The sequence below is a fragment of the Achromobacter sp. Root170 genome (assembly GCF_001428165.1).
Taxonomy (GTDB): domain Bacteria; phylum Pseudomonadota; class Gammaproteobacteria; order Burkholderiales; family Burkholderiaceae_B; genus Achromobacter; species Achromobacter mucicolens.
In genome coordinates this window covers 1-55477 of record NZ_LMHN01000003.1, presented here as the reverse complement: position 1 = coordinate 55477, position 55477 = coordinate 1, and the positions used below count along the sequence as shown (strand labels likewise).

Annotated in this window: 55 protein-coding genes, 1 tRNA gene and 1 pseudogene (1 of these 57 cut by a window edge); 36 read left to right on the top strand and 21 right to left on the bottom strand. The window is 67.1% G+C overall.

Annotation, left to right across the window (positions count from 1 at the left end; genetic code table 11):
- Positions 1–1531 carry the 5' portion of a site-specific recombinase gene (locus ASD87_RS07425; RefSeq protein ID WP_056319363.1) on the bottom strand. 548 nt of this gene lie to the left of the window's left edge, so 1531 of the gene's 2079 nt are visible here — the first part of the coding sequence; the start codon lies at positions 1529–1531; its stop codon lies off the left edge, out of view.
- A gap of 16 nt (positions 1532–1547) precedes the next feature.
- Complete coding sequence (locus ASD87_RS07420) at positions 1548–3239, bottom strand: MFS transporter (RefSeq protein WP_056319360.1); 1692 nt, start codon at positions 3237–3239, stop codon at positions 1548–1550.
- A gap of 152 nt (positions 3240–3391) precedes the next feature.
- On the opposite strand from ASD87_RS07420, the gene ASD87_RS07415 reads away from it, so the two are divergent.
- The gene (locus ASD87_RS07415; protein ID WP_056319358.1) at positions 3392–3823 is read left to right on the top strand and encodes a DUF2809 domain-containing protein; all 432 of its coding nucleotides are present in this window, start codon (positions 3392–3394) and stop codon (positions 3821–3823) included.
- A 48-nt stretch (positions 3824–3871) separates the two neighbouring features.
- Here ASD87_RS07415 and ASD87_RS07410 read toward each other — a convergent pair whose 3' ends face one another.
- On the bottom strand, positions 3872–4087 hold the full coding sequence (locus tag ASD87_RS07410) for a hypothetical protein (protein WP_056319356.1): 216 nt from the start codon (positions 4085–4087) through the stop codon (positions 3872–3874).
- A 226-nt stretch (positions 4088–4313) separates the two neighbouring features.
- Between ASD87_RS07410 and ASD87_RS07405 the strand changes: the two genes are divergently transcribed.
- The 4 genes from ASD87_RS07405 (at position 4314) to ASD87_RS07390 (ending at position 6091) form a co-directional block, all read left to right on the top strand.
- Positions 4314–5045: a TenA family transcriptional regulator gene (locus ASD87_RS07405; RefSeq protein ID WP_056319353.1), complete on the top strand. Its 732-nt coding sequence runs from the start codon at positions 4314–4316 to the stop codon at positions 5043–5045.
- A gap of 65 nt (positions 5046–5110) precedes the next feature.
- Complete coding sequence (locus tag ASD87_RS07400) at positions 5111–5410, top strand: 2Fe-2S iron-sulfur cluster-binding protein (protein WP_056319481.1); 300 nt, start codon at positions 5111–5113, stop codon at positions 5408–5410.
- Positions 5410–5742: a hypothetical protein gene (locus tag ASD87_RS07395; protein ID WP_056319351.1), complete on the top strand. Its 333-nt coding sequence runs from the start codon at positions 5410–5412 to the stop codon at positions 5740–5742. The genes ASD87_RS07400 and ASD87_RS07395 overlap by 1 nt, the downstream gene beginning before the upstream one ends.
- Positions 5743–5746: 4 nt before the next feature.
- Complete coding sequence (locus ASD87_RS07390; protein ID WP_056319348.1) at positions 5747–6091, top strand: 2Fe-2S iron-sulfur cluster-binding protein; 345 nt, start codon at positions 5747–5749, stop codon at positions 6089–6091.
- Between the two features lie 36 nt (positions 6092–6127).
- On the opposite strand, the gene ASD87_RS07385 is transcribed toward ASD87_RS07390, so the two are convergent.
- Complete coding sequence (locus ASD87_RS07385) at positions 6128–6850, bottom strand: GntR family transcriptional regulator (protein ID WP_056319346.1); 723 nt, start codon at positions 6848–6850, stop codon at positions 6128–6130.
- 79 nt (positions 6851–6929) lie between these two features.
- Complete coding sequence (locus ASD87_RS07380; protein ID WP_056319344.1) at positions 6930–7673, bottom strand: sulfite exporter TauE/SafE family protein; 744 nt, start codon at positions 7671–7673, stop codon at positions 6930–6932.
- 228 nt (positions 7674–7901) lie between these two features.
- Here ASD87_RS07380 and ASD87_RS07375 point away from each other — a divergent pair, with 228 nt between their 5' ends.
- From ASD87_RS07375 to ASD87_RS07360, 4 genes are all read left to right on the top strand, one after another.
- A complete protein-coding gene (locus ASD87_RS07375) occupies positions 7902–9434 on the top strand; it encodes a hypothetical protein (RefSeq protein WP_056319341.1) in 1533 nt (510 codons plus the stop codon).
- 168 nt (positions 9435–9602) lie between these two features.
- Positions 9603–11063, top strand: a complete 1461-nt coding sequence (locus tag ASD87_RS07370; protein ID WP_056319340.1) for an aldehyde dehydrogenase family protein — start codon at positions 9603–9605, stop codon at positions 11061–11063.
- A gap of 29 nt (positions 11064–11092) precedes the next feature.
- A complete protein-coding gene (locus ASD87_RS07365) occupies positions 11093–11572 on the top strand; it encodes a heme-binding protein (RefSeq protein ID WP_056319338.1) in 480 nt (159 codons plus the stop codon).
- Between the two features lie 11 nt (positions 11573–11583).
- Complete coding sequence (locus ASD87_RS07360; RefSeq protein WP_056319337.1) at positions 11584–12588, top strand: 2Fe-2S iron-sulfur cluster-binding protein; 1005 nt, start codon at positions 11584–11586, stop codon at positions 12586–12588.
- An 8-nt stretch (positions 12589–12596) separates the two neighbouring features.
- Here the strand turns inward: ASD87_RS07360 and ASD87_RS07355 are convergent, their stop codons facing one another.
- Positions 12597–13034: a universal stress protein gene (locus ASD87_RS07355; RefSeq protein ID WP_056319334.1), complete on the bottom strand. Its 438-nt coding sequence runs from the start codon at positions 13032–13034 to the stop codon at positions 12597–12599.
- A gap of 229 nt (positions 13035–13263) precedes the next feature.
- Here ASD87_RS07355 and ASD87_RS07350 point away from each other — a divergent pair, with 229 nt between their 5' ends.
- The 5 genes from ASD87_RS07350 (at position 13264) to ASD87_RS07330 (ending at position 18622) form a co-directional block, all read left to right on the top strand.
- Entirely contained in the window at positions 13264–14781 is a 1518-nt protein-coding gene (locus tag ASD87_RS07350) for a DUF3300 domain-containing protein (protein WP_056319332.1), read from the top strand.
- Between the two features lie 23 nt (positions 14782–14804).
- Positions 14805–15653, top strand: a complete 849-nt coding sequence (locus ASD87_RS07345) for a DUF2950 family protein (protein WP_082586224.1) — start codon at positions 14805–14807, stop codon at positions 15651–15653.
- A 197-nt stretch (positions 15654–15850) separates the two neighbouring features.
- On the top strand, positions 15851–16831 hold the full coding sequence (locus ASD87_RS07340) for a hypothetical protein (RefSeq protein ID WP_056319327.1): 981 nt from the start codon (positions 15851–15853) through the stop codon (positions 16829–16831).
- Positions 16815–17615, top strand: a complete 801-nt coding sequence (locus tag ASD87_RS07335; protein ID WP_056319325.1) for a polysaccharide deacetylase family protein — start codon at positions 16815–16817, stop codon at positions 17613–17615. The genes ASD87_RS07340 and ASD87_RS07335 overlap by 17 nt, the downstream gene beginning before the upstream one ends.
- Positions 17616–17617: 2 nt before the next feature.
- Positions 17618–18622 carry a sterol desaturase family protein gene (locus ASD87_RS07330; RefSeq protein WP_056319322.1) on the top strand — a complete coding sequence of 335 codons (1005 nt, stop codon included), beginning with the start codon at positions 17618–17620 and terminating at the stop codon, positions 18620–18622.
- A 79-nt stretch (positions 18623–18701) separates the two neighbouring features.
- Here the strand turns inward: ASD87_RS07330 and ASD87_RS07325 are convergent, their stop codons facing one another.
- The gene (locus ASD87_RS07325) at positions 18702–19208 is read right to left on the bottom strand and encodes an acyl-CoA thioesterase (protein WP_056319320.1); all 507 of its coding nucleotides are present in this window, start codon (positions 19206–19208) and stop codon (positions 18702–18704) included.
- A gap of 77 nt (positions 19209–19285) precedes the next feature.
- Entirely contained in the window at positions 19286–20872 is a 1587-nt protein-coding gene (locus tag ASD87_RS07320) for a DUF1254 domain-containing protein (RefSeq protein WP_082586223.1), read from the bottom strand.
- A gap of 233 nt (positions 20873–21105) precedes the next feature.
- On the opposite strand from ASD87_RS07320, the gene fdnG reads away from it, so the two are divergent.
- The 7 genes from fdnG to ASD87_RS07280 all read left to right on the top strand — a co-directional run bounded on the left by fdnG (position 21106) and on the right by ASD87_RS07280 (position 30304).
- Positions 21106–24174 (top strand): formate dehydrogenase-N subunit alpha, encoded by a 3069-nt coding sequence (gene fdnG / locus ASD87_RS07310; RefSeq protein ID WP_156403398.1) that lies wholly within the window; start codon positions 21106–21108, stop codon positions 24172–24174.
- A gap of 10 nt (positions 24175–24184) precedes the next feature.
- On the top strand, positions 24185–25084 hold the full coding sequence (gene fdxH / locus ASD87_RS07305) for a formate dehydrogenase subunit beta (RefSeq protein WP_056319313.1): 900 nt from the start codon (positions 24185–24187) through the stop codon (positions 25082–25084).
- A complete protein-coding gene (locus ASD87_RS07300; protein ID WP_056319311.1) occupies positions 25077–25709 on the top strand; it encodes a formate dehydrogenase subunit gamma in 633 nt (210 codons plus the stop codon). Before fdxH ends, ASD87_RS07300 begins: the two co-directional genes overlap by 8 nt.
- Before the next feature lie 84 nt (positions 25710–25793).
- Entirely contained in the window at positions 25794–26726 is a 933-nt protein-coding gene (gene fdhE / locus ASD87_RS07295; protein ID WP_056319308.1) for a formate dehydrogenase accessory protein FdhE, read from the top strand.
- A gap of 24 nt (positions 26727–26750) precedes the next feature.
- Positions 26751–28181 (top strand): L-seryl-tRNA(Sec) selenium transferase, encoded by a 1431-nt coding sequence (gene selA / locus ASD87_RS07290; RefSeq protein ID WP_056319306.1) that lies wholly within the window; start codon positions 26751–26753, stop codon positions 28179–28181.
- Positions 28178–30196 carry a SelB C-terminal domain-containing protein gene (locus ASD87_RS07285; protein WP_056319303.1) on the top strand — a complete coding sequence of 673 codons (2019 nt, stop codon included), beginning with the start codon at positions 28178–28180 and terminating at the stop codon, positions 30194–30196. Before selA ends, ASD87_RS07285 begins: the two co-directional genes overlap by 4 nt.
- A 12-nt stretch (positions 30197–30208) precedes the next feature.
- Positions 30209–30304 (top strand) — tRNA-Sec (locus tag ASD87_RS07280).
- 284 nt (positions 30305–30588) lie between these two features.
- On the opposite strand, the gene ASD87_RS07275 is transcribed toward ASD87_RS07280, so the two are convergent.
- Positions 30589–31131, bottom strand: coding sequence for a TlpA disulfide reductase family protein (locus ASD87_RS07275; protein ID WP_056319301.1), 543 nt, complete (start codon positions 31129–31131; stop codon positions 30589–30591).
- A gap of 26 nt (positions 31132–31157) precedes the next feature.
- Positions 31158–32267: a transglutaminase-like domain-containing protein gene (locus tag ASD87_RS07270; protein WP_056319298.1), complete on the bottom strand. Its 1110-nt coding sequence runs from the start codon at positions 32265–32267 to the stop codon at positions 31158–31160.
- Between the two features lie 137 nt (positions 32268–32404).
- On the opposite strand from ASD87_RS07270, the gene selD reads away from it, so the two are divergent.
- Positions 32405–33466: a selenide, water dikinase SelD gene (selD, locus tag ASD87_RS07265; protein ID WP_056319296.1), complete on the top strand. Its 1062-nt coding sequence runs from the start codon at positions 32405–32407 to the stop codon at positions 33464–33466.
- Positions 33467–33547: 81 nt separating this feature from the next.
- Here the strand turns inward: selD and ASD87_RS07260 are convergent, their stop codons facing one another.
- Positions 33548–34465 carry a LysR substrate-binding domain-containing protein gene (locus ASD87_RS07260; RefSeq protein WP_056319294.1) on the bottom strand — a complete coding sequence of 306 codons (918 nt, stop codon included), beginning with the start codon at positions 34463–34465 and terminating at the stop codon, positions 33548–33550.
- A 170-nt stretch (positions 34466–34635) separates the two neighbouring features.
- On the opposite strand from ASD87_RS07260, the gene ASD87_RS07255 reads away from it, so the two are divergent.
- The 3 genes from ASD87_RS07255 to ASD87_RS07245 all read left to right on the top strand — a co-directional run bounded on the left by ASD87_RS07255 (position 34636) and on the right by ASD87_RS07245 (position 35811).
- Complete coding sequence (locus ASD87_RS07255) at positions 34636–34911, top strand: DUF2917 domain-containing protein (RefSeq protein ID WP_056319478.1); 276 nt, start codon at positions 34636–34638, stop codon at positions 34909–34911.
- A complete protein-coding gene (locus ASD87_RS07250) occupies positions 34911–35561 on the top strand; it encodes a 2-hydroxychromene-2-carboxylate isomerase (protein ID WP_056319291.1) in 651 nt (216 codons plus the stop codon). Before ASD87_RS07255 ends, ASD87_RS07250 begins: the two co-directional genes overlap by 1 nt.
- 70 nt (positions 35562–35631) lie before the next feature.
- Positions 35632–35811 carry a hypothetical protein gene (locus tag ASD87_RS07245; protein ID WP_056319289.1) on the top strand — a complete coding sequence of 60 codons (180 nt, stop codon included), beginning with the start codon at positions 35632–35634 and terminating at the stop codon, positions 35809–35811.
- Here the strand turns inward: ASD87_RS07245 and ASD87_RS07240 are convergent.
- Together ASD87_RS07240 and adh are read right to left on the bottom strand one after the other, a co-directional pair.
- Complete coding sequence (locus ASD87_RS07240; RefSeq protein WP_056319287.1) at positions 35808–36185, bottom strand: DUF779 domain-containing protein; 378 nt, start codon at positions 36183–36185, stop codon at positions 35808–35810. The genes ASD87_RS07245 and ASD87_RS07240 overlap by 4 nt on opposite strands.
- A gap of 91 nt (positions 36186–36276) precedes the next feature.
- Positions 36277–37806 (bottom strand): aldehyde dehydrogenase, encoded by a 1530-nt coding sequence (gene adh / locus ASD87_RS07235; protein WP_056319284.1) that lies wholly within the window; start codon positions 37804–37806, stop codon positions 36277–36279.
- A gap of 207 nt (positions 37807–38013) precedes the next feature.
- On the opposite strand from adh, the gene ASD87_RS07230 reads away from it, so the two are divergent.
- The gene (locus tag ASD87_RS07230) at positions 38014–39930 is read left to right on the top strand and encodes a sigma-54-dependent Fis family transcriptional regulator (protein ID WP_056319282.1); all 1917 of its coding nucleotides are present in this window, start codon (positions 38014–38016) and stop codon (positions 39928–39930) included.
- A gap of 20 nt (positions 39931–39950) precedes the next feature.
- Here the strand turns inward: ASD87_RS07230 and trpC are convergent, their stop codons facing one another.
- The 6 genes from trpC to rpe all read right to left on the bottom strand — a co-directional run bounded on the left by trpC (position 39951) and on the right by rpe (position 45643).
- The gene (gene trpC / locus ASD87_RS07225) at positions 39951–40739 is read right to left on the bottom strand and encodes an indole-3-glycerol phosphate synthase TrpC (RefSeq protein WP_056319280.1); all 789 of its coding nucleotides are present in this window, start codon (positions 40737–40739) and stop codon (positions 39951–39953) included.
- The gene (gene trpD, locus ASD87_RS07220) at positions 40736–41767 is read right to left on the bottom strand and encodes an anthranilate phosphoribosyltransferase (RefSeq protein ID WP_056319277.1); all 1032 of its coding nucleotides are present in this window, start codon (positions 41765–41767) and stop codon (positions 40736–40738) included. The genes trpC and trpD overlap by 4 nt, the downstream gene beginning before the upstream one ends.
- A 12-nt stretch (positions 41768–41779) precedes the next feature.
- The gene (locus ASD87_RS07215; RefSeq protein WP_056319275.1) at positions 41780–42346 is read right to left on the bottom strand and encodes an aminodeoxychorismate/anthranilate synthase component II; all 567 of its coding nucleotides are present in this window, start codon (positions 42344–42346) and stop codon (positions 41780–41782) included.
- Positions 42347–42404: 58 nt separating this feature from the next.
- On the bottom strand, positions 42405–43925 hold the full coding sequence (trpE, locus tag ASD87_RS07210; protein ID WP_056319273.1) for an anthranilate synthase component I: 1521 nt from the start codon (positions 43923–43925) through the stop codon (positions 42405–42407).
- Positions 43926–44196: 271 nt separating this feature from the next.
- Complete coding sequence (locus tag ASD87_RS07205) at positions 44197–44904, bottom strand: phosphoglycolate phosphatase (RefSeq protein WP_056319270.1); 708 nt, start codon at positions 44902–44904, stop codon at positions 44197–44199.
- Between the two features lie 10 nt (positions 44905–44914).
- Complete coding sequence (rpe, locus tag ASD87_RS07200; protein WP_056319268.1) at positions 44915–45643, bottom strand: ribulose-phosphate 3-epimerase; 729 nt, start codon at positions 45641–45643, stop codon at positions 44915–44917.
- A 127-nt stretch (positions 45644–45770) separates the two neighbouring features.
- Between rpe and apaG the strand changes: the two genes are divergently transcribed.
- The 5 genes from apaG (at position 45771) to ASD87_RS07175 (ending at position 50625) form a co-directional block, all read left to right on the top strand.
- A complete protein-coding gene (apaG, locus tag ASD87_RS07195) occupies positions 45771–46145 on the top strand; it encodes a Co2+/Mg2+ efflux protein ApaG (RefSeq protein ID WP_056319266.1) in 375 nt (124 codons plus the stop codon).
- Positions 46146–46185: 40 nt separating this feature from the next.
- Positions 46186–47493 carry a murein transglycosylase A gene (locus tag ASD87_RS07190; RefSeq protein WP_056319263.1) on the top strand — a complete coding sequence of 436 codons (1308 nt, stop codon included), beginning with the start codon at positions 46186–46188 and terminating at the stop codon, positions 47491–47493.
- Positions 47490–48659, top strand: a complete 1170-nt coding sequence (locus ASD87_RS07185) for a UbiH/UbiF family hydroxylase (protein ID WP_056319262.1) — start codon at positions 47490–47492, stop codon at positions 48657–48659. The genes ASD87_RS07190 and ASD87_RS07185 overlap by 4 nt, the downstream gene beginning before the upstream one ends.
- Positions 48660–48812: 153 nt before the next feature.
- Positions 48813–49601, top strand: coding sequence for a DsbC family protein (locus ASD87_RS07180; protein WP_056319260.1), 789 nt, complete (start codon positions 48813–48815; stop codon positions 49599–49601).
- A gap of 67 nt (positions 49602–49668) precedes the next feature.
- A complete protein-coding gene (locus tag ASD87_RS07175; protein ID WP_056319258.1) occupies positions 49669–50625 on the top strand; it encodes a D-2-hydroxyacid dehydrogenase family protein in 957 nt (318 codons plus the stop codon).
- Positions 50626–50701: 76 nt separating this feature from the next.
- Here the strand turns inward: ASD87_RS07175 and ttcA are convergent, their stop codons facing one another.
- A complete protein-coding gene (gene ttcA, locus ASD87_RS07170; RefSeq protein ID WP_056319255.1) occupies positions 50702–51670 on the bottom strand; it encodes a tRNA 2-thiocytidine(32) synthetase TtcA in 969 nt (322 codons plus the stop codon).
- 1 nt (position 51671) lies between these two features.
- Positions 51672–52031, bottom strand: coding sequence for a dihydroneopterin aldolase (folB, locus tag ASD87_RS07165; RefSeq protein WP_013391106.1), 360 nt, complete (start codon positions 52029–52031; stop codon positions 51672–51674).
- A 121-nt stretch (positions 52032–52152) separates the two neighbouring features.
- Between folB and ASD87_RS07160 the strand changes: the two genes are divergently transcribed.
- The 5 genes and pseudogenes from ASD87_RS07160 to ASD87_RS26865 form a co-directional block, all read left to right on the top strand.
- Entirely contained in the window at positions 52153–53055 is a 903-nt protein-coding gene (locus ASD87_RS07160) for an NAD(P)/FAD-dependent oxidoreductase (RefSeq protein WP_056319252.1), read from the top strand.
- Between the two features lie 77 nt (positions 53056–53132).
- Positions 53133–53237: pseudogene (locus ASD87_RS27090) on the top strand (tripartite tricarboxylate transporter substrate binding protein); the annotation flags it as partial.
- Between the two features lie 65 nt (positions 53238–53302).
- Complete coding sequence (locus ASD87_RS07155) at positions 53303–53485, top strand: hypothetical protein (RefSeq protein WP_056319250.1); 183 nt, start codon at positions 53303–53305, stop codon at positions 53483–53485.
- Between the two features lie 434 nt (positions 53486–53919).
- Positions 53920–54777: a T6SS effector BTH_I2691 family protein gene (locus ASD87_RS27590; RefSeq protein WP_156403397.1), complete on the top strand. Its 858-nt coding sequence runs from the start codon at positions 53920–53922 to the stop codon at positions 54775–54777.
- 265 nt (positions 54778–55042) lie between these two features.
- The coding region (locus ASD87_RS26865; RefSeq protein ID WP_200952164.1) for a hypothetical protein at positions 55043–55477 on the top strand (435 nt) is incomplete at its 3' end.

The following is a 55477-nucleotide window of genomic DNA, read 5'->3' as shown; positions in this document are numbered from 1 at the left end:
AAAGCGGCGTCGGTCCCCAGAACGACAGTGACTGCAGCGTGGCTTGCGCCTTGTCGGCATCGATGAGCGGCTGTTCCAGCATCCGCATGGCCAGCCATTGGATTGCCCAGGCCAGCGGAAACACCACGGCCAGGTTGCCCGCAATCGCGGCCGCGTTCGAACGCAGCATCGCCAGCGTGTCGTCGACGAAGGCATCGCGGCCGTCGGGCGTGTAGGCCGCGTCCAGCCGGCGGGCCAGCGCCGGTCCCGTCATGGCAGGCTGTTTGGTGGCCAGCGTGAAATGCGCGAACTGGATCACCAGAAAGCTGCCCGCGTAGTTCAACGCGTTCAACAGGCCTTCCAGCCACTTCTCCAGATGCGCCGACGTGATGATGAACTTGACGTAGACCGTGAACGCGACGACAAAGCCGCCGCCCATGGAAGCCTTGAGCATATCCATGTATTCCAGCGTGTCGCGGGCGATGTAGTGTTCGCCGGTTTCCGCGCTGCGGTCCATCACGCGGCGCGCCAGCTGGGCGAGCGATGAGGCCGCCAGATGACGGATGCTGCTGCGCGCCAGCGTGCAACGGATCAGCTCGGCCATCAGGTGCACGTACCGATGGCGCTGCGTGGGGTCGATCCAGACGCTCAGCAGCAGCTCGATACGCGCCAGGCGCAGCTTCATGCACTCGATCTGGTAGACCACGTCCACCGCCACGCCATTGCGCTTGAGTTCTTCGTAAACCGCATCTCCGGCCGCGCGGCATTCATCCAGCAGCGCGCGCAGCACATTAAGGCGCTGGCCCACGGCCTCGGGCGGCGTGTCCGGCGTGCTGGCAAAGAGCTCGGCGGCCGCATCGGACAGCGCAAAGAACGGGGTGTCTTCCACGCGGCCCGGCAGGCGCGAGCGGATGTCCTGGCTGAGACCGGCCGCGCGCACCTGGCTGATGAGCACCTGCATGCTGCTGGTCAGTGCATGCGCCAAGCGCCGGGCAAGCGCGTCGGGCGTGGGGGCGGCGGACGCATCCGCTATGCGCGCCGGGGCGCCTTCGTCCCGGTGCATCAGCGCGCGCACGCGGGCCAGTGTCGCGTCGTCCAGCGACTCGATCCATTGCGCGTCGCCGGCGCGGCGAAACAGCAGGGTGAACAACCCGTCCATGTCGCCGCGGTTGGCGGGCGGGGGCAGCATCCAGTCCACGATGCGGCGCCACAATTCGCCCCAGAAGCCCGGCTGCGATGCGACGCCGGTGTCGCACAGCAGAGTGGTGGGATCGTTGTCCACCAGCACCGATCGCAACGTGGCTGCCGTGCGCGCGGCCACCGCGGGATTGTTTTCCAGCACCTGCAACAGGTAGCGCAGCCGCGCGTGGCGCGGATCCCCCCCATCCTGCCGCGACGGTGCGCCGCCCGGCCGGTTCAGCCAGCGGCCCAGGTCGATGAGCCACAGATTGCGTTCGGCCAGCGGCGACTGCGGATCGGCATTGGCCAGGATGACGTCGAGCTGCGCCCCGCCCCGGGAAGCCCGCCAATTGCGCCACAAAGAAGTCAGCATGATCGAGCCTCGCGCGTCATCGTGAATGGGGGGCGCGGCGCAACGAAAATCCTTGCGCCGCATTCATGGCCAGGTAGCTGACGTTGCGCGACACCGTCGGGGGCTTGTCGCCCGCGTGCAAGGCGCGTACCTCGTCCAGCACCATCTTGTCGGCCAGTGTCATGCGGTCGATCATCCGCAGGTACTGCATCCAGCTTTCCACCAGGAAGACCTCGCGCCAGACGCCCTCGCGCTCCAGGTCGCGAAACAGCTGCCATTGCTGCGCGCCATTGCGCAGCCGCAACAGGCGCAGCGGCTGGGCGGCATGCAGCAGCGGCGCCAGCTTGTCCGCGTTGATCAGGTATTCCACCGCGACGAGCACCGCGCCGCGCTGCGTGTTGAAGCCGGCGGCGGCCATGGCCGGTTCCGCGTCGTCGGCGCGGGTCAGCGACCGGGCATCCACCTGTTCGGGCAGGCGCGACCGGTACAGCAAGGCCACGGTGACGCCCAGCACGATGCCGGCGGTGGACAGCGCGCCCGACACGCCCATCGTGCCCGCGAAGTGGCCCCACATGAACGATCCCGCCGCCAGACCGCCAAATATCGCGGTCTGGTACAGCGCCAGCGCGCGGGCCTTGACCCAGTCGGGCACCAGGAGTTGCACGGTCGTGTTGTAGGTGGCCAGCACGCCGATCCAGCAGCCGCCCGACAGCAGCAGCGCGGGAAACGCGACCCACAAGGTGTCGGTCAGGCCCAGCGCCAGCAGGCAGGCGGCAAGCAGGGCCGCGGCCACGCTGATCAGGCCGCTGGATCCCCAGGCGGCGCGGGCCCGGCGCACCCCCACGCTGCCCAGGATGGCGCCCACGCCCAGCGCGCCGAGCATGTAGCCATACAGCAGCGCGCTGCCGCTTTCATGTTCGTGCGCCAAGAGGGGCAGCAGCGCCCAGAGCGCGCTGGCCGACAGGCCAAAGGCGAACGAGCGCAGCATCACCACGCGCGTCACCGTCGAATGCTGCGTGTAGCGCACCGCCGCCACCACGCCTTCGAACAGCCCCTCGGGCGGCAGGCGCCGCACGGGCAGGTCGCGCTTCCAGCGCCAGATCGCCCAGATCAGGCTGCCGTAGCAAAAGCAGTTCAAGAGAAAGACCCAGGATGCGCCCATTGCGCCCAACAGCAGGCCGCCGATGGCGGGGCCCACCGCCCGCGCCACGTTGAAGTTCACGCTGTTCAGCAGCACGGCGCTGCCGACGTGCTCGCGCGGCACCTGTTCGCCCACGGCCGCCTGCCAGGCCGGCGTGACGATGGCGCTGCCGATGGCAATGCAGAACACCGACGCGATCAGCGTGATCGGGTGCAGCAGCCCCGCAAAGGCCAGGATGGTGATGAAGACGCCGCCCGCCAGCTCCAGCAGCATGCCGGCAAGCATGACTTTTCGGCGGTCGTGGTTGTCGGCCAGCACCCCCGTCAGGATCGACAGCGCGACCAGCGGGAAGGCGGCCGCCACCTGGATCATGGCAACCATCAGCGGGCTGCTCTGCTCGGTCGTGATCACCCATGCGGCCGCGACGGATTGCGCCCAGGTGCCCAGGTTGGCAAACAGATTGGCGATCCAGATGACGCGAAAGGCGGGAAAGGCAAAAGGGGAAAGCGTGCTGACCTGCAGGACAGGCGCGGGCGCGGCCGGAGGGGCCGCTGGCAGGTCGGTCGACGCCGAAACGGGCTGCAGCATGGGAGCGTGGCCGGACGCGAGGATCGCGCCCGTTCTGGGCTGGGTCAGGGTCGCTCAATGGTACGCCCAAGCCATGCGTCGGGGGAGGCGGCAGGCCCGTTTCCGGTAACCTCCCGGCTGCCCCTGTTTCACTATTTACGTTTGCTGATTCAATGACCCTGACTTTCAACGGGCGCGCGTTCGCCGCCCTGCTTGCCGTGACCGCCGTGCTGGCGCTGATCGCCACCTTGGGCGCGCCTTATCCCTTCCTGCGGGGGTTCGTGGGCGACGTGGTGGCGGTGGGCTGGGCCTACCTGCTGTATCGCAGTTTTATCCGTGCGCGCGTGTTGCCGCTGGCCCTGGCGGCGCTGTTCACCGGGTATGCGGTGGAGTTCGCGCAATACCTGGGCCGCCAATTCGGATGGCGCATCGAGCAGCCGGTGCTGCGCGTCGTGTTCGGCAGTGTGCCGGACTGGTGGGACGTGCTGGCCTATACCGTGGGCTTCGTGGTGGTGCTGGCGCTTGCCGGCGGCCTTGCCCGACGGGGGCGGCGCGCCGCGCTGCAAAACGCCCGGATGCAGGCCAGCCTGCGCGCAAGACGCTGAACGGGGCGGGGCCGGCTGGACGCCGGCCCCATGGGCACGACCTGATTCTTAACCGGCTTGGCAGACCGTGTCGTCGCGTTGCGCGCGCACGGCGGGCGCGGCTGCGCGCAGCGGTTGCAGGCGGGCAGTGCGGAACGGCGCCAGCAACTCCGACCAGGAAGAAGGAAACAGCGGCGTCGCGTGGCGCACGGCATCGCGGCGGGCGTAATGGGTAAGCAGCTGCTGGCCGATCGGGGCGTCTCCCAGAGGGTGCGGGGTGTTCATGGTATTTCCGTATTGCGTTGAAATTGTATTCATTGTACGTCGTTCGTGCCTTGGGGTCCAGCCGGCCTGGGACGGCACAAGTGCTTGATATGTCTGAAACTGTCCCTGATTAACGGGTTGACTTCGGGATTGCCCTAGCAGCCCAAAAGAGTAGACGGTATACAATGTTCATCATGCCCGGGCTTCCACAGGCCTGGAATTTCTCCCACTGGACCTGGAGCGAGTCATGGCAGAACTGATGAACCGAGATGAATTCCGCACGGCGCTGGAAAACGCAATCAAGGGCAAGAGCGCAAACGCCTCGCCCTTTTCGATCGCCTGGGCCGAAGGCAAGCTGAGCCGCGAGCACCTTTCGCGCTGGGCCGAAAACCACTATCACTACGTCGGCCCGTTCGCCGATTACCTGGGCTACCTGTACGCCCGCACGCCGGACACGTACACCGAAGCCAAGGATTTCCTCCTGGCCAACATGTATGAAGAGGAAATCGGCGGCGACCGCCACACCGACCTGCTGATCCGCTTTGCCGAAGCCTGCGGCACCACGCGCGAACGGGTCACCAATCCGGACAACATGTCGCCCACGACCCGCGCGCTGCAGAGCTGGTGTTATGCCGTGGCCATGCGCGAGGATCCGATCGTGGCGGTGGCCGGCCTGGTGGTGGGACTGGAATCGCAGGTGCCGTCCATCTACCGCAAGCAGACGCCGACCCTGCGCGAGAAGTACGGCTTCACGGACGAGGAAGTCGAGTTCTTCGACCTGCACATCGTCTCCGACGAAATCCACGGCGAACGCGGCTACCAGATCGTGCTGGAGCACGCCAACACGGTGGACCTGCAACAGCGCTGCCTGAAGATCTGCGAGATCGGGGCGCAGATGCGGTTGCTCTACACGACGGCGCTCTATACCGACTACGTGCAGGACGAGATCAAGCTGCCCGAACTGGGCCTTGCCGCCTGATCGTGCTCTTGCCCGCCCGGCACGCCCGGGCGGGCGCCGCACCGCAGAACCTGGACGAAGACCTCATGCCTACCGTTGTGTTTCATAAAGGCGGCCAGACCTACACCGATGTGGTGAAGGACAACACCAACCTGGTGGTGCGGGCCGGCATCAAGCAGTTTCCGTTTCCGCATCTGCGCTACGAATGCGGCATGGGCAAGTGCGCCAAGTGCGCCTGCCGCATCATCGCCGGGGCCGAGCATCTGCCGCCGGTGAACTGGAAGGAAAAGAAGCAGCTGGGCGAACGCGTCGAGCAAGGCTACCGGTTGGCGTGCCAGCTGTGGCTGAACAGCGACATCGAGTTGACCCAGGACGTGGAGGCGTGATGGCGCAGGATTCGACCTATGTGATCCTGACCTCCAAGCCCGGCATCTTCCGCACCGAGGCGGGCGAGGGCGCGGACATCATCGAAACCTATGACTACGTGTTCTACGGACGCGCGCTGGCCGTGTTCAGCATCGCCCGCCTGGACCGCGAGATCAAGCTGGTCGTCACCGAGGAAACGCCGCCCTACGTGGTCAACCACGTGCCGTCCAAATTTCTGGAGAAGTTCTCGTCGGTGGACGCGGCCCGCAAGGAGCTCGCGCACCTGACGCGTTTTGGCAGCATGGCGTCGACGCTGACGCTGCGGTCCGGCGTGCGCGCCACGGAGCACTGACGACATGGTTCAGATCACGTTCATATCCAACGGCGGCAAGGTCGCCACCGCGCCGGAGAACAGCAACCTTCTGCGCGTGTCGCTCAAGGAAAAGGGCGGCATCCCGTTCAAGTGCGGGGGCGGCCTGTGCGGCACCTGCAAGTGCCGGATCGAGGAAGGGCTGGAAAACACCGACGCCATCAAGCCCAAGGAGCGCAAGCACCTGCGGCCCGAGGACTTCGAGGCCGGCTACCGCATGGCCTGCCAGACCTTCGTGAATGGCGACGTCAAGGTGTCGTGGGTGGTGCAGAACGGCAAGGGCATCGTGGTGGACGCGGCGTCCGGCCCGGTAGAAGCGTCTCCGGCATGAATGAGGCCGGCGCCTGAGTGCGCCGGCGCCCGGCAATCAGGCCACGGAGGCCTGCTGCGGCGGCTGCTGGGCCTCGGCGTAGGCCTTGGCGGCATTGTGCACATGCTGGCTGGCCAAGAGCGCTGCCAGATCGCCATTGCCGGCGATGACGGCGTTCAGGATCTGCGAATGGTCGTCCCAGTTCTGTTTTGCCCGGCGCATGTTGCTGGGCGCGAACAGCAGCGCGGTGCGGTCGCGCAGAGAACGCATCAGGTCGGTCAGCACCACGTTGCCGCCGATCGTGGCCAGCATTTCATGAAACTGCGAATTCAGCGCCAGGAACTTGTCCAGCTTCTCTTCGCGCGCGGCCTCGGTGCCCTCGCGCAGGAAGGCCTGCAGGCGCTCGACCGTTTTCTCGTCGCGGCGCTGCGCGGCCAGCTTGGCGTTCAAGCCTTCCAGTGTGGCGCGCACTTCCACCATGTCGTAGGCCACGGCGTCCGACAGCACCGACACGGACGCGCCGCGGCGCGGCTCGATCGTGACCAGGCCTTCGGCGGCGAGCGCGCGCAGCGCCTCGCGCACCGGGATGCGGGACACGCCCATTTCCTCGGACAGGCGGCCTTCGACCAGGCGGTCGCCGGGGGTGAATTCGCCGCTCAGGATGCGTTCGCGCAGCTTGTCGCGGATGACGGCAAACAACTGCGGATGCTGCTCGCCGATCTTCAGCGGGGAGGAGTGCTGCGTCTCTGCGGCTTGCGGACTGACGGGGGAGGTTGTCATGGCGAGCAGGTTTGGCGTAATGGATACAGTCTCCATTGTATTACCGGGTGTCGCCGGCCGTCGCCGGTGGCGTGCCGCATCAATGCACCCAGAATGTCTTGACCAGCACCCCCACCGCGCCCATGACGCAGGCCGCGAGCAGCACGCCACGGACGGCGCGCGGTGGCAGCAGGGTGCGCAGCCGGTTGGAGACCGCAAAACCGGCCAGCAGAAATGGCGCCAGGCTAAGGGCCAGGCCCGCGTGATAACCCGTGTAGCGCTTGGCCAGCGCCAGCATGGCCAGCGAAAAAATGGATCCCAGAAAAAGCACCATTCCCAGCGTGGCGCGCAGCCGCGGCGGGGCGGCATGCTGCAGCACGATGGCAATGGGCGGCGCGCCCACCGAAGTCATCGTGCCCATGATGCCGGAGGCGACGCCCGCGCCCGACACCCGTCCGGGCGTCGCGGAAAACCGCAAGCCCGCCACGCTCAGCCCCACGGCGGCGAGGATCATGCAGGCAAAGAGCACGCCCAGCGCCTGCGGGGCGAAGCGCGCCATGGCATAGATGGCGATCAGGGTGCCGACGGCCCGCCCCGCCAATGCATACGAGACGGCGGGCCAATCGATGGCGGCGCGCTCGCGCAGGGCGGTCAACAGCGAGATGAAGCCGCCCAGCGTCAGAAGCGGTCCGGGCGCGAGCTGCGGAAAGAACATCGCGGCAACGGGCGCGGCGAACATCGCAAATCCCACCCCGCCCACGCCCTGCGCCACGGCGGCGCCAAACACCACGGCAGCCATGGCGGCGTAATGCCACGCATCCGGGAACGACAGGGAAGACAGCATGCGTCGGACTTTGTAATTTATGTATACGATAGTCTATCTGGGAAATCGCGCGCCGACAGACAAATCCAGAAAATTAAGGGTAATCCCTTGATTTTTCGTCTAAAAGGTGTCCTAAAACGGCACTATCGATTTCCCTAGGCGGCGCATATTTCGATTGGTATGGTTCTCAACGAAATATAGTATACCGAGTGTGGCGACCCAACAGCCACGCATACAAGGGGAATACGCATGCAATCCGACGTCGTGCTCACTGCGGCTCATTGGATTTACCTGATCAGCGTGGCCGCCATCATCCTGACGATGATCCTGCGCGCCAATGTCGTGGTGCCATCGGTCATTGGCACATTTCTGGTGGTGCTGGCGATCACGGGCAATCCGATCAGCGCGCTGATCGGCATCTTTTCGGCCAGCTTTGTCGCCGCCAAAGAGCTCTTCAACATCTTTCTGGTCATCACATTCATGACGGCGCTGCTCAACGCGCTCAAGACGCTGCAGGCGGACGTGCGCATGGTGCAGCCGTTCCGGCGGGTCATGCGGGGCGGGCATTCGTCCTTCGTGATCATCGCCCTCTGTACCTACGTGATCTCGCTGTTCTTCTGGCCCACGCCCGCCGTGCCGCTGGTGTCCGCCATCCTGCTGCCCGCGGCCATCGCTGCCGGGTTGCCGCCGCTGGCCGGCGCCATGGCCATCGCCATCGCGGGCCAGGGCATGGCCCTGTCTTCCGACTACGTGATCGGCGTGGCGCCCAGCATCAGCGCCAAGGCGGCGGGGGCGGCCGTCAGCGCGGCGGTGGTGGCAGACCGTGCGCTCGTGCTGTCGCTGATCACCGGCGGGATCGCGCTGGTGGCGGCCTATCTGCTGGTGCGCCGCCAGATCGTGCCGGCCGATCCGGCCCTGTTGTCGGCCTGGCAGGCCCGCGCGCAGGACGGCAGCCTGGCGAAGATCGAACAGGCCGGCTCGTTCGACAAGGCGGAACTCGCGCGCGGCACGATGGGCGCCGATCCGGCCTTGCCCAGCGGCCCGGTGCTGAGCGAAGAAGAGCGCCGCCGCGTGCGCTGGTCCAAGGTGTTTGCCGTGGTGACGCCGCTGGCGTTCCTGGCCGTGATCGGGGTAATGGTGCTGCCCCGCCTCTTTCCGTCGCTGCCCGCGCTGCGCGGCGGCGATGCGGCGGCGCTGGTGGGCGGCGTGGCGTTCGTGGTCATGATGCTGGTGACCCTGGCGGCCGAGGGCCCGCGCAAGATGCTGGACGTCTGCCCCGAGCACGTGACCGACGGCTTCGTGTTCGCCTTCAAGGCAATGGGCTCGGTCCTGCCGATTGCCGGCTTCTTCTTCGTGGGCGCCCACGAGACGGCCGCCCAGATCCTGGGCGTGCCGCCGGCGCAGGCCCCCGGCCTGCTGTTCGAAGTCATTTCGGCGGCCCAGCACCTGATCCCCGAGAACCACTTCCTGGTCGCCTTCGGCGTGCTCCTGGTCGGCATGATCACCGGCATCGACGGCTCCGGCTTTGCCGGGCTGCCGCTCACCGGCACGCTGTCCGGCGCGCTGGGCCCGGTGGTGGGCGTGGACCCCGCCACGTTGGCGGCGGTGGGGCAGATGGGTGCGGTGTGGACGGGCGGGGGCACGCTGATTGCCTGGTCGTCGTTGATCGCCGTGGCGGGGTTTGCGCGGGTCAACGTGCTGTCGCTGGTTCGCGCGCTGTTGCTGCCGGTGCTGCTTGCGCTGTTCGTTTCGACCACCTGCGCGGTGCTGATCTGGCGTTGATGTTCAGCGCGCGTATGGGAAAAGGCTCCCGCGAGGGAGCCTTTTTGCTGCCGGATCGGGTGGGGTTTCCACTGATCGTCGCATAGTGATTAAAGTATACAATGTTCTGAGATTAGCCCGGCCGCCTCACGCCCGGCTACGCCGGACCCAACTCAAGGAAGCGCTCCCGTGGACGATCTCTCGCAGCAAGCCTTTTTGAACTACATCGGCGGCCAGTGGACGCCCAGCGTCACGGGCAAGACCGCGCCCAACGGCAATCCGGCCGACACCGACGACGTCGTGGGCCACTTTCAGGTGTCCGGCGCCGACGACGCCCGGCAGGCCGTGCAGGCCGCCGAGGCCGCCTTCGCCGCGTGGCGCGACACGCCGATCTCCAAGCGCGCGGCCATCCTGTTCCGGGCCGCGCAGCATCTGGAAGACAACGCCGATTCCATTGCGCGCGAACTGACCCGCGAAGAGGGCAAGGGCGTGAACCTGGCCAAGGACGAGGTGCTGCGCTCGGCGCAGACGATCCGCTTCTACGCCGTCGAGGGCCAGTCTTTCACGGGCGAGACCTTCGTCAACGACGACCCGGACATGATCGTCTACAGCCAGCGCGAGCCGCTGGGCGTGGTGACCGTGATCTCGCCGTGGAATTTCCCCATCTCGATCCCGGCGCGCAAGATTGCGCCCGCGCTCATCATGGGAAACACGGTGGTGTTCAAGCCGTCTTCCGACGCGCCGATGTCGGGCTACCGCCTGACCGAAGCATTCGTGCGCGCCGGGCTGCCCGCCGGGGTGCTGAACTTCCTGACCGGCCCGGCGGGCGCGGTGGGCGAAGCCATCACGGGGGCGCCCCAGGTGCGCGCCATTTCGTTCACCGGCTCGACAGCCGCCGGCGAGCAGATTCACCGGACCGCGGGGCTGACCACCCGCACGCAGATGGAACTGGGCGGCAAGAATCCGTTGATCGTGCTGGCCGATGCCGACCTGGACCGGGCGGTGGACCTGGCGGTCAAGGGCGGCTTCTCGCTGAGCGGCCAGGCCTGCACGGGCACCAGCCGCGTGCTGGTCGATCGCAAGGTCAGCCAGGCCTATACGGAAAAGCTGCTGGCCAAGATCCGCACGCTGACCATCGGCAACGGCCTGGAAGGCAACTTCGACCTGGGCCCGCTGGCCACCGCGCGGCAGCTGGACAACGTGCTGGGCTACATCGAATTGGGCAAGGAGGAAGCCACACACCTGCATGGCGGCGACCGCCTGACCGGTCCCGGCTTTGACCGCGGGTACTACGTGACGCCCGCGCTCTTTGCCGGCGTGACCCAGCAGATGCGCATCGCCCGCGAGGAAATCTTCGGGCCCGTGATCGCGCTGATCGAGGTCGACGGCTATGAAGACGCCATCGCCCAGGCCAACGACACGGAATATGGCCTGTCGGCCGCCATCGCCACCACCGACGCGCGCTACGCGCACCGCTTTGCGCGCGACATCCAGGCGGGCACCGTCAAGATCAACCGCACCACCACCGGCAACCTGATCAACGCGCCGTTTGGCGGCCTGAAGCATTCCAGCACGTCCACGTTCCGCGAGTCGGGCCGCGTGGGTCTGGAGTTCTACACCCAGATCAAGACCGTCTACCGCGCAGGCTGACGGCCCATCCCCCACTCGAGGTTTTGCACATGAAACAGATCTATCGCCTGGAACTCGAAGAAGCGCGCGTCATGGTGCGCGCCGCCATCGCCAAGTCGCAGGAGATCGGCGTCCTGGAATCGATCTGCATCGTGGACGATGGCGGCTATCCGATCGCGCTGGAGCGCATGGACGGCGCGCGCATCACCGGTCCGCAGATCGCCTGGAACAAGGCCTTCACCGCCGCCGGCCACAAGCGTTCGACCCACCTGTTCAACACCCCGCCGAACGGCCCGGCGCTGCCCGGCAACGAAGCCTTCGGCATCCAGTGGAGCTTTGACGGCAAGTTCGCGGTGTTCGTCGGCGGTTTTCCCATCGTCGTGAACGGCGAGGTGATCGGCGGCGTGGGCCTGAGCGGCGGCAACGGCGAGCAGGACACCAAAGCCGGCCTGGCGGCGCTGGCCGCGCTGGGCGAACTGCTGGAGCCGCGCGGCATGAAGGTGCTGGTCGAGGCGGACATCAAGAAATAGGCGAGGGCGCCATGGCATACCGCGTGCACATTCTGGAAACCGAGACCGCCTTCGAGGTCGAAGAAGGCGAAACCGTGCTGCAGGCCGCGGAGCGGTCATCGGTGAAACTGCCGCATGAATGCACGTTCGGCGGCTGCGGCACCTGCCGCATCAAGCTGGAATCGGGCGCGGTGCGCTACGACGAATTCCCCATGGCGCTGACCCCCGAGGAGGCCGAACAGGGTTTTGCCCTGGCGTGCCAGGCGCGTCCGGCCGGCGACCTGTGCATCAGCGTGGCCAGCAGCCGGCAGGTTTTTCCCGATCCCCGCCGCATCTGCGCCACGATCCACCGCATCCATCGCTTCTGCGACGATGTCGTCCACCTGACGCTGGCGCTCCCAGAGGCGCTGGACTACGTGCCCGGCCAGTACATGAACGTGGTGCTGCCCGACGGCGAGACGCGCAGTTTCTCCATGGCCTCGGCGCCCGCGGGCAACCTGGTCGACTTTCACGTGCGGCGCATTCCCGGCGGCCGCTACACGGACCAGTGGCTGGGGCAGGCAGCGGCGGGCGCGCCCGTGGAGATCGAGGCGCCGCTTGGCGTCTTCAGCTACCACGAGGAAGATTGGCGCCCGCTCATCATGATGGCCACGGGAACCGGCATTGCGCCGATCAAGGCGATCCTCGAATCGCTGCTGGACAACGAAGACTGCCCGCCCGTGACGCTGTATTGGGGCATGCGCACCGAAGCCGACCTGTACCTGCGCGACGAGATCGAAAGCTGGGCGTCTCGCCTGTACGAATTCAACTTCGTGCCCGTGCTGTCGCGCGCGGGGGCCGATTGGCAGGGGCGCCGCGGCTATGTGCAGGAGGCGGTCCTGGCCGACCACGCAGACCTGTCCGAGCATGCCTTCTACCTGTGCGGCGCGCCCGAAATGATCCGCCAGGCCAAAAGCCTGCTGGCCGAACGGGGCGCCAGCCTGGAACACCTGTACGCCGACAGCTTCACCTTCCAGCACGCGTTGGCCGCCGTCTGAGCGCCGGGCTAGCGATACACCAGCACCGGCAGCCGCGTGCGCGCCAGCACGCGCTGCGTCTCGCTGCCCAGCAGAAAACCCGTCATCCCGTGCCGCCCGTGCGAGCCCATCACGATCAGGTCGCACCCGGTCTTCTGCGCGGTCTCGACAATGGCCTCGTGCGGATGGTCGTTCACCATGACGATCGCTTCGCAAGGCACGAGCGCGTGCCGCGCCTCGGTCTCAAGTCCGTCCAGGTACGCTTGCGCATTCCGGCGCGCCTGGTCGGTGTGGTGCCCTTCGGTTGTGCCCAGCATCTCGGCCTGATAGACCAGCAGATGGTCTTCCGGAATGGCGCGCAGCAGGGTGATGGTGGCGCCCATTTCCTTGGCGAAAACGAGCGCGCGCTTGAATGCCGACTCGGACAGCAGCGAACCGTCCACGGCGATGAGCAAGTGCCTGTACATGTTGCCTCTCCTTTAGGAAAAGGAATGTCCAGCAACGGCGAATCCAGTATAGGCCCCTGGGCGAACGCAAACCAGCGTGCAAAAGGACGAGCCGCGTGCGCGCCGGTGTCTGACACCGTTCATCTTCCGGCAGCGCTTCCAAACCGTCGGCGTTAGGCATATATTGACCGGGCGATATCCGGCGGTTCCCTCCTGGCTTGTGGCGTCTTGCTGTGTGCGGAGAACGGAAATGCGGCGACTGCAAAAGTGGTTCATCGGCCTGATGTGCCTGGGGCTGTCCCTCTGTTTTCCCGCCTTGGCGCAGACCAAGCTCAGCAACGCGCAGCTCGATCAGCTCATGGCGCCCGTGGCGCTGTACCCGGACGCGCTGCTGTCGCAAATCCTAATGGGGTCCACGTACCCGGACGACATCGCGGCCGCCGCCAAATGGTCGGCCGCGCACACCGATCAGTCCGGCGATGACGCCGTGCGCGCCGTCGACGCCGAAACCTGGGATCCCAGCGTCAAGTCGCTGGTCGCCTTTCCCTCGGTCATGGACATGATGGGCCGCGAGCCTGGCTGGGTGAAGTCCGTGGGCGACGCTTTCCTGGCGCAACCCGAGGCCGTGATGGACGCCGTCCAGCGGTTGCGCACGCAGGCGCAAAAGGCAGGCAATCTGAAAAGCACGCCGCAGCAGACGGTCAAGACCACCACCGCCAACGAGAAGACCGTGGTGGTGATCGAACCGGCCGATCCGCAGGTGGTCTATGTGCCCAGTTACAACCCCACGGTGGTCTACGGCACGTGGGCTTATCCGTCATACCCCCCTTATTACTATCCGCCGCCGCCGGGCTCGGTGTTCGGGAGCGCGCTCGTGGCGGGCATTGGCTTCGGCGTGGGCGTGGCGGCGATCAATTCGTTGTGGGGCGACGCCAACTGGGGGCACGGCGACGTCGATATCGACGTGGACCGCTACAACAACATCAACGTCAACAATCGCATCGACCGCAACAACGTGAACAGCAACCGGGCCACCTGGCAGCACAACGCCGCCAACCGGGGCAACGCGCCGTATGCGGACCCGGCCAGCCGCCAGCGGTTTGACAGCCAGCGGCAGGCGGGGCTGCAGAGCCGGGCCCAGCCGGGCGGCGCAGGGGCCCGGACGACGGGCACGGCGCCCGCCGCGGGGTCTCGCGACGCCGCGCGGCAGCGGGCGGCGCAGTCCTTCGAAGGCCGCACCGGGCAGCCCATTGCGGGGCATGCCGGGGCCGACGGGGCGCGCGGCCAGGGCGCGGCGCGGGGCGATGGCGCGGCGGGCCGGGGGCAGGGGTCGCAAACGGGGCAGGGCGCGCGGGATCGCAGCTCCAGCGTCTCTACCCAGAACCGCCCGCAGGATCGCGGCGCCAGCGTGTCGACCCAGAACCGTCCGCAGGATCGCGGCGCCAGCGTGTCGACCCAGAACCGTCCGCAGGACCGAGGCGCCAGCGTATCGACCGGTGTCTCCACGCAGGACCGGCAGGCGGCGGCACAGCGCCAGCGCGCCGACGAAGCGGCCGCGCGCGACCGGGCGCGGGCATCGAACAGCCAGAACGCCCTCTCGGGGGCGGGCGACGGCGACCGCATGCGGCAGCAGAACCAGCGCGGCGAGATGAGCCGCGGCGGCGGCGGACAACGCAGCACCGGCGCCAGCGCGCCCAATCGCGGCGGCGGCGCAGGCGCCTCTCGTGGCGGCGGAGGCGGCCGTGGCGGTGGCGGCGGCCGGAGATAAGCATCATGGACAAGGGACTACCTATGACGATCTCCCGTTTGCGCGCGCTGTGTCTTGCCTTGGCCCTCGCGCTCGGCGCATCGGCGCCCGCCCTGTCGCAGGCCGTATATCCCAGCGCCCAGGCGGCCGCGCAGGCGTTCACCGATTCGCTGGCCCTGAACGACGTCGATGCCCTGAGAAAAGTGCTGGGCCCGAACCACCAGCAGCTCGTGCCGGGCGGCGTCGACCAGGAGAACATCTATCGCTACCTGGCGGCATGGGCGCGTAAGCACGACATCGTTGCCGACGGCGGCCGGGCGTGGGTGACGGTGGGCGAGTCGGGCTGGACGCTGCCGGTGCCGCTGGTGCGCGTCGGCCAGGGATGGCGCTTCGACCCGGTGGCGGGCAAGGCGGAGATCCAGCGCCGCGCCATCGACCGCAACGAGCTGACCGCCATCGAAACCCTGCAGGAATTGCAGGCCGCGCAGACGCGCTATGCGCAAGGAGTGGGTCAGGGCCGGTATGCGATGCGGCTGGTCAGCCGCGCCGGCGAGCGCGACGGTCTTTACTGGCCGGACGTGCCGGGCGCGCCCCAGCAGGCGTTCGGACCGGACGCGCTGGCGATGGGCCCCGACGTGCCCGTGGACGATGCCTATTTCGGCTATCGCTACAAGGTGCTGCCGGGCGGGGCGGACAATGCGTATCGCATCGTCGCGTGGCCCGCGCGGTACGGGCGGACGGGGATCGGCACGTTCGTGGTCGGTCCGGAAGGCGGCGTCCTGGAAAGCGATCTGGGGCCGTCGTCCGCGGCGCGCGCGGCGGCCTTGCGGGAGGCCGACATCCGCACCGGAAACTGGGTCGACGCGAGCGGCCAGGCCACGCCCGTCAGATAGGTTTTTCGGGGCCATATGGCGCCCATTTCACGGGCCTGTTGCGGGGTCGCAACAGGCGTGCGGGTTTGCCTCTCAAGCGCTTGCCGCGCCGCATTCACAAGCTTCCTTGTGGCCCTTTTGTCAGGCGGCTGTGCCTACAATGGCGAGCACCGGGTGACTGCCCGATTTCCCTTTGCCGGATCTCCAAATTGAACCCCATGTCTTTCCTCCGCTACGCCGTTTTCGGCGTGGGGATGGCGCTTAGCGCCGCGGCGGCTTCGGCCCCGATCTTTGTCCTGAACTCCCTGGACGCCAACGTCAGCATCATCGATCCGGCCACCTACAAGGAACTGCGACGCGTGCCCACGGGCAAAGAGCCGCATCACCTGTATCTGACGCCCGATGAAAAGTCGCTCATGGTGGCCAACGCCACGGGCGACACCATCACGTTGATGGATCCCAAGACAGGCGACGTGCAGCGCACGCTGACCGGCATCGTCGATCCCTACCAGTTGCAGTTCTCGCCGGACATGAAGTGGTTCGTCACGGCGGCCAACCGCCTGGACCACATCGACATCTATGCCTGGAAGCCGCTGGAGAAGGGCTTTGACCTGACGCTGGTCAAGCGCATCCAGGCGGGCAAGACGCCCAGCCACATCATGATCGACAAGCACAGCACGACGGCCTACGTCTCGCTGCAGGACAGCGATCAGCTCATCGCCATCGACCTGGCCACGCAGACCCCCAAGTGGACGGTGTCCGTCGGCAAGACGCCTGCCGACGTGTTCCTGACGCCCGACCAGAAGACGCTGCTGGTGGCGTTGACCGGCGACTCTTACGTGGAGGCATATGACGTCAGCAATGGCCCGGCCAAGCTGGTCAAGCGCATCCAGACCGCGCCGGGCGCGCACGCCTTCCGGGCGCAGGGCGACCACCGCCACCTGTTCGTCAGCAACCGCACCGCCAACTCCATCAGCCGCATCGACATGCAGACGCTGACGGTCGTGGACACCTTCCCGGTGCCGGGCGGCCCGGACTGCATGGACGTGCTGGCCGACGGCAAGACGCTGCTGGTCACCTCGCGCTGGGCGCGCAAGCTCACGGTGGTGGATCTGGAACAGAAGAAGGTCGTCAATCAGGTGCCCGTGGGCAAGTCGCCGCACGGCGTCTGGACGTTGAACCATGCGCCGACCCGCTAAGGGAGCGGTCCGCTTCGCGGCCCTGTTTCTGGCGCTGACGACCGCGGCGGCCGGCGCGGCGCCGCAGGCCTCCTGCGACAAGCCCGTGTACCTGACGTTCGACACCGGTCACATGGGCGTCGCCCCGCTGGTGGCCGACGTGCTGGCCCGCCATCAGGTCAAGGTCACCTTCTTTCTGGCCAACGAGCGCACGCTGACCGACGGCGCCAGCCTGGACGACGTCTGGGCGCCCTGGTGGAAGGCGCGCGCCGCCGAAGGCCATGCATTCGGCTCGCACACCTACGACCACGTCTATTGGCAGGGCGACCTGCCGGGCGGCAAGTTCCGCGTCAAACCCAGCGCCGGTCCCGACGCGGGCAAGCGCGCCGAGTGGACGGCCGAGCAGTATTGCGCCGAGATCCGCCGCCCCGCCGAGCGGTTCCGCCAGATGACGGGCAAGGCCATGCTGCCGTTGTACCGCGCGCCCGGCGGCAAGACCTCGCCCGAGTTGCTCAAGGCGGCCAAGGCCTGCGGTTTCGAGCACGTGGGCTGGTCTCCGGCCGGCTTCCTGGGCGACGAGCTGCCCAGCGACAAATACCCCAACGCCAAGCTGCTGGACCAGGCGCTGCGCACCATCAAGCCCGGCGACATCCTGCTGGCCCACCTGGGCATCTGGTCGCGTCAGGATCCCTGGGCGCCCGCCGTGCTGGAACCGCTGATTGAAGGTTTGCAGCGCAAGGGCTATTGTTTCGCTACCTTGAACACCCATCCGGCCTATCGCGACTGGATCGCCACGCATCACTGATCATGGATACGCTTAGCCAACTCTTCGGGGAATGCCAGCAATGGCTCTTCGAGACGGCGATTCAGCCCGCGCTGTTCCACCTGGGCCTGAGCAACTTCATCGAAGACGGCTACGACGCCACCATGTGGCTGCTGGTGGGCCTGCTTCAAATCGCGGTGCTGGTGCTGGTCTTCGGGCCCCTGCAGCGCCTGCGTCCCGTGGAACCGGTCACCGACCGCCGCCAGATCGGCATCGACGTGCTGTACACGCTGATCCACCGCCTGGGCGCATTCCGGCTCGTGCTGTTCTTCACTATCGATCCCTTCTGGGACAGCGTCTTCGGGCAGCTTCACGTGTGGGGCTTCGCGCCCTTCCAGCTGGATCAGTACTGGCCCGGCGTGACGGACAAGGCGTGGGTCAGCCTCATCATCTACCTGCTGCTGTTCGATGCGGTGGATTACTTCTATCATCGCGCGCAGCACCGCTTCGGCTGGCTGTGGGCGCTGCATGCCGTGCATCACAGCCAGCGCCAGATGACCATCTGGAGCGACGACCGCAACCACCTGCTGGACGACATGCTGCGCGACGTGCTCATCGTGTTCGTGTCGCAACTGGTGGGCGTGCCGCCCGCGCAGTTCGTGATGGTGGTGGCCATCACCCAGCTTGCGCAGAGTTTTTCGCACGCCAACCTGCGCATGCATTTCGGCGCGCTGGGCGAACGCCTTCTGGTCAGCCCGCGCTTTCATCGCCATCACCATTCCATCGCCTACGACGCCTCCTCGCCAGGGCCGGCCGGCGGCTACAACTTTGCCGCGCTGTTTCCTATCTGGGACGTCGTGTTTCGCACCGCGCGATTCGGCGTCGGGTACGGCCCCACCGGCATCCACGACCAGCAGGCCGAACTGGGCGGACGCGACTATGGCCGGAGTTTCTGGTCGCAGCAATGGCTGGGCATCAAGCGCATGATCGGCCGCGACCGCGAACCTGCCGCCCCGCCGGTGCCGCCCGCCGGCGCCGAACGCGCATGAAAAACCCCCGCGGCTGGCAGTCCAGCGGCGGGGGCGAATCGGGTAGCGGCCGGACAACTGCCAGGCCGCCACGCGGCAATCAGGCGCCCGGCGTGTCGTGCGTGGTTTCGCGCTTGATCTCGCCGTGGCGGCGTTCCATTTCCTGACGCAGTTCGCGGCGCAGGCCGGCCGCCTTGAAGCGCTGCTTTTCCTCGTGCGTGCGCGGCTCCAGCGGCGGCACCGCCGTCGGGGCGCCCTTGTCGTCCACCGCAACCATCGTGAAATAGCAGCTGTTTGTGTGACGCACCAGCTTCTTGCGGATGTCCTCGGTCACGACCTTGATGCCGATCTCCATCGACGTGCGGCCCGTGTAGTTCACGGCGGCCAGGAACGTCACCAGCTCGCCCACGTGGATCGGTTCGCGGAACACCACCTGGTCCACGGACAGCGTTACGACGTATTGGCCGGCGTACCGGCTGGCACAGGCGTAGGCCACCTGGTCCAGATACTTGAGGATGGTTCCGCCGTGTACATTTCCTGAGAAATTCGCCATGTCTGGCGTCATCAGGATGGTCATCGACAATTGGTGGCTAAAGGCGTCGTCCATGGCGGGCGGCTCATTCATGAATAAAAGGCTAATGGTAGCGGCAGGCGCATGACATCGCGCCGTATTTCCGCGGCGGATCAGGGTTTCTTGGGGGGCGGCGCGGGCGGCGTCTCTGCGGCTGCCGCCGGATGGCCGGCCCCTGGTTCGCTCGGCGGCGGATGGCCGGCCCCCAGATCCCCAGCCGCCGTATGGCCGGCCCCCGGCTCGCCGGCCGCACCTTCCTCACTTTCCGCTGCGATCCGGCTCACGGCCGGGGGCGTCCACAGTCCATCGCGCACCGCCGGACCCGGGGTGTAGACACGCAGCAGCATGCCGACCGGACCGGCCGCGGGGATCGGCAGCCAGTTGGACTGGTCCTCGGGCGCGGGCGCGGTGTTGCTGAAAATCAGGTCCAGCGAGCCGTCCGCGTTGTAGCGCAGCGGATCGCGGCTGCCGAGCGCGTGGCGGTTGACCGGGTTGGGCACGGGCATGCCCTGGCCGTCGTAGGCGGCCAGCGACCAGAACGCGCCCGTGTCGGGCAACTGGTCGCTGGCGATGTGCAGCGCATACGCGTGGGCGCCGTCCAGCAGCGCGCCTTCGCTGTCGGTGGCCAGCACTTGCACGGTCAGGTCCTCGGGCAACCCGCTGCCCGGCTGCGCCTGCGCCGCCAGCGCGCGGCGCAGCCAGTCGTTGCCGTACACGCCGATGCTGGCGGTTTCCTGCAGCCAGCCGTTCGTGGCGCGCAGCGAGTGGCCCGCCGCGGCCGCCATGCGGTCGCGCGCCGCGCGCACGCCGCGGCGCATGCCCTGCTTGGCGGAATGGTCGAGCTTGTCGAAGTCGAACGGACGGCCCGGCGCCAGGCCCACGCGCCGCAGCAGAACGAGGACGGGCTGGTCCGTCGCATGTGGCGGATGCTTGCGCAGCAACTCGGCCGCATAGGTGAAGAACGCGTCGGTCGGCATGGCGTCTACCTGTTCGCTTGCCGGAATCTTCAGATCGAGGGACGGGTCCGGCTTCGGGCGCGGCGCCTGCGCGGGCAGATTCCATTGCGCCAGCGGCGTCACGGCGAAGCCGTCCTGCAACGCGTTGACCGTCGCCTGGTCGGCGCCGCCGCGCGTGTCGATCAGCACCTTCGCCCAGACGTGGGTGGTGGGCGCGTCGATCCGTGCCATGCCGGAGGGCAGCGTGCCGGTCCAGCCGGGCGGCACGATGGCGGTGTTGCCCTTCGCCGTGCCGGTGGTGCGCGTGCCCAGCGTCGCGAAGACGTCGGTCCACATGTCCAGCAGCGTCAGCGTGTACCGGCGGCCCGACGTGTCGGGCGCGGACAGCACGACGGGGCCGTCGGTCAGGTCCAGCCAAGCCGTGCTGCGCAGCACATCGAAGTTCGACCACGGCGTGGCCTCGCCCGCGCGGGGCAGCGTGCGCACGTGCGCGAAGGTGTTGGACGGCGCGCCTTGCGACCCTTGCGCCGGATGGGTGAACTGGCGGCGCGTCAGGTCCATGACGACCAGCGGATAGAAATACAGATAGCCTTCCATCGCCGCCTGCTGCGCCGCCTCTGTGGCGGCGGCGGCGGGCGACTGGGATGCGGGCGCCGCGTGGACGGACGCCTGCGGCGCCAGCACGCAGGGCGCGATGGCCAGCGACAGGGCAAGGGTTCGGGCCAAGGGGGCAAGGCGGCGCATCGGCGCTCCAAGTCATGCAATGCCGGGCATCGTAGCAGTGCTGCACTGCGACAAAATCCGCGAAGTAAGCGCCTTTTGCCGTCAAATTCAGACCAGAGCGCCGGTCTGACGCGCCGGCAGGCATGGCGTACCCCATATTCAAGGCCTATACTTCCTCACATTCCCTTGGAAGTTGTAGGGCTTTTTGTCCTAGTCGTTTTCGCTTCCTTCATTCACCAGGAGAGGAGTGCTTCATGGTCAACATGAATCGCCGCCAGTTCTTCAAGGTGACCGGTGCGACGCTGGCGGGCTCCAGCCTGGCCATGCTGGGGGCTGCCCCCGGCACGGCCATGGCCGAGGTGCGCCAGTTCAAGCTTGCGCGCATGACCGAAACGCGCAACACCTGTCCCTACTGTTCGGTCGCCTGCGGTTTGCTGATGTACGGCCTGGGCGATGGCTCGAAGAACGCCCGCGCCAGCATCATGCACATCGAAGGCGACCCCGACCATCCCGTCAATCGCGGCACCCTCTGTCCGAAGGGCGCGGCCCTGATCGACTTCATCCATAGCCCGAACCGCCTGAAGTACCCGGAATACCGGGCGCCCGGCTCGGACAAATGGGTCCGGATGTCGTGGGACGAAGCCCTGACCCGCATCACCAAGCTCATGAAGGCCGACCGCGACGCGAACTTCGTCGAGAAGACCGCGGACGGCAAGACGGTGAACCGGTGGCTGACCACCGGCATGCTGGCCGCCTCGGCAAGCAGCAACGAGGTCGGTTACATCACGCACAAGACTGTGCGCAGCATGGGGATGCTGGCGTTCGACAATCAAGCCCGTGTCTGACATGGCCCGACGGTGGCAGGTCTTGCCCCGACGTTTGGCCGTGGAGCGATGACGAACCATTGGGTCGACATCAAGAACGCGGACATAGTTTTGATCATGGGCGGCAATGCCGCCGAGGCCCACCCTTGCGGGTTCAAATGGGTCACTGAAGCCAAGGCCCACAACAAGGCCAAGTTGATCGTCGTGGATCCGCGCTTTACGCGTTCGGCATCCGTGGCGGACTTCTACGCGCCCATACGTACCGGCACCGACATCATCTTCCTGGGTGGCGTCATCAAGTACCTGTTGGATAACGACAAGATCCAGCACGAGTACGTGCGCAACTACACCGACTTTTCGTTCATCGTGCGCGAGGACTTCGCGTTCGACGCGGGCCTGTACTCGGGCTACAACGCCGAAAAGCGCACCTACGACAAGCAAAGCTGGGACTACGAGCGCGGCGACGACGGCTACGTCAAGACCGATCCCACGCTGCAGCATCCGCGATCGGTGTACCAGCTGCTCAAGAAGCACTATTCACGCTACACGCCCGAAATGGTCGAGCGAGTCTGCGGCACGCCCAAGGACAAGTTCCTGACGGTGTGCGACATGCTCGCGTCCACGGCCACCACCAACCGGGCCGCCACGATCCTGTACGCGCTGGGCTGGACGCAGCACTCCATCGGCTCGCAGATCATCCGCACCGGCGCGATGGTGCAGCTGCTGCTGGGCAACATCGGCATCGCCGGCGGCGGCATGAACGCGCTGCGCGGGCACTCGAACATCCAGGGCCTGACCGACCTTGGCCTGATGTCGAACCTGCTGCCGGGCTACATGACGCTGCCCAACGAGCCTGAGCAGGACTACGCCAAGTACATCGACACGCGCACGCTCAAGCCGCTGCGTCCCAACCAGCTGAGCTACTGGCAGAACTATCCCAAGTTCCACGTCAGCCTCATGAAGGCCTGGTGGGGCGGCGCGGCCACCGCCGAGAACAACTGGGCGTTCGACTACCTGCCCAAGCTGGACAAGCTGTACGACATGCTGCAAGTCTACGAGCTGATGGTCCAGGGCAAGATGAACGGCTACATCGCCCAGGGCTTCAACCCGCTGGCCGCGGCGCCCAACAAGGCCAAGCTGAACGACGGCTTTGCCAAGCTCAAGTTCCTGGTCATCATGGATCCGCTGGTCACGGAAACGTCCGAGTTCTGGCGCAATGCCGGCGAGGCCAATGACGTGGATCCGTCCAAGATCCAGACCGAGGTCTTCCGCCTGCCCACCACCTGTTTTGCCGAAGAGGACGGCGCGCTGGTCAACTCCGGCCGCTGGCTGCAATGGCACTGGAAGGGCGCCGAACCCCCGGGCGAGGCCAAGAGCGACATCGAGATCATGGCGCTCATCTTCACGCGCCTGCGCAAGCTGTACCAGGACGAGGGCGGCAAGTATCCCGATCCCATCGTTAACCTGTCGTGGCCGTATTCCAATCCGCAGAACCCGACGGCCGAGGAACTGGCCAAGGAGTACACGGGCCGCGCGCTGGTTGATCTTGCGGATCCCAAGGATCCGGCGAAGATCATGCGCCGCGGCGGCGAGCAGCTTGCAGGCTTTGCCGAGCTGCGCGACGACGGCTCCACCGCCAGCGGCTGCTGGATCTTCGCGGGCGCCTGGAGCCCCAGCGGCAACCTCATGGCCCGCCGCGACAACAGCGACCCCACCGGCATCGGCCAGACCCTGAACTGGGCCTGGTCGTGGCCGGCCAACCGCCGCATCCTGTACAACCGCGCTTCATGCGACCTCGAAGGCAAGCCGTTCGATCCGCGGCGTAGCGTCGTGTCCTGGAATGGCCGCGCCTGGGTGGGCGCCGACATCCCCGACTTCAAGGGCGACGAGAACCCCGCAGGCGGCATGGGGCCGTTCATCATGAACCCGGAAGGCGTGGCGCGCTTCTTTGCGCGGGCGGGCCTGGCCGAAGGGCCGTTCCCGGAACACTACGAACCCTTCGAAAACCCGCTGGGCTACAACCCGCTGCATCCGAAGGCCAAGGGCGTCACCAGCAACCCGGCCGCGCGCATTTTCAAGGATGACCTGGCGGCGATGGGCACGGTGGAGAACTTCCCGTATGTGGCCACCACGTACCGGCTGACGGAACACTTCCACTACTGGACCAAGAACGTCCGCATCAACGCGATTCTCCAGCCCGAGCAGTTCGTGGAGATCGGCGAGGCGCTGGCCAAGGAGCTGGGCATTCCCAACGGCTCGCGCGTGAAGGTGTCGTCCAACCGCGGCTACATCAAGGCGGTGGCGCTCGTCACCAAGCGCATCCGTCCGCTCGTCATCGAGGGCAAGACGGTGCACCAGGTCGGGATTCCGATCCACTGGGGTTTCGTGGGCATCGCTAGGCCGGGCTTCCTCACCAACACCCTGACGCCATTCGTGGGCGACGGCAACTCCCAGACACCGGAGTTCAAGTCGTTCCTGGTGAAGGTCGAAAAGGTATAGGAGAACCGACATGTCAATGCAATCCCTGGACATCAAGCGGCGCTCCGCCACCACCACGCCGCCGCCGGGCATCCGTGAACCCGTCACGGGCTCGGTCGCCAAGCTGATCGACGTCTCCAAGTGCATCGGCTGCAAGGCCTGCCAGAGCGCCTGCATGGAGTGGAACGACCTGCGCGACGAGATCGGCGTCAACGTGGGCGTCTACGACAATCCGGCCGACCTCACCGAACATTCCTGGACCGTCATGCGCTTCTCGGAATTCGAGAACCCCGCAGGCGACCTGGAATGGCTGATCCGCAAGGACGGCTGCATGCACTGCGAGGATCCGGGCTGCCTGAAAGCCTGTCCCTCGCCGGGCGCCATCATCCAGTACAACAACGGCATCGTGGATTTCCACGAGGAAAACTGCATCGGCTGCGGCTACTGCATCACCGGCTGTCCGTTCAACGTTCCGCGCATCTCCAAGAAGGATCACAAGGCGTACAAGTGCACGCTGTGTTCCGATCGCGTGGCCGTCGGCATGGAGCCCGCGTGCGTCAAGGCCTGTCCCACCGGCGCCATCGTCTTCGGCACCAAGGACGACATGCACCAGCATGCGGCCGAACGCGTCGAGGACCTGAAATCGCGGGGCTTCGCGCAGGCCGGCGTCTACGATCCGCCGGGCGTGGGCGGCACGCACGTCATGTACGTGCTGCATCACGCCGACCAGCCGGGGCTGTACCACGGCTTGCCCGCCGATCCGCAGATCAGTCCGATGGTGTCGCTCTGGAAGGGGCTGGCCAAGCCGCTTGGCCTGGCCACGATGGCGCTGACCGCGCTGGCGGGCTTCTTCCACTATGCGCGTGTCGGCCGCAACGAAGTGACCGAGGAAGACGAACGCCGAGCCGAAGAGGAGGTGCGCCATGAGTGAAGAACACCACTATCGCCGCATCAAGCGCTACACGCCGGGCGAGCGCACCAACCACTGGATCATCGCGCTCACGTTCATCTTGCTCGCGCTGTCCGGCCTGGCGCTCTTTCATCCGTCGATGTACTGGCTGACCAATCTGTTTGGGGGCGGGCCCTGGACACGCATCCTGCATCCGTTCATCGGGGTGGTGATGTTCGTGTGCTTTGCCGTGTTCGCCGGACACATGTGGCGCCACAACCTGCTGACCCGCGCGGACCGCCAGTGGCTCAGGCAGCTCAACGACGTGGTCGAGAACCGCGAGGAAAAGCTGCCCGAGGTCGGCAAGTACAACGCCGGCCAGAAGCTGCTGTTCTTCGTGCTGATCCTGTGCATGCTGGGGCTGATGGCCAGCGGCATCGTGATCTGGCGCGAATATTTCGCGTTCTACTTCCCGATCTGGGTGGTCCGCGCCGCATCGGTGCTGCACGCGGTTTGTGCGCTGGTGCTGATTTGCGCGATCATTGTGCATATTTACGCGGCGATCTGGGTAAAGGGGTCGCTCACGGCAATGCTGCGCGGCTATGTCACCGCCGGCTGGGCGTGGAAACACCATCGCGCCTGGTTCCGGGAGCAGGTGAAGAAATAGTTTTTTGGCCCGGCATGTCGTGATCGCACGGCTGTTATCCTCTTCGCAGGCTGGCAGCCGTGTTTGTTTTTCTGGAGACGAGAATTGCAGCGAATCCTTCCGCGCGGCGAGATCGAAGCGCTAGACCATAACGCCATTCCCCGCATCACCCTGCCGGAGCGGCAAACCGTCTTTGCCGCGCGGGCCGCGCGCCTGCGCCAGTTGGCCGAGGGCAATCCGGTGGGCGACTACCTGCTGCTGATGGCGCATCTGGTCGATGCCCAGCATCGCGCGCTGCAGGACTGCGCCGCGCCGCCCGCCACCGAAGACCGCATTTCGCTGGCGCAGACGCACGGCATGCCGCCGCTGCAGGCTGTGGGCTGGCCCCGCGACCCGCTGTGGCGCCGCATCCTGAGCCAATTGCTGGACGACGTGTCGCGCGCGCCCGGCGTGCCTGCCGAGGCCATCGATGTCTGCGCCGCGCTGCGCCGCGCGCTGGACGACGACCCCGAATCGCTCGAAGACCTGGCCCAGGCCGTGCTGTCCGAACAGGACGAGGGCGTGGACAGCGCCGCCGCGCCCTTCGTCATGGCCGCGTTGCAGGTCTACTGGACGGACCTCGCCAACCGCTTCGATCCCAGGCAGTTGCCTGTCGCTAGCCCGTTTGGGGTCTGTCCGGTCTGCGCCAGCCTGCCCGTGGCCAGCATCGTCCGCGTGGGCGGCCAGTACGAGGGCTACCGCTACCTGTGCTGCAGCCTGTGCGCCACGCAATGGCACATGGTGCGCGTGAAGTGCTCGCATTGCGAGGACGTCGAGAAGGTCGCCTACCAGGCCATCGAGGGCCGCACGCCCGCCATCAAGGCCGAAACCTGCGACAACTGCCACACGTATCGCAAGATCTTCTATCAGGACAAGGACCTGTACGTGGAGCCGGTGGCCGACGACCTTGCCAGCCTGATGCTGGACGTGCTGGTGGGCGAGGCAGGGTATTCGCGATCCAGCGGCAATCCGCTGCTGTGGCATGGCGCGCAGGACTAGCGCCTCTCGATGACGGAGTCTCGCATGGCCGATCAACTTTCCGGGGCCGGCCTGGCCCCGGCATCCGACATCCCTTCGCTGGACCGCCTGTTGAACGCCGAGGCGCTGCGGCCGGCGCTGGCAACCCATGGCCGCACGCAGGTGGTGGCCGCCTTGCGCCGCGACCTGGAGGCGCTACGCAAACGCGCGCTGGACGGCGGCGTGCCGCGCCACGAGCTTGACGCAGCCGCCGTGGCGGCTCGCACGTCGGCGGCGCTGGACGAGGCCGCGCGGCCGCGCTTGCGCGCGGTCTACAACCTGACCGGCACCGTGCTGCACACCAACCTGGGCCGCGCGCTGCTGCCCGACGAAGCGGTGGCCCATGTGCTGCGCGCGCTGACTTCGCCGGCCAACCTGGAGTTCGACCTGGACACGGGCGGGCGCGGCGATCGCGACGACCTCATCGACGACCTGCTGTGCGAGCTGACCGGGGCCGAGGCGGCCACGGTGGTAAACAACAATGCGGCCGCGGTGCTGCTGATGCTGAACGCGCTGGCGGACCGCCGCGAAGTGGTGGTGTCGCGCGGCGAGCTGGTCGAGATCGGCGGCGCGTTCCGCATCCCGGACATCATGAAGCGCGCGGGCGCCAAGCTGGTCGAAGTGGGCACCACCAACCGCACGCACGCGGCCGACTACGAGAACGCCATCGGCCCGCGGACCGCGATGCTGATGAAGGTGCATTGCAGCAACTACGCGGTGACCGGCTTCACGAAAAGCGTGGACGTGGCCGACGTGGCCGCGCTGGCGCACGCGCGCGGGCTGCCCGCCACGGTGGACCTGGGCAGCGGCACGCTGGTGGACCTGACGCAGTTCGGATTGCCCAAGGAAGACACCGTGCGCGAAACCATCGCGGCGGGCGCCGATCTGGTTACGTTCAGCGGCGACAAGCTGTTGGGCGGGCCGCAGGCGGGCCTCTTGGTAGGCCGCGCCGACCTGATCCGCAAGATCAAGAAGAATCCCCTCAAGCGCGCGCTGCGCGTGGGCAAGCTGACGCTGGCCGCGTTGGAACCGGTGCTGCAGCTGTACCGCGCGCCCGAATTCCTGGCGCAGCGGCTGACGACGCTGCGCCTCTTGACCCGCCCCATGCGCGATATCCAGCCGCAGGCCGAACGGCTGCGCGGCGTGCTGGCGCATGCGGCGGGGCCCAGCTATGCGGTGGAGGCGGTGCCGATGTTCAGCCAGATCGGCAGCGGTGCGTTGCCGATCGACCAGCTTCCCAGTTACGGACTGGCGGTGCGCTACGCGGGCAGCGGCCGTCCCGGGCGGCATCTGGACCGGCTTGAGACGCAGCTGCGGCGGCTGCCGGTGCCCGTCATCGGCCGCATCGCGGATGACGCGTTGTGGCTGGACTTGCGCTGCCTGGAAGACCGCGACGAAGAGGCCTTCACGGCGCAACTGGCGGAGCCGCTGGCATGATCGTCGGCACCGCGGGGCATATCGACCACGGCAAGACGACGCTTGTGCGGGCGCTGACGGGCGTGGACACGGACCGGCTGAAGGAAGAGAAGGCGCGCGGCATTTCCATTGAACTGGGCTACGCGTACACGCCGCTCGCCAACGGCGAGGTGCTGGGTTTCATCGACGTGCCCGGCCACGAAAAGCTCGTGCACACGATGGCGGCCGGCGCCAGCGGCATCGATTTCGGGCTGCTGGTGGTCGCGGCGGACGACGGTGTCATGCCGCAGACGCGCGAGCATCTGGCGATTCTAGCGATGCTGGGCGTGGGGCGCGGCGCGGTGGCGCTGACCAAGACGGATCGCGCGGACGCCGCGCAACTGGACCGCGTGCGCGGCGAGATCGAAGCGTTGGTGCAGGGCACGTTCCTGCAAGGCGCGCCGGTGTTTGGCACGAGCGCGGTCCACGCGGGCCAGACGACGCAGGCGGCTCGGCCGGCGCAAGCGGTGCATTCGGCTCAATCGGATTCTGCGGCGACGTCCGGTGACCCGGGGGTAGCGGCGCTGAAAGATTATCTGCACGCGCAGGCCGAGGCGGTGGCGCGGCGCGAAGCCACCGGTCTCTTCCGGCTGGCGGTGGATCGCGTGTTCACCTTGTCCGGCCACGGCACGGTGGTGACCGGCACGGCGCATGCCGGCCAGGTCCGGGCGGACGACGACACTGTCGATCTGCGGCTGATGCCGGCCGGCACGCGGGTGCGGGTGCGCGGCATCCATGCGCAGAATCAGCCCAGCGAGACGGGCTCGGCCGGGCAGCGATGCGCCTTGAACCTGGCGGGCATCGACAAGAGCGCCATCTCACGCGGCGACTGGATTGCGGACGCGCGCGGCTTCCTGCCCTCGAAGCACGTGGATGTGGCGCTGACGCTACTGCCGTCGGCGGATGCGCCGGTGCGGGCCTGGGCGCCGCTGCACGTGCATATGGGCGCGGCGCGCCACGTGGCGCATGTAGTGCCGATCAGTGCGGAGTCGCTGTTGCCGGGGCAGTCGGGTTGGGTGCAACTGGTGTTTGACGAGCCGGTCTGCGCGATGCCGGGTGATCGCTTCATCGTGCGCAATGCGCAGGCGACGCGCACGGTGGGCGGCGGCCGGGTGCTGGATCCGAATGCGCCGGACCGGAAGCGCCGCGCGGCGTCGCGGCTGGCGGGGTTGCAGGCGTTGTCCGAGATGCTGGATGGCGGCGGTTTGCAGCCGGTGCTGGCGCACGCGCCGCAGGGCCTGGATGAGGCCGCGCTGCAGCGGCTGACGGGCCGGCCGGTCAATGAGATCACGACGCCGGCGGGCGCGCGCTGGATCGAGCCTCGCAATGCGCAGGGATCCCGCACGCTGATCCTGGCGCCGCATTGGGCGGCGCTGCGCGAGCGGGCCGAAGCGGCGTTGGCGGCGTTTCACCAGGGCGCGCCGGACGAACCGGGTCCGGACAGCGCGCGGCTGCGGCGCATGGCAATGCCGGCGATGCCGGACACGCTCTGGACGTCGCTGCTGGAAGAACTGCAAGGCGACGGCCGCATCGCGCGCAATGGTCCGTGGCTGCATCTGCCGTCGCATACGGCGACGCTGGGACAGGCCGAATCGGCGCTGGCGGCGCGGCTGCTGCCGCTGCTGGATGAAGGCGCATTCGATCCGCCGTGGGTGCGCGATCTGGCCCGGATGCAGAACGTATCCGAGGACGCGGTGCGCCAGTTGCTGCGCAAGCTGTTGCGGCGGGGGGAAGTGGCGCAGGTGGTGAAGGATCTTTTCTATCACCGCGATCAGGTGGGCAAGCTGGCGGCGCTGGCGGCGGACCTGGCGGGGCAGCCGCAAGGACTGAATGCGGCGGTGTTCCGGGACGCGACGGGGCTGGGGCGCAAGCGGGCGATCCAGATCCTGGAGTTCTTCAATCGGGTGGGCTATACGCGGCGCGTGCGGGATACGCATGTGCTGCGGGGCGAAAGCGCCTATGCAGCCATGCAGCAGCGCGCCGAGCCGGTATCATAGGCGGTCCGCCACGGAAGGCATTCGTGCCCGGCGGCACGGCCGGGCTTCAAACCCGGTTGGGGGCGTCAGACGTTCCCAGGTAGGTTCGACTCCTGCTGCCTTCCGCCAGTTTTTTTGTGGGGCGTTGGTGTTCTTCTGCGCATGCGGGTTCCAACGTTTCTTATCTTGCCCGCGCTGTGGTGGTTCTTCTGCCGCCCGCGGCGTCGCGGGGTCCGCGTTGCGGGCCTCCGATGGCGGTCCGGAGCCTTCGCTCCGGACGCTCCCGTGCTCATCCTCGTCCGCCTTCGGCTCCCTTCGGATTCCGCCGGGCGCCATCTAAACGGCCCGCAACACGGACCCCGCGCCACCACGTGCTGGGTCGGTGAGTGATCGGGAGGTCGCTGCACTCTCCATCAACTGCGCAGCATGCGCGTCACCACGCCACTTACGCTGTGCGACGTCCAGTCCAGTTCGCCCAGGTGCCAGTAGCGGATCGTGCCGCCGCGGTCGACGAGGTAGTTGGCGGGCAGGCCGGCGGCGTCCCATTTTTTGGAGGCGGTGCTGTTGCGGTCGTGCAGGACCGCGCCGGCGACGGGCCATTTTTTCAGGAAGGCGGTGATCTTGGCGGGGGATTCGCCGACGTTGACGGCGATGAGGCGCAGGCCTTCTTCGCGGTGGCGTTTGGCCATGGTGGACATGATGGGAATCTCGTCGCGGCAGGGGTCGCACCAGGTGGCCCAGAAGCTGACGATGACCACGTTGCCGCGCCAGGAAGAGAGCTTCTGTTCGCGGCCGGACAGGTCCGGCAGGACGAGCGGCGGCGTGGGAGCGGTCCACGGGGCCCAATCGGGACCGGTGGCGGTCTTCAAGGCGGAGTCGCTGGCGGTGGCGCGGGCCCAGGCGGGCAGGGCCGCTAGCGACAGGCTGGTTTGCAGGAGACGGCGGCGGCTGATCAAGGCGGACTCCCGCAAGGAAGTGGCGGTCAGATGGCGATGGGTCTGGCGGTGATGCGGTAGCTGAAGCTGCCGGGATCGAGGCTGTCCAGGCGGCCGGCGGCGGTTTCGCCGTTGGGATACATGAGGAAGGGGATGGGGCCGTGCGCGGTGCCGGGCAGGACGACGTCGTGGCCGTGGTTGTAGGCGACCCAGTTCATTTCCCATGCGCCGAACAGCATGACGCGCGCGGCGCGGACCTTGGCGTCGGTAAGCGGAAGTTCGCCCGGCGGTTCCTCCAGCATGACCTTGCGCACGTCGGCTGGGTCGACGGGAATCCAGCCGTAGCCGGCGGCGTAGAACTCGGCGCGGCAGTGTTGAGCGCGGGTGACGTCGCCGGCCTTGCCGAGGCTCTTGTAGCCGAGTTGCGAGTTGTCCACGCGCAGGCCATAGGCGTCGCGCGCGGGGATGCCGGCGGCGCGGGCCAGTGCGACGAACAGCGCGTTGATATCGGCGCATTTGCCGTTCAGGTCGTTGGCGGTGAGCATGTAGCGCACGTCGCCGGTGCCGCAGCCGCGCGTGGACGCAGTGCGGCAGGTGTTTTCGACCACCCAGTCGTAGATGGCGCGGGCGCGCGCCAGGTCGCCCTGGTGGCCTTGGGTGATGCGGTCGGCGGTGGTCTTGACGATGCCGTCGGTGGGCAAGAGGGCGGTCGGTTGCAGGTATTCGCGCAGCGCGGCTGCGTTCTCGCGCGCGGCGTCGGCGGGAGGGGGCTGGGTCAGATCGACGCGGCGGTTGCGGGTCTGGAAGCGGCTGGTCAGCGTGATGGTGCGGGGCGACTGTGCGTCGGGCCATTGGACGGCGAGCATCTGGACGTCGTAGCCGGGCGCGCGGGTCAGCGTGGCGACGCCGCCGCCGCTGGCCTGCCAGGTGTTCTGCACGCCGCGCTGGTAGGACGTGTCGGTGGCATAGGGCACGGGCAGCCAGATTCGGGTGTGGGCGGCGGGGTCGGTGATGCTGACGGCGGTGGTCAGTTCGTAGGTGCGCCACGCGGTGGCGACTGGGGTTTGCTGGGCGCGCGCGGCGTGCGGCAGCACGGCGGTGGTGGCAGTGGCGGCGCACGCGGCGCCCGAGAAACGGAGAAAGTGTCGGCGATCCATGAAGCCCCCACGCACGGTGAAGATTGGCTATCGGTGCGCCCGTGGCCGGGCGGCCGTCCGTTGCTGCATGCGATCGATCATAGGGCCAATCGCGGGGGCGGTGCTATCCTTTTTCGATTGTTTCCACGGAGATAGAGATGACCCAGGATGTTGCGTCCTCGAACGTGCCGCGCCTGACCTCGTTGTCGCATGGCGGCGGCTGTGGCTGCAAGATCGCGCCGGGCGTGCTGTCGGCGCTGCTGGCGCGGTTCGGTCCCGCGGCCAGTTATCCGAACCTGCTGGTGGGCACCGAAACCGCCGACGATGCGGCGGTGTATCGGCTGAACGATGCGCAGGCGCTTATCGCCACGACGGACTTCTTCATGCCCATCGTGGACGACCCCTTCGACTTTGGCCGCATCGCCGCCACCAACGCACTGTCGGATGTTTACGCGATGGGCGGCACGCCGATCATGGCGCTGGCGATCGTGGGCATGCCGATCAACGTGCTGCCGCACAGCGTCATCGCTGAAATCCTGAAGGGCGGCGAATCGGTGTGCGCGGATGCGGGCATTCCGGTGGCCGGGGGGCACAGCATCGATTCGGTCGAACCCATCTATGGCCTGGCCGCGATGGGATTGGTGCACCCGGACAAGATCAAGCGCAACGCCGACGCGCGCGCGGGCGATGTGCTGATCCTGGGCAAGGGCCTGGGCGTGGGCATTCTGTCAGCGGCGTTGAAGAAGAACCGGCTCGACGTGGACGGCTATCGCGTGATGATCGACACGACGACGCGGCTCAATCGCCCCGGCCCCGCGCTTGCGGCGCTGGACGGCGTGCACGCGATCACCGACGTGACAGGTTTTGGGCTATTGGGCCATGCGCTGGAGATGGCGCGCGGCGCTAAGCTCACCGCCCGCGTGCGGCTGGCGGCGCTGCCGTGGCTGCCGGGCGTGCAGGAATTTGCCGCCGACGGCGTGATCACGGGCGCCTCGGGCCGGAACTGGGCGTCGTATGGCGAATCGGTGCGTCTGGGGGCAGGGGTTTCGGACACGCAGCGGGCGTTGCTGACCGATCCGCAGACCTCGGGCGGCCTGCTGGTGTCGTGCGCACCGGACGCGGCCGATGCGGTGCTCAAGATCTTTCATGAGCAGGGCTTCGATCAGGCTGCCGTGATCGGCGAGATGACCGCCGGCGAACCGCAGGTCGTGGTGGACTGACCGGCGAGTCGCGCGGCCGCCTCGCATGCGCGGCCGCGCCGCTTGGTTTGCTGCAACGCGCGGCCGTGGCGGCGCGTGATTTCAATCGGGCAGATCGCGCGCGGTCGCGGCTGCCTGTTCCACCAGCCATTGCGTGACGACGTCCGCGTCGGGCGTGCTGCGGCGCGCATTGCGCACCAGCCAGTAGGCGTGTTCGGTGGCGCAGGCCTTCGGGCTGCCCACAACCTCCAGCCGCCTGTCCGCCAGCATGGGCGCGATCAACGCCAGCCGTCCCAGCGCGATGCCGTGTCCCGCCAGCGCCGCGTGCACGATCTGATCGTACTGATTGAAGCGCAGCATGCCCTTGGCGCGCACGCGCCCCAGCCCGCGCGCGCTCAGCCATTCCGGCCATTGCAGCCACGGACGCGTGGGATCGTCGAACTCCAGCAGGACGTGGCGCGCCAGTTCGCGGGCGTCCAGTTCGCGGGCCTTGAGCGAAGGATGCGCCACGGGCACCACCGATTCCCCAAAGAGCCACAGGGCGCCGTCAGGCACCGTGTTGCGCTCGCTGTAGCGGATGGCGATGTCGACGGCTTCGCGGTCGATATCGATCAGCCGGTTGTCGGCGGCCACGCGCACATCGATGTCCGGATGCGCCGCCTGAAAGTCGCCCAGCCGGGGCAGCAGCCACAACGAGGCCACGCCGATGGTGGTGGTGACCGTGACGGGCGTGCGCCGCTCGGGCGCGCGCAGTTGCTCGGTCAGGTCGCCCAGCTGGCTCAGCCAGACGTCCGCCATGCGAAAGAGCTGCGCGCCCTCGGCGGTGAAGGTGACGCTGCGAAACCCCCGCACCAGCAGCGGCACGCCCAGGTGCGCTTCCAGCGCGCGAATCTGGCGGCTGACGGCCGACTGCGTGACGTGCAGGTCCTGGGCGGCGAGCGTGATGCTCATGCGCCGGCCCACGGCGACGAAGCCGCGGACGAGATCAAGCGGAGGCAGTTTCGCTAAGGGGTATGGCATTCGTAAAACTCATGCGTATCGGGCGGAAATGTCGCTTGAGCAATAGTACGCCGGGGCGTCCAATATGACTCAGACGTTGGGTGACCGGGACAAAATCCCGGCCGCCCGCCGCGATAGCCGCTGCCGCGGCCAGGAGGTACGCCATGATCCAGTTATGTTGCACTGCGGGAATGTCATTCCGTTTGGCCGGCGGCTCGACTATGCTGCTCAAGCGCGCCTCGGGCGTTCGCATCGTGTGTCACGCCGGCGCCTTGTGGATATCCGAATACCGCCGCTTCGACGACAGCGTGCTTCAAGCGGGCCAGACCCTCACCGTGGATAGCGATCGCGACGTCGTCATCAGCGGCCTGCCGGATGCGCAGGTCGCGCTACTTTCCCTGGGGGGGCGGCAGGTGCAGTGTGCCGCCGCTTCGCCTTGCCATGCAGGCCAACTGGAGTTCCTGTGATGACTGCGTCCTTGCCCGATACGCCCCGGATCGAAATGTGGTTCGATTTCGCCAGCCCCTACAGCTATCTGGCAATCGAGCGCATCGATGCGCTGGCGCGGGGAGCGGGCGTGCAGGTCGATCTGCGGCCTTTCCTCTTGGGGCCGATCTTTCAGGCGCAGGGCTGGAACGACACGCCGTTCCGGTTGTTCCCCGGCAAGGGCGCGTACATGATGCGCGACATTGCGCGGCTGGCCGACAAGTACGGCGTGGTCTACAACCGCCCGCGCATGTTCCCGCGCATGAGCGTGCTGCCCGCGCGCATCGCGCTCTTGGGCGAGGACGAGCCGTGGGGCCGCGATTTCTGCGTGGCGGTGTTCCGGGCGAACTTCCAGCACGACCTGGATATCCAGGCCGAGGACGTGGTGCACGAGCTGCTCACCGGCCTGTCGCTGGATGCCGACGCGCTCATCGCCCGCGCCAAGACCGAAGGCGCCAAGGAGGCGCTGCGCAAGCGCGTGGACCGCGCGCGCAACTTGGGACTGTTCGGCGCGCCCACGTTCTTCGTGGAGGGCGAAATGTTCTGGGGCAACGACCGTCTGGAAGACGCGCTGGAATGGACCCGCCGCACCGCGCCCGCCAGCGCCTGGTCGCCGCGGCCGCCTCGCTAGGGCAGGCTCTCTGTTCCGCCACGGCTATCACCCACGCACCGCAAGATTTCTCGTCAACGCTTCATCAGCAATGAAAAACGCAAGCAGCGCCTATCGCGGCGCGCCCATGCCGGGCGGCCGCTCGTTCACGCAATTTCGCGCCGCCCGCATCCGGCGGGTGTCCTTTCAGTGGAAACAGGCCGACCGGGCCGCGGTGCAGGACGACACCGTGCCCAGCGGCAGCGGCCGTGGCCGTGGCAACCTGCGCTAGCCCTTGGTCACCGGTCCGACGTTCGCCCACTCTTCATCGGAATAGAGCCGTGAGCGCAAGAGAAAGCGCTTGCCCTCGGCGCTGTCCAGCGAAAAGGCGCCGCCGCGTCCCGGCACGGCATCGATGACCAGCTGGGTGTGCTCCCAGTACGCGAACTGGTCCTCGCCGATCCAGAACGGGCAACCTTCCAGGTCGCCCAACAGGACGTCCGAGCCGCCGACCATGAACTCGCCTTGCGGATAGCACATGGGCGAGCTGCCGTCGCAGCAGCCGCCGGACTGGTGGAACATCAGCGGGCCGTGCTTGGCCCGCAGGGTGTCGATCAGGTGGCGCGCCTCGTCGGTCGCCACCACGCGTGGCGTGTGCTCTGCCATGGCTGGATTCCTTGCAGGCGCGCCGGGGCAGGCCCGGCGCGCAGGACAGGCCGCGGCAAGCGGCCCGGGTTGGCGAATCAAGCTTGGCGGATCAGAAGAACCCCAGCTTCTTGGGCGAATAGCTCACCAGCAGGTTCTTCGTCTGCTGGTAGTGGTTGAGCATCATCTTGTGATTCTCGCGTCCGATGCCCGATTGCTTGTAGCCGCCAAATGCCGCGTGCGCCGGATAGGCGTGATAGCAGTTGGTCCACACCCGGCCCGCCTTGATCGCGCGGCCCATGCGGTAGCACGTGTTGGCGTCGCGCGACCACACGCCGGCGCCCAGGCCATAGAGCGTGTCGTTCGCCAGCGCCAGCGCGTCGTCCGCATCCTTGAACGTGGTGACCGCCACGACCGGCCCGAAGATTTCTTCCTGGAACACGCGCATCTTGTTGTGGCCCTTGAACACCGTGGGCTGCACGTAATAGCCGCTTTCCAGCGCGCCCTGCATCTGCGCCCGCGAGCCCCCGGCCAGCACGTCCGCGCCTTCCTGCTTGCCGATGTCCAGGTACGAAAGGATCTTCTCGAGCTGTTCGGTGGAGGCCTGCGCGCCGATCATGGTGTCGGCGTCCAGCGGGTTGCCCTGCTTGATCTCGGCCACGCGTTTCAGCGCGCGTTCCATGAACTTGTCGTAGAGCGATTCCTGGATCAGCGCGCGGCTGGGGCACGTGCACACTTCGCCCTGGTTCAGCGCGAACATGACGAAGCCCTCGATCGCCTTGTCCAGGAAGTCGTCGTCCTGCGCGGCCACGTCGGCAAAGAAGATGTTGGGCGATTTGCCGCCCAGTTCCAGCGTGACCGGAATGATGTTCTGCGACGCATACTGCATGATGAGGCGGCCGGTGGTGGTTTCGCCGGTGAAGGCGATCTTGGCGATGCGCTTGTTTGAGGCAAGCGGCTTGCCGGCTTCCAGCCCGAAGCCGGTCACCACGTTCACCACGCCCGGGGGCAGGATGTCGCCGATGAGTTCCATCAGCAGCAGGATGCCCAGCGGCGTCTGTTCGGCGGGTTTCAACACCACGCAATTGCCCGCCGCCAGCGCGGGTGCAAGCTTCCATGCGGCCATCAGGATGGGGAAGTTCCACGGGATGATCTGTCCGACCACGCCCAGCGGTTCGTTGAAGTGGTAGGCCACCGTGTCTTGATCGATCTCGGACAGCCCGCCTTCCTGGCTGCGGATGCACGAGGCAAAGTAGCGGAAGTGGTCGATGGCCAGGGGAATGTCGGCGGCGCGGGCCTCGCGGATGGGCTTGCCGTTGTCCCAGGTTTCCGCCGTGGCCAGGCGTTCCAGATTGGCTTCCATCACGTCCGCGATCTTCATGAGCATGCGGGCGCGCTCGGCGGCCGGGGTCGCACCCCATTTGGGCGCGGCGCGGTGCGCGGCATCCAGCGCCAGTTCGATGTCGCGCTCTTTCGAGCGCGCGTGGCGGGTCAGCGTCTCGCCCGTGACGGGGGTGACGTTGTCGAAGTATTCGCCATCCGCGGGCGACTGCCATTTGCCGTCGATGAAATTGTCGTACTGCGTCCTGAGGTCCAGGCGGGTGCCATAGGTCTGCGGGGTAACGCGGGTCGCGATGTCCATGCTTGTCTCCGTATCGTTGGGATGGCGGCAGTGGGCTGCCTGTTATGCATCAAGCAAAACGCATGCCAGTCGGGGCATCCCGGCTGGACAGTCCGTCCCACGCGTGCGAAAGTAGTTTTTCCGCCTTCAGTGTCGCAATCTGCGACGTTGTCGCGAAACAGGTGTCGCAGCACAGGCGTCGCAGAACGCCGCTCCCAGGAGACATACATGGCCTCTTACTCCCGTCGGCAGACGCTGACGCAGGCACGGCTGCTTTTTAACCAGCAGGGCGCGGTGCCGGGCGGCATGGTTGCCGAACCGATCCTGCGTTCCTGGCGCCGCTGCGCCGACCTGGGCTTTGACATGCGCGGCGTGCGCCGCGCCGAACTCATGACGCAGGGCGAACTGCGCGAAGCGCAGCAGCGAAACGAAGCGCTGCGCCGCATGTCCGAACCCGCCATCGCCTATCTGCGCCACCAGGCGGGCGGCAGCGGCAACCTGGTCATCCTGTCGGACGCGCAGGGCCTGGTGCTGGACTCGGACGGCGACACGGGCTTTGCGCATCGCGCCTCGCGCGTGGCCCTGATGCCGGGCGCGCCCTGGGACGAGGCCGCCGCCGGCACCAACGCCATCGGCACCGCGCTCGTCGAAGGCCGTCCCATTGCCGTGCATGGCGCGGAACACTATTTCGAACCCAATCGCATCCTGACGTGCGCGGCCGTGCCCATCACGGACAGCGAAGGCCGCACCGTGGGCGTGCTGGATTTGTCCAGCCAGGCCCGCGACGTGCGTCCGGATGTGCTGGCGCTGGTGCGCGGGGCGGTGGACCGCATCGAGCATCAGCTGTTCGAAGGCGCCTATGAACAATGCACGGTGCTGCGCCTGCATGCCGACCTCGCGGGGCTGGGTCAGCCCGGCGAAGCCCTGCTCGCATTCCAGGGCGACCTGCTGGTCGGCGCCAACCGCCGTGCGCTGCATGCGCTGGGGCTGGCGGCCACCGCGCTGGGCGTGTACCGCTACGCGGACGTGTTCGACGGCGATATCGGACGTGGCCCGGATGCCGCGGGCCGCGTGCACACGCGGACCGGCGCGGTCTATCACGCGCGCCTGCGCATGCCGCGCACGCGCCCGCCGCAACCCCCCGCCACCCCGGCGCTGCGTGCGCCCGGCGCCGCCGCCAAAACGCCCGCGCCCAGCTTTGACGCCGCCACGCTAGGGGCCCTGGCACGCGCCGTGCACCTGGCGGACGCGGGCGTGTCGATTCTGCTGCAGGGCGAAACCGGAGTGGGCAAGGAAGTGTTCGCGCGGCAAATCCACGCGCGTGGCCAACGCGCGGCCGGCCCATTCGTGGCGGTGAACTGCGCCGCGCTGCCCGAGAGCCTGATCGAATCGGAACTCTTCGGCTACGAGGAGGGCGCCTTCACCGGTGCGCGCCGCCAGGGCAGCAAGGGCCTGCTGCGGCAGGCGCACGGCGGCGTGCTGTTCCTGGACGAGATCGGCGACATGCCGCTCCTGTTGCAATCGCGCCTGTTGCGTGTGCTGCAGACGCGCGAGGTCTCGCCCTTGGGCGCGGCGCGGCCCGTGCAGGTGGATTTCACGCTGGTGTGCGCGACGCATCGGCCGCTTGCCCATGAAGGGCCGGACGCCCCGGTTCGCCCCGACCTGTACTTTCGCATCGCCGAATACACCGTCACGCTGGAGCCCTTGCGCGCGCGGGCCGACCGCCTGGAATTGCTGCGCGACCTGTGGGCGGCGCAGGGCGCCGGTCCAGCGCTGCCGCCCGCCATCGAAGCCGTCCTCGCGGCGTATTCGTGGCCGGGCAATTACCGTCAGCTGGCGTCGGTGCTGCGCACCCTGCATGTGCTGGCCGGGCCGGCGGGCAGGGTGGATGCCGACATGCTGCCCGCGGAATTGCGCGGTGCAGCGAGCGTCGCGAAGCGGGAGATACCCGCGCCGGGCGCCGCAACGTCAACGTCCGCGCCGGCCGGTGCAGCCGCCGACCTGCACGCCATGACCGATGCCGCTATCCGCAGCGCCCTCGAGGCGCACGGCGGCAGCGTCAGCCGCGCGGCGCGCGCGCTGGGCGTGCACCGCAGCACGGTGTACCGGCGCGCCGCCGCACTGGGGCTGGCGCGGCCAAGGTAACCGCTGCCAGCGCCGTCGCTTTACCCGATCAGCCGCGCCAGCTCGGCGCCCGGATCCTTGGCGCGCATGAACGCTTCGCCCACCAAAAAGGCATCGACCTTGTGGTCGCGCATCAGCTTCACGTCTTCCGGCTTGAGGATGCCGCTTTCGGTCACGACGCGCTTGCCGGCGGGGATGCGCGGCAAGAGGTCCAGCGTGGTCTGCAGGCTGGTCTCGAACGTGCGCAGATTGCGGTTGTTGATGCCCAGGAGCGGCGTCTTGAGCGTGAGCGCAACGTCCAGTTCCTGGGCGTCGTGCACTTCGACCAGCACGTCCATGCCCAGTTCGATGGCCAGCGTTTCGTAGTCGCGCAACTGCGCGGGCGTGAGGGCGGCCACGATCAGCAGCACGCAATCGGCGCCCATCGCGCGCGCGGCGACGATCTGGTAGGGGTCGATCACGAAGTCCTTGCGCAACACCGGCAGCGCGCACGCGGCCCGCGCCTGGCGCAGGTGGTCGTGCGAACCCTGGAAGAACTGCACGTCCGTCAGCACGGACAGGCAGGCCGCGCCGTGCACGGCGTAGGTGGCCGCGATCTCGGCGGGCGCAAAGCCCTCGCGGATGACGCCCTTGGAGGGCGAGGCTTTCTTGATTTCAGCGATGACGCCGGCCTTGCCCTGCGAAATCTTGTCTTCGATGGCTTGGGCGAAACCGCGCACGTCCTGGCGCGCCTGCGCTTCGCGCAGGACTTCGGCTTCGCTGCGCATCTGGCGGGCGGCGGCGACTTCCTCGGCCTTGACGGCGAGGATCTTCGCAAGAATATCGTTCATTTCTGGAATGTCCGGGTGTATGCGCAGAATTCTTCCAGCTTGGCTCGCGCCGCGCCGGTGGAAATTAGTTCAAATGCTAGCGCTAAGGCTTCGGGAATGGAATCGGCTTTGTTGCCGGCATAGATGGCGAGCCCGGCGTTCAGGGCCACGATGTCGCGGGCCGCGCCCTCGACATTTTCCAGCGCCTCTATGACAAGCTCGCGCGACTGCTCGCGATTGGACACCTTGATGCTCCGGTTGGACATCATGGATAGCCCGTAGTCCTCGGGGTGGATCTCGTATTCACGGACCACGCCGTCCTTCAGTTCGCCGACCATCGTGGCCCCGCCCAGCGAGGCCTCGTCCATGCCGTCCTTGCCGTGCACGACCAGCACATGACGCGAGCCCAGGCGTTCCAGCACGCGGACCTGGATGCCCACGAGGTCGGGGTGGAACACGCCCATCAGCTGGTTGGCGGCGCCGGCCGGGTTGGTCAGCGGGCCCAGGATGTTGAAGATCGTGCGCACGCCCAGTTCCTTGCGGACGGCGGCCACGTTCTTCATCGCACCGTGGTGGGCGGGGGCAAACATGAAACCGATGCCGGTCTGCTGGATGCATTCGGCCACCTGTTCCGGGGTCAGCACCAGGTTGGCGCCCAGGGCTTCCAGCACGTCGGCGCTGCCGCTGGACGACGAGGCGCTGCGGTTGCCGTGCTTGGCAATCGGCACGCCGGCCGCGGCCGCCACGAACATCGCGGTCGTGGAAATGTTGAACGTGTGGCTGCCGTCGCCGCCCGTGCCGCACATGTCCAGCAGGTCGTTCGGATTGGGCGTGACCACGGGCGTGGCAAATTCGCGCATGACCTGCGCCGCCGCGGTGATCTCGCCAATGGTTTCCTTCTTGACGCGCAGGCCCATCAGCAGCGCGCTGGCGATCTGCGGCGACATCTCGCCGCGCATCAGCATGCGCATCAGATGCAGCATTTCGTCGTGGAAAATTTCGCGGTGTTCGATGCAGCGCGTCAGCGCTTCGGTGGGGGAAATCGTCACGGTGCGTCCTTCTTAGGCGAGGTTCAGGAAATTGCGCAGCAGGGCGTGGCCGTGCTCGCTCAGTACGGATTCGGGGTGGAACTGTACCCCGTACAGCGGCAGCGTCTTGTGCCGCACGCCCATGATGTCGCCGTCCGGCGCCGTGGCGGTGACAGCCAGGCAGTTCGGCAGCGTGGCCGGGTCAATGGTCAGCGAGTTGTAGCGGATGACAGTGTACGGCGTCGGCAGGCCTTCAAAGATGTCAGTGCCGGTGTGCGAAAGCTGAATCGTCTTGCCGTGCATGATCTGCTGCGCGCGCACGATATTGCCGCCGAAGGCCGCGCCGATGGCCTGGTGGCCCAGGCACACGCCCAGAATGGGCTTCTTGCCGGCATAGGCCTGGATCAGCGGCACCGAGATACCCGCTTCGGCCGGCGAGCAGGGGCCGGGCGACACGCAGATCTGGTCGGGGTTCAGCGCGGCGACCTCCTCCAGCGTGATCTGGTCGTTGCGCGCCACGCGCACGTCCACGCCCAGTTCGCCAAAGTACTGCACCAGGTTGTAGGTAAAGGAATCGTAGTTGTCGATCATCAACAGCATTTTTTTCTCCTCGGGGCCGTTCGGTGGCCCGGGCGGTGATTCGGTTCGGCCGGGGGGCTCAGATGGGTTCGTCCAGGCCGTGCTGCACCTGCTCGGCGGCGCGCAGCACCGCGCGCGCCTTGGCTTCCGTCTCGGCCCATTCGGCTTCGGGGTTCGAATCGGCCACGATGCCCGCAGCCGCCTGCACGTACAGCGTGCCGTCCTTGATGACGCCGGTGCGGATGGCAATCGCCACGTCCATCTCGCCGCCGTAGCTCAGGTAGCCGGCCGCGCCGCCGTAGATGCCGCGGCGCACGGGTTCCAGTTCGTCGATGATCTTCATGGCCTCGACCTTCGGCGCGCCGGTCAGGGTGCCGGCCGGGAACGAGGCGCGCAGCACGTCCATGCTGCTCATGCCGGGGTTCAGGGTGCCGGTCACGTTGGACACCAGGTGCATCACGTGCGAGTAACGCTCGATCACCATCGTGTCGCTGACCTTCACCGAACCCACCTGCGCGACGCGGCCCACGTCGTTGCGCGCCAGGTCGATCAGCATGACGTGTTCGGCGATCTCCTTCGGGTCGGCGCGCAGTTCGGCCGCCAGCGCCGCATCTTCTTCCGGGGTGCCGCCGCGCTTGCGCGTGCCCGCCAGCGGACGAATCGTGATCTGCGACTTCGGCTCGCCGTTCTCCACCGTGCGCTCCTGGCGCACCAGGATCTCGGGCGACGCGCCCACGACCTGGAAGTCGCCGAAGTTCCAGAAGTACATGTAGGGGGAGGGGTTGAGCGACCGCAGGGCGCGGTAGAGGGAAAGCGGGGAGTCGCGGAAGGGCTTGGCGATGACCTGGCCGATCTGGACCTGCATCAGGTCGCCGGCGGCGATATGTTCCTTGGCGCGCAGGACGGCCGCCAGGTAGTCCTCTTTCTTGAAATCGCGCCGTTCCTCGGTCTGCATGCTGGCGTGGCTGTACGGAATTTCCACGGGGCGTCGCAGGCGCGCGCGCAGGTCGGTCAGGCGCTGCTGCGCGCGGCTGTAGGCCTCGGGCTGGCTCGGATCGGCGTAGACCATCAGGTAGATGCGGCCGGCCAGGTTGTCGACGATGACCAGTTCGTCCACGTGCATCAGCATCAGGTCAGGCGTGCCGCCTTCCATGCCCGCCGGGAACGGCTTGACCGCGGGGCCCAGGCAGGGCTCGATGTGACGCACGGTGTCGTAGCCGAAGTAACCGGCCAGGCCGCCGCAAAAGCGTGGCATGCCGGGGCGCAGCGCGACCTTGAAGCGGCTCTGGTATTGCTCGATGAACGCCAGCGGGTCGCCGTCGTGGGTTTCGGCGACCTTGCCGTCGTGCAGCACTTCGGTGCGCGTGCCGCTGGCGCGGATCACGGTGCGCGCCGGCAGGCCGATGAACGAATAGCGGCCGAAGCGCTCGCCGCCCACCACGGATTCCATCAGGCAGGTCATGCGGCCGGCCAGGGGGCCGGCGTGCGCCAGCTTCAGGTAGATGCCGAGCGGCGTGTCCAGGTCGGCGTAGGTCTCGGCCACCAGCGGAATGCGGTTGTAGCCTTGTGCCGCAAGGGCCTTGAATTCGATTTCGGTCATGTCGGGTCTCGTAAGCGGTGTCTGCTTTCGGACCGGGCACGCAACAAAAAACCCGGTCCAGTTGACTGGTTCCGGGTTGGGCTCTGTTTACACAGTGTCGGCGCTAGGCGGCAAGGTCGCGTCTAGGGCCGGGAAGGGAATCATCGCCACCCGGAAGACAAACGCCACCAACGCCACGAGGCGCCGAGCATTTGGTTCTGGATGGAGACGTTCATTTAGCGGTTCGGTATGAGTACGCGGTAGTGAATTCGTGCTTGGGTTGCGACACGCTTCAGGCTGGGACTTTAGCGGCGTTCTGGTTCTGATTCCAGAGCGCGACCCACTGGGCGGCGTCAACAAGCGTGTCAACTATACCATCGACATCCAACTCGCGCACGTCACGTCCTTCGTTGTAGCCGTACGGCACCACCAGCACCTGCGTGCCCGCGCTACGGCCCGCCTGCGCGTCGTTGATCGAATCGCCGATCGTCACGGCTTCGTTCACGCCCACGCCCATCAGGTCGCACGCATGATGGATCTGGTCGGGGTCGGGCTTGCGGCGCTCGCAGGTGTCGCCGCACACCACGGCCTCGAAAAAGCCCGCCAGCCCTGTGCGCTGCAAGAGCGGCAAGGTGAATTCCGTGGGCTTGTTGGTGACGACGGCCAGCTTCAGGCCCTGATCGCGCATGAGTTTCAGCCCTTCGATCACGCCCGGGTAGACCTGCGCGCGCTCGCCATTGACCAGGTGGTAATGGCGGTAGAAGGCCTCGCGGGCGCGCTGGAATTCGTCGGGCGCCGGGTCGGCGGCATCGAGCGAACCGGCCAGGCTGCGCCGCACCAGGTTGTCCACGCCCTTGCCGACGAACGTGGCCACCACGTCCTCGCGCAGCGCGATCATGCCAAGTTCGACGCGCATGGCGTTGGCGGCGAAGGCCAGATCGGGAATGGAGTCGAGCAGGGTGCCGTCCAGGTCCAGCAGCGCGGCGCGAAAAGCGGTCATGTCGATTTCCTTAGACGGCGGTGGTTTCGCCGATGGCGATCTGCTCGCGCATGGCCTTGATGATGCCGGCGTAATCCGGCTTGCCGAAGATGGCCGAGCCCGCCACGAAGGTGTCGGCGCCCGCGGCGCGGATCTCGGCGATGTTGTCGATCTTGACGCCGCCGTCCACCTGCAGAACGATCTCCTGGCCGCCGGCCTGCATCCAGGCGTCAATGCGGGCGCGGGCCTCGCGCAGCTTGGTCAGCGCCGCCGGAATGAAGCTCTGGCCGCCAAAGCCCGGGTTCACCGACATGATCAGGACCAGGTCGATCTTGTCCATCACGTAGTCCATGTAGGACAGCGGCGTGGCCGGGTTGAAGACCAGGCCCGCCTTGCAGCCGCTTTCGCGGATCAGCGACAGCGTCCGGTCCACGTGGGCGCTCGCGTCGGGGTGAAAGCTGATGTAGTCGGCGCCGGCCTTGGCAAATTGCGGCACCAGCGCGTCCACCGGTTCGACCATGAGGTGCACGTCGATCGGCACCTGGACATGGGGGCGGATGGCAGCACAGACCATCGGGCCGATCGTCAGGTTGGGGACATAGTGGTTGTCCATCACGTCCACGTGGATCCAGTCGGCGCCGGCGGCGACGACGTTGCGGACTTCTTCGCCCAGCCGGGCGAAGTCAGCCGACAGGATGCTGGGAGTAATGCGGGTGCAGGCCGTTTGCTTGGACATGATGTTCGGGGTCGGGGAGGGCATAATGTGCCATTATTGCAGTTTGAGGCGCCGCAGCGGGTATGCCCCGGTCCGGCGCGTCTGAAATTCCGTCTTTCAAGCGTGGGCGCCGACGTTGCGCCGCCCGCGTGCAGCCACACAGGGAAGGACTGTGAAACCTTACGACCTGAGCGTCTCTGTCTCTCCGCGCTTCGTGCCCGAACAGTCCGACCCCGGCGAACAGCAATTCGTGTTTGCCTACACCGTCCGCATCACCAATACCGGCGAACACCCCGCGCAGGTGATCAGCCGCCACTGGATCATCACCGACGGCAACCAGCGCGTGCAGGAAGTGCGCGGCCTGGGCATCGTGGGGCAGCAGCCCCTCCTGGCCCCGGGCGAGACCTTCGAGTACACCAGCGGCTGTCCCCTGCCCACGCCGGTGGGCACGATGCGCGGCATCTACCACTGCGTCGGCGAGAACGGCATCCCGTTCGAAGTGCCGATCTCCGAATTCGTCCTGGCCATGCCGCGCACCTTGCACTGAGCATGGTCCGGCCATCCGTTGCACGTCTTTCCATTAGCTCATGAAGCGCATTCTTAGCCTGTCCGTGCTGTCGGTCCTTCTGGCGGCATGTTCCACCCCCTCGGATATCCCCCCTGAATCCGGCCAGCCCGCCACCCCCGGCGCGCGCGTCCCGGCGGTGACCGACGGCCCGCTCGTGGTGCCGCCGCTGGCCTCGCTGCCCGATTCCCCGCCGCGCGCGCTGGCCGGCAAGCTCAAACCGGCCAACTGGTCCGAGCTGCCCGGCTGGAGCGCCGACGACCTGAACCAGTTCTGGCCCCTTTTCCTGCGCAACTGCAAGGGCCTGATGCGGCCCACCAGCGGCAACCTGGCCGCGCCCGCGCGCGCCACGCCGCGCGCCTGGCAGCCGGTTTGCGCCGCCGCCATCGATCCGGCCCGCGCGCCCGCTGCCGGCGACGGTGAAGGCGTGCGCCGCTTTCTGCAGACCTACCTGCAACCCTGGCGTTTGAACGCCGCCGACGGCAAGCCCGCCACCAACACGGTGACGGGTTACTACGAGCCGCTGGTGCGCGGATCGCGCCGCCAGGGCGGCGTCTACCAGTGGCCGCTGTATGCGGTGCCCGCCGACCTGCTGACGATCGACCTGGGGTCGGTCTACCCGGACCTGGCCGGCAAGCGCGTACGCGGCAAGCTCGACGGCAAGCGCGTCGTGCCCTACGACACCCGCGCCGCCATCGAATCGTCTTCCGGCCGCCGCCCGCCCGTCGTGGTGTGGGTCGACGACCCCGTGGACAACTTCTTCCTGCAGGTCCAGGGCTCCGGCCGCGTGCAGCTGACGGACGGCCCGGATGCCGGCAAGACCATCCGCGTCGCCTACGCCGACCACAACGGCCAGCCCTACGTGTCCATCGGCCGCTGGCTGATCGACCGCGGCGAACTTACCGCCGACCAGGCGTCGATGCAGAACATCCGGGCGTGGGCGCAGCGCAATCCCAAGCGCGTGCCTGAAATGCTCAACGCCAACCCGGCGGTGGTGTTCTTCCGCGAAGAGGCAGTGATCGATCCCGAGCAAGGCCCCAAGGGCGCGTACGCCATTCCGCTGGCGCCGCGGCGCTCGGTGGCAGTGGACGCCACCTTCGTGCCGCTGGGCACGCCGCTCTTTCTGTCCACCACCTATCCCGCGTCGGACCGGCCCCTGCAGCGCCTGGTGTTCGCGCAGGACACCGGCACCGCCATCCGCGGCGCGGCGCGCGCCGACTTCTACTGGGGTTACGGCGAAGAAGCCGGGCAGCAGGCCGGCCGCATGAAGCAACGCGGCCAGATGTGGCTGCTGTGGCCCAAACAGGCCGGGGAGCCCTCCGCACGATGAGCCATCAGATCGTAGTTTGCGGGGCCGGCATCGTCGGCCTGTCCACCGCCCTGGCGCTGGCCCGCCGCGGCCAGCGCGTGGCCGTGCTGGCGCCGCGCGCCGCCGTGCCGCCGGCCGATCCCAACCACTATCACCCGCGCGTCTACGCCATCTCGCCCGCCAGCCAGCGCTTTCTGGCCGACATCGGCGTGTGGGACGCCATGCCCGCGTCCCGCCTGATGCCCGTGCAGGCCATGGAGATCCACGGCGACGCGGACGGCCAGGTGAACCTGAACGCCTGGCAGGCGGCGCTGCCGCAGCTGGCCTGGATCGTCGAATCCGGCGAGATCGAGCGCGTCCTGATCCAGGCCGTGCGCATGTTCGGCATCGCCTGGCTGGAAGACCGCTGCACCGGCTACCAGGATGGCGCGGTCCAGACTGAGAGCGGCGCACGCATTCAGGCCGAGCTCTTCGTCGGCGCCGACGGGGCGGCCTCGCCGCTGCGCGAGGCGGCCGGGCTGAAGCACGAAGCCCAGTCCTACAACGACACCGGACTCGTCGTGCATCTGGACGCCGAACTGCCGCACCAGGGCACCGCGTTCCAATGGTTCCGCGACGACGGCGTGCTGGCCCTGCTGCCGTTGCCCGATACCGCGGACGGTCCGCAGGTGTCCATGGTCTGGTCCATGCGCAGCGAATTGGCGCAGCAATTACTGGAACTGCCGCAGGAAGCGCAAACCGCCCGCCTGGAAGCCTTGCTGGCCGAGGCCGCCGAAGGGCGGCTCGGCCGCCTGAAAGTCCGCAGCAAGCTGCACGGTTTTCCGCTGACGCTGGAGCGCGCCCAGATGGTCGCGCCCGGCATCGCACTGGCCGGAGACGCGGCGCACCGCCTGCACCCGCTGGCGGGGCAGGGCCTGAACCTGGGGCTGGGCGACGTCGAGGCGCTGGCCCGCATCGTCGCCGGACGTGAACCCTACCGCCAGGCCGGCGACCTGCGCGTGCTGCACCGCTACCAGCGGGCGCGCGCCGAGCCGGTACTGGCCATGCGGCTGGCCACGGACGGGTTGCACAAGCTCTTCGGATCAAAGGCGACGCCGCTTGTCTGGCTGCGCAACGCCGGCATGCATTGGGTCGAGCGCGCGCCGCTGATCAAGCGCCGCCTGATCGCGGGGGCGTCCGCCAACTAGGCCGGCCAGGCCCGGCGGCGGCGCCGGGCGGAACCTGCGGCGGCCGGCGGCCGTCTGATACGGATACGCACACCCGCCGCCTGCCGCGGCTGTCCCTCCCGGATCGGTTACGCTTTCCGGCAAGACACACGACTGACAAGACCAGGAGTACCGATGAAATTCCGCATTCCCGCCACGTTGGCGGCCTGTTTCCTCGCCGCGGGCATCGGTTTGTCCGCCACGGCCCAAGCGCAGGGCGCAAAGTCCGTTTCCACGCAGTCCGTGGGTCAGGCGGCCAAAGGCGAGAAAAGTGTCTCCACCACCGAACTCGATCCGCAGTCGGCCGCCGTCAAGGAGCGCTTTCAGCAGCGTTTCTCGGGCATGAATGTCACGACCGTGCGCCGCACGCCCTATGGCCTGTTCGAAGTGCAGCTCGGCATGGACCTGATCTACACCGACGAAGGCGTGACGTGGGTCATGGAAGGACCGCTGATCGACGCCGCCACGCGCCGCGACGTCACCCGCGAATCGCAGGAAAAGCTCAGCGCCGTCACCTTCGACCAACTGCCGCTGGATCTGGCGATCAAGCAGGTCAAGGGCGATGGCTCGCGCAAGGTCGCGATCTTTGAAGATCCCAACTGCGGTTACTGCAAGCAGCTGCGCAAGACGCTCGAAGACGTGGACAACCTGACCGTCTACACCTTCCTCTATCCCATCCTGTCGCCCGACTCCAAGGTCAAGGTGCGCAACGTCTGGTGCGCCAAGGACCAGGGCAAGACCTGGGACGACTGGATGCTGCGCGGCAAGACGCCGGCCACCGCCAACTGCGACGTGCCCGAAGACAAGCTGCTGGCGCTTGGCCAGCAACTGATGGTGCGCGGCACGCCGACGCTGTTCTTCGCCGACGGCTCGCGCATCAGCGGCGCGCTGCCGCTGGACCAGCTCAAGGCCCGTTTGAACTGACCGGCGCGCGTCGCGCCGGCCCGGGAAAGGGGGGCGCGGCAAGCGCCATCCCTCCCGGAGACAAGACTTGAAAATCGCAATTCTCGACGATTACCACGACGTAGCCCGGCGCTATGCGGATTGGACCTCGCTGGGCGGCGACGCCGAGGTGCAGATCTTCAACAACTTCATTCCCGACGACCAGGTCGAAACCGCGCTCGCGCCCTTCGACGTGATCGTCGCCATGCGCGAACGCACGCCGTTTCCCGCCGAACGCATCCGCGCGCTGCCCAAGCTGCGGCTTCTGGTCACCACCGGCATGCGCAACAACGCCATCGACATGCAGGCCTGCGCCGAGCAGGGCATCGTCGTGTCCGGCGCGCCCGGCAGCGCCGATGCCAACACCGCCACTGCGGAACTCGCGTGGGCGCACATCCTGGGGCTCTTCAAGCACCTTCCCGCCGAAGACGCCGCCATGCGCCGCGGCATGTGGCAGACCGGCATGCCCGAGCCGCTGGCCGGCAAGCGCCTGGGCGTGGTGGGCCTGGGCAAGCTGGGCGCCGCGGTCGCCAAGGTGGGACTGGCCTTTGGCATGGACGTCGTGGCCTGGAGCCCCAACCTGACCGACGAGCGCGCCCAGGCCGCCGGCGTCACGCGCGTGGACAAGCACGAACTCTTTTCCACGTCCGACGTGGTCAGCCTGCATCTGATCCTGTCCGATCGCAGCCGTCACATCGTCGACGCCACCGCGCTGGCCGCCATGAAGCCCACCGCGTACCTCGTGAACACGTCGCGCGCGGGTCTTGTCGACCAGGAAGCGCTGATGGACGCCCTGGTGAAATTCCGCATCGCCGGCGCCGGCCTGGACGTCTTCCCCGAGGAGCCCCTGTCGCCCACCGATACCGTGCGCGACCTGGACAACGTAATCCTCACGCCGCACCTGGGCTATGTCAGCCGCGAAAACTTCGAGGCGTTCTACCAGAACTGCCTGCAAGCCGTGAAGGCCTGGGCGGCGGGCGCGCCGATCCGCGTGCTGAACGCCTGATTCTGCAGCGCAAGCGCAAGGCTGCAAAAACAAGGGGCTGCAATCGCAGCCCCTTGTTTGTTTGTCCTGCGCCGCATCACCCGCGCGAGAACATCACCTTTTTTTCGATGATCGCGCCCGGCTCCAACGCCGTCGGCGTATCGCCGCACGCTTCGTCTGCCTCTTCCGTGGGGTCGACCGTATCGAACGCCGTGTCGCCGTTGGCGTCCGGCACGCCCGTGGGCTTCAGGCCCACGAAGTCGAACAGGTCCCGGTCCATCAGGTGCGAGGGAACGACGCGCGACAGCGCGTTGAAGACGTTCCACGACCGGCCCGGGTGCTGCTTGTCCCATTCCTTGATCATGCGGCCCACTTCCTTGCGCTTCAGGTTCTCTTGCGAACCGCAAAGATTGCACGGAATGATGGGGAATTGCTTGAGCTCGGCGTAGGCGATCAGGTCGGACTCGACCACGTAGGCCAGCGGGCGGATCACCGTGTGGCGGCCGTCGTCGGACACCAGCTTGGGCGGCATGCCCTTGGCCTTGCCGCCGTAGAACAGGTTCAGGAAGAACGTGGCCAGGATGTCGTCGCGGTGATGGCCCAGCGCGATCTTGGTGGCGCCCAGTTCCGAGGCGACGCGGTACAGGATGCCGCGGCGCAACCGCGAACAGAGCGAGCACATCGTCTTGCCCTCTTCCAGCACGCGCGTGACGATGGAATACGTATCCTGCGTCTCGATGTGGAAGGGAACGCCCAGTTCCTTCAGGTACTGCGGCAGGATGTGATCGGGAAAGCCCGGCTGCTTCTGGTCCAGGTTCACGGCGATCAATTCAAACTTGAACGGCGCGCGCTTCTGGAGCTGCAGCAGGATGTCCAGCATGGCATAGGAGTCCTTGCCGCCGGACAGGCAGACCATCACGCGGTCGCCTTCCTCGATCATGTTGTAGTCGGACAGGGCGCGCGTCGTTTCGCGCGCCAGCCGCTTGGTCAGCTTGTTGCCTTCGTGCCGGGCTTTTTCGTCGGCGGGCGTGCGAAATTGCACGCCGGGGGGAGCGATATCGTTCATGTCAGCGGGTGATCTGGATTTCCACGCCCACCGCCGCGCAGTCGGAGAAGGCCATGGGCTTGCTGATGCGCAGGCGCAGCGCGCGGATTTCCTGGAAGTCGGCAAGCAGGCGCGCCGCGACCTGTTCGGACAGGGTTTCGATCAGGTTCACGTGCGCCTGCGTGCATTCCTCGACGATGGCCTCGCGCAGCCGGCGGTAGTCCAGCACGCTGTGGATATCGTGGTCGTCCACCGAGCGCTGGATGTCGACGTCGAATTCGGCATCGACGTGCAGGGGCTGGGTGGCGCGGCGCTCGTGCTCGAGGATGCCGATGCGGGCGTCGAGCGCAAGCCCGGAAAGAATGATGCGGCGAGTGGGCATGATGAAAACCTGGGTGGAATAGCCCGAATTGTAAGGCGACGGCGGATGGGGTGACGCGCTGGCTACAATCCGGCCATGTCCGGGCGCCCGCGAGGCGCCGGCGCAGTCAATAAGGGGTGAAATGCAACAGATGCACGATTCGGTCATTGTAGGCGGCGGCCCGGCCGGCGCCTCCTGCGCCCTCTGGCTGGCCCGCCTGGGCCTGTCGCCGTTGCTGGTCGAGGCCAGCGCCCGCCTGGGCGGCCTGGGCAATGACAACCCGTTTGCCGACGACTGGATCGCGGTCCTGCCCGGCGTCACCGGCCAGCAGGTCGCGGCCAATATCGACGCCAGCGTGCGCGCCGCCAACGTGCCCCTGCGGCTGGAAACCCGCGTCGCCGGCGTGCGGCCGTGCAAGGGCGGCATCGAGGCCACGCTCTCTGGTCCCGACGGCAAGGAAACCCTGGCCCGCGCCCGCACCCTGGTCGTCGCCTCGGGCGTGCGCGCCAAGGGCCTGCCCGGCCATCCGCCGGGCGCGTCCTGGCCGGGCGTGCTGATCGGCCCTGGCTCGCCCATCGTGGCGCAGGACTATTCGGATTTGTCGGTCGCCGTGCTGGGCGGGGGCGACAACGCCTTTGAAAACTTCGTCTACGTGCGCAACCGCGGCGCGCGAACGGTTCATCTGTATGCCCGCAGCGTGCGTGCCCAGCAGCAGTGGGTCACGCGCGCCGGGTCCGAAGGCGTGCACATCGGCCCCTACCAGGTCGATCCCGCCGCGCGCAGCGTGGACGGCCGCCAGTACGACCTGATCCTGGTCTTCTACGGCTGGGAACCGCAGGCCGCGTTTGCCGACACGCTGCACCTGGCGCGCGACGAGCGCGGCTACATCCGCACCGACTTCGCCACCGCCGAGACCAGCGTGCCGGACATCTACGCCATCGGCGAAGTCGCGCACCGCATGCACCCATGCGTGGTGACCTCGATGGCCGACGGCGTGGTGGCCGCCAAGGCCATCCAGCGGCGCTGGGAGCGCGCGGGGGCGTGAACGGGCGGCGGGCCACGATGCGCTCTTCAGCCCAGGCGAACCCACACCTCCGGATTCCAAAATAGGCATTTGACCGCGCCGCGCCCGGCGGCACCACCGACATCTCGGCGCGCCTCATCGCCGACAAGCTGTCGGCCAGGCTGGGGCAGCAGGTCATCGTGGAGAATCGGGCCGGCGCCGCGATGGACCTGACCGTCGGCGCCATGCAGGTGCTCGTCACCATGGAACACCGCAGCCGCGACGGCACGTGTCCCGCATCTACCCCGACCTCGCCGTCATCGACGTCATGCCCATCGGCCTGCAGGTGCACGCCATGAAGGCGGGCGTCAGCGAAGCCTTCCTGCGCACCGTCACCGGCGCGCCGCTGCACTTCACGCAAGCGCCGCGCACGATCGTCCTGGACGGTGAGGGCGTGCCGCGCTACGCGTAAACGTCGAGCGCCCGGCGCCAGGCAAAGAAGCTACCTTTCACAACCCTGGCCGTCGTATCGGCCGCTGCGCTGTGCCTGGACGTGACCGCCGTCGCCCAACCTTTTAGCGCTGTCGGCGTTAGTCACGTGCTGTCGCTCAGGATACTGCGGCAGATAAATCGGATCGTTTCAAGCATCTGCTAACACCAGATCAATTCGGTTCACTAATAAGACTCCTTTGATTTACACGCAGTATCGGCAGCTTCTAAAAGCGGTAGTGCCACTTGGCACCAAGGGCAACCCGTGCGCGTTTTTTGCCAACTACGACGACTTTGCGTGGCAGCGCATCGTTGCGTCATTACCTCCCGCCGCGAACTACACATGAGCATCAGCAAGACCCTGACCCAGGCCCGGCGNCGCATCGTTGCGTCATTACCTCCCGCCGCGAACTACACATGAGCATCAGCAAGACCCTGACCCAGGCCCGGCGCCAGGCGGCGCCCAATCCCACCGGCTCGTGCAGCGCGTGTGAACGTACCGGCTTACCGATCCTGCCGCTACGGCTTGCCATCATGCCGGTCACAGGCGGACTCAAGCAACATGGCGCACTCAGTCACGAATCCATTCAGACCGCATTGCGTGTATTGCGGCAGGGGTATGTCTATGTGCTGCTGGACAAAGAAATCTGGCATGCCTATCAGGTCACCCCGGAAGGCTATCTGCGCCAGTTCAATCCATTCTCCATGCCACGGGCGGCGCCCGAGCCCCTAGCCAAAGCTTGCCTGGACGCCGGACACGATCTGCGCTCGGCATTCATCAACATCGACACCGCAGCGCACAAGCAGGCCTGGATCGCGTTTTCACAGGACCCTTGGCCGAAGGCGACACTCGATGCCTACCGCACCGGCAAGCACGCTGATGGAAAGGCACTGCCCGCTGATTATCGGGAGCGGTTCAGGGTGATCAATCTGATCACGTTCAAGCAGGATCCGACAGGTGGCGACCAGGCGCTTGCCCTTGAGCACGGTGATGATCTTGCCCAGCATGTCGCCGAGTACGCCATCGGCACGCGCGACTTCGGTAGCGTTCATGACTGGCATCCCCGTCATGCCCGCCTTGAAGCCATGCAGGCGCAATTGCGGTGGCAGGACTCATCCTGCCCGATCCGGTGGGCATGGCCGCAGAGCTCAACAGCCTGCGTCTTTCTGTCAACACGATGCGCCAGCGGTGGCGTGAAGAGCCAACACGGCGGTATGCCTACCTCACCTCGCAGTGCCTGCTCGGAATCAAAGCTTACATCGCCCAGCAGGTAGAGGCTGCACACCCGCCGCCGCCGCCACCTAGCGACTACTGGACGTCCAGCGAATCCGGCGTCCCGCCCGTATTCCACGACCCAGCGCAACAACATGCTGGCATGGTCAATCGCAAGATCAAAGGTCGCATGGCCCGGCTAGAAGATCGTTACTGGGAAACTGGTCCTGCAGGGCGAAAGACTTTTCAGGATGCGTACGACAAGGAAGACGACCGCTTTCAAAAGCAGATCGACGCTTATGCAACCGACTGGGCCGACCTGGTGGGGTGGCAGGACTCATCCTGCCCGATCCGGTGGGCATGGCCGCAGAGCTCAACAGCCTGCGTCTTTCTGTCAACACGATGCGCCAGCGGTGGCGTGAAGCGCCAACACGGCGGTATGCCTACCTCACCTCGCAGTGCCTGCTCGGAATCAAAGCTTACATCGCCCAGCAAGTAGAGGCTGCACAGCCGCCGGCGCCACCACCCAGCGACTACTGGACGTCCAGCGAATCCGGCGTCCCGCCCGTATTCCATGACCCCGCACAACAACGTGCTGGCGTGGTCAATCGCGAGACCGGGCGTCGCATGGCCCGGCTAGAAGATCGTTACTGGGAAACCGGCCCTGCAGGGCGAAAGACTTTTCAGGATGCGTACGACAAGGAAGACGACCGCTTTCAAAAGCAGATCGACGCTTATGCAACCGACTGGGCCGACCTGGTG

What these genes read in the sequence shown, in the direction of transcription:
- ASD87_RS07420 (WP_056319360.1), bottom strand. Translation starts at nt 3,239, where the DNA reads ATGCTGCAGCCCGTTTCGGCGTCGACCGACCTGCCAGCGGCCCCTCCG.
- ASD87_RS07415 (WP_056319358.1), top strand. Translation starts at nt 3,392, where the DNA reads ATGACCCTGACTTTCAACGGGCGCGCGTTCGCCGCCCTGCTTGCCGTG.
- ASD87_RS07410 (WP_056319356.1), bottom strand. Translation starts at nt 4,087, where the DNA reads ATGAACACCCCGCACCCTCTGGGAGACGCCCCGATCGGCCAGCAGCTG.
- ASD87_RS07405 (WP_056319353.1), top strand. Translation starts at nt 4,314, where the DNA reads ATGGCAGAACTGATGAACCGAGATGAATTCCGCACGGCGCTGGAAAAC.
- ASD87_RS07400 (WP_056319481.1), top strand. Translation starts at nt 5,111, where the DNA reads ATGCCTACCGTTGTGTTTCATAAAGGCGGCCAGACCTACACCGATGTG.
- ASD87_RS07395 (WP_056319351.1), top strand. Translation starts at nt 5,410, where the DNA reads ATGGCGCAGGATTCGACCTATGTGATCCTGACCTCCAAGCCCGGCATC.
- ASD87_RS07390 (WP_056319348.1), top strand. Translation starts at nt 5,747, where the DNA reads ATGGTTCAGATCACGTTCATATCCAACGGCGGCAAGGTCGCCACCGCG.
- ASD87_RS07385 (WP_056319346.1), bottom strand. Translation starts at nt 6,850, where the DNA reads ATGACAACCTCCCCCGTCAGTCCGCAAGCCGCAGAGACGCAGCACTCC.
- ASD87_RS07380 (WP_056319344.1), bottom strand. Translation starts at nt 7,673, where the DNA reads ATGCTGTCTTCCCTGTCGTTCCCGGATGCGTGGCATTACGCCGCCATG.
- ASD87_RS07375 (WP_056319341.1), top strand. Translation starts at nt 7,902, where the DNA reads ATGCAATCCGACGTCGTGCTCACTGCGGCTCATTGGATTTACCTGATC.
- ASD87_RS07365 (WP_056319338.1), top strand. Translation starts at nt 11,093, where the DNA reads ATGAAACAGATCTATCGCCTGGAACTCGAAGAAGCGCGCGTCATGGTG.
- ASD87_RS07360 (WP_056319337.1), top strand. Translation starts at nt 11,584, where the DNA reads ATGGCATACCGCGTGCACATTCTGGAAACCGAGACCGCCTTCGAGGTC.
- ASD87_RS07355 (WP_056319334.1), bottom strand. Translation starts at nt 13,034, where the DNA reads ATGTACAGGCACTTGCTCATCGCCGTGGACGGTTCGCTGCTGTCCGAG.
- ASD87_RS07350 (WP_056319332.1), top strand. Translation starts at nt 13,264, where the DNA reads ATGCGGCGACTGCAAAAGTGGTTCATCGGCCTGATGTGCCTGGGGCTG.
- ASD87_RS07345 (WP_082586224.1), top strand. Translation starts at nt 14,805, where the DNA reads ATGACGATCTCCCGTTTGCGCGCGCTGTGTCTTGCCTTGGCCCTCGCG.
- ASD87_RS07340 (WP_056319327.1), top strand. Translation starts at nt 15,851, where the DNA reads ATGTCTTTCCTCCGCTACGCCGTTTTCGGCGTGGGGATGGCGCTTAGC.
- ASD87_RS07335 (WP_056319325.1), top strand. Translation starts at nt 16,815, where the DNA reads ATGCGCCGACCCGCTAAGGGAGCGGTCCGCTTCGCGGCCCTGTTTCTG.
- ASD87_RS07330 (WP_056319322.1), top strand. Translation starts at nt 17,618, where the DNA reads ATGGATACGCTTAGCCAACTCTTCGGGGAATGCCAGCAATGGCTCTTC.
- ASD87_RS07325 (WP_056319320.1), bottom strand. Translation starts at nt 19,208, where the DNA reads ATGGACGACGCCTTTAGCCACCAATTGTCGATGACCATCCTGATGACG.
- ASD87_RS07320 (WP_082586223.1), bottom strand. Translation starts at nt 20,872, where the DNA reads ATGCGCCGCCTTGCCCCCTTGGCCCGAACCCTTGCCCTGTCGCTGGCC.
- fdxH (WP_056319313.1), top strand. Translation starts at nt 24,185, where the DNA reads ATGTCAATGCAATCCCTGGACATCAAGCGGCGCTCCGCCACCACCACG.
- ASD87_RS07300 (WP_056319311.1), top strand. Translation starts at nt 25,077, where the DNA reads ATGAGTGAAGAACACCACTATCGCCGCATCAAGCGCTACACGCCGGGC.
- selA (WP_056319306.1), top strand. Translation starts at nt 26,751, where the DNA reads ATGGCCGATCAACTTTCCGGGGCCGGCCTGGCCCCGGCATCCGACATC.
- ASD87_RS07285 (WP_056319303.1), top strand. Translation starts at nt 28,178, where the DNA reads ATGATCGTCGGCACCGCGGGGCATATCGACCACGGCAAGACGACGCTT.
- ASD87_RS07270 (WP_056319298.1), bottom strand. Translation starts at nt 32,267, where the DNA reads ATGGATCGCCGACACTTTCTCCGTTTCTCGGGCGCCGCGTGCGCCGCC.
- selD (WP_056319296.1), top strand. Translation starts at nt 32,405, where the DNA reads ATGACCCAGGATGTTGCGTCCTCGAACGTGCCGCGCCTGACCTCGTTG.
- ASD87_RS07260 (WP_056319294.1), bottom strand. Translation starts at nt 34,465, where the DNA reads ATGCCATACCCCTTAGCGAAACTGCCTCCGCTTGATCTCGTCCGCGGC.
- ASD87_RS07255 (WP_056319478.1), top strand. Translation starts at nt 34,636, where the DNA reads ATGTCATTCCGTTTGGCCGGCGGCTCGACTATGCTGCTCAAGCGCGCC.
- ASD87_RS07250 (WP_056319291.1), top strand. Translation starts at nt 34,911, where the DNA reads ATGACTGCGTCCTTGCCCGATACGCCCCGGATCGAAATGTGGTTCGAT.
- ASD87_RS07245 (WP_056319289.1), top strand. Translation starts at nt 35,632, where the DNA reads ATGAAAAACGCAAGCAGCGCCTATCGCGGCGCGCCCATGCCGGGCGGC.
- ASD87_RS07240 (WP_056319287.1), bottom strand. Translation starts at nt 36,185, where the DNA reads ATGGCAGAGCACACGCCACGCGTGGTGGCGACCGACGAGGCGCGCCAC.
- adh (WP_056319284.1), bottom strand. Translation starts at nt 37,806, where the DNA reads ATGGACATCGCGACCCGCGTTACCCCGCAGACCTATGGCACCCGCCTG.
- ASD87_RS07230 (WP_056319282.1), top strand. Translation starts at nt 38,014, where the DNA reads ATGGCCTCTTACTCCCGTCGGCAGACGCTGACGCAGGCACGGCTGCTT.
- trpC (WP_056319280.1), bottom strand. Translation starts at nt 40,739, where the DNA reads ATGAACGATATTCTTGCGAAGATCCTCGCCGTCAAGGCCGAGGAAGTC.
- ASD87_RS07215 (WP_056319275.1), bottom strand. Translation starts at nt 42,346, where the DNA reads ATGCTGTTGATGATCGACAACTACGATTCCTTTACCTACAACCTGGTG.
- trpE (WP_056319273.1), bottom strand. Translation starts at nt 43,925, where the DNA reads ATGACCGAAATCGAATTCAAGGCCCTTGCGGCACAAGGCTACAACCGC.
- ASD87_RS07205 (WP_056319270.1), bottom strand. Translation starts at nt 44,904, where the DNA reads ATGACCGCTTTTCGCGCCGCGCTGCTGGACCTGGACGGCACCCTGCTC.
- rpe (WP_056319268.1), bottom strand. Translation starts at nt 45,643, where the DNA reads ATGCCCTCCCCGACCCCGAACATCATGTCCAAGCAAACGGCCTGCACC.
- ASD87_RS07190 (WP_056319263.1), top strand. Translation starts at nt 46,186, where the DNA reads ATGAAGCGCATTCTTAGCCTGTCCGTGCTGTCGGTCCTTCTGGCGGCA.
- ASD87_RS07185 (WP_056319262.1), top strand. Translation starts at nt 47,490, where the DNA reads ATGAGCCATCAGATCGTAGTTTGCGGGGCCGGCATCGTCGGCCTGTCC.
- ASD87_RS07180 (WP_056319260.1), top strand. Translation starts at nt 48,813, where the DNA reads ATGAAATTCCGCATTCCCGCCACGTTGGCGGCCTGTTTCCTCGCCGCG.
- ttcA (WP_056319255.1), bottom strand. Translation starts at nt 51,670, where the DNA reads ATGAACGATATCGCTCCCCCCGGCGTGCAATTTCGCACGCCCGCCGAC.
- folB (WP_013391106.1), bottom strand. Translation starts at nt 52,031, where the DNA reads ATGCCCACTCGCCGCATCATTCTTTCCGGGCTTGCGCTCGACGCCCGC.
- ASD87_RS07160 (WP_056319252.1), top strand. Translation starts at nt 52,153, where the DNA reads ATGCAACAGATGCACGATTCGGTCATTGTAGGCGGCGGCCCGGCCGGC.
- ASD87_RS27590 (WP_156403397.1), top strand. Translation starts at nt 53,920, where the DNA reads ATGAGCATCAGCAAGACCCTGACCCAGGCCCGGCGCCAGGCGGCGCCC.